Origin of the sequence: Kitasatospora sp. MAA4, from assembly GCF_029893355.1 — a bacterium.
Taxonomy (GTDB): Bacteria; Actinomycetota; Actinomycetes; order Streptomycetales; family Streptomycetaceae; genus Kitasatospora.
In genome coordinates this window covers 1-57671 of sequence record NZ_JARZAI010000041.1, presented here as the reverse complement: position 1 = coordinate 57671, position 57671 = coordinate 1, and the positions used below count along the sequence as shown (strand labels likewise).

Sequence of the window (57671 nt, the reverse complement as noted above, 5' to 3'; positions counted from 1 at the left end):
GCCCCATCCCTCGTGTGCCGCTCAACCCGCTGCACGATGACGGTCATCACGGCGATGAGTTCCAGGGCCTCCGACAGATCGGCGCTCCCGAGGCCGTCCCGGGTCATCGCCCGAAGCTGCCCCGTGATCCGGGCGAGGTCCATGCTCGCAGCCGGTTCGTCGTAGGACCGCTCCAGACTCCAACCGAACACCGGAGACGGAGCCGAAGACCGAGGCTGGGCCACGGCGGCTACGCGGGGCGCCGGCCGGGACTCGGCTACCCCACCCCAGAACGGAGTCGGCAGTGTCCGGTAGAACTGCCGGTGCTCCTCACCGAGTTCGATGGACTCCCGCTGATCCGTCATCGGCCGGCCTCCGCATGCTCAGCACAGGAGACGACAGCCCAGCCGAGCTTGCCGCTACCCGACCGCGTGAAGAATAGCCCGGTGGCTACCAGCGGTGGATCGGTCCCGTTGCAGTTGATACACGCCTGTCCGTGAAGCTGGGCTGCGGTGGGACTACGCCTGCGCGGCTCCACACGCACGATGCTTTTCTTCAGTGTCACCTGCGTCATGTCGACCATGTTGATCGACGGGCCTGGACCCGGACAGGAGGTGCGAGGAGCCAGGTCGAGCGTTTGCTTCACACCCCGTGTGAACCGGAGTCAGATAGCCTTTGACGAGCATTCAAGTTCTGCCGTGAGGTGGCCCCATGGAGCCAAACATCCTGCTGGACGTTCTCCTTGAAGAGGCCGGGGGCATGTCCCACGCCGGCCTCGCCGCACGGGTCAACAAGGCTGCCGCGAGCCGTGGGAAGGAGACACGCTACGACCACACCTCCGTAACGCGCTGGCTCCGCGGTCAGCGACCACGCGGAGACGGTCCAGACCTGATCTGCGACGTCCTCAGTCGAAAACTCCGACGCCCGGTCAGCCTTGACGACATCGGCATGGGCCAGCCCAACAGTCTCCCTCAGCCGACAGCCCTCGGCGCGTTCGTTGACCGCGCAGTGGCACTCTGGCGCTCGGACCAGCAACACCGAACCGAGGTCCAAGCCGCCCCAGCCATAGTCGGCACGCCAGCTATCATCCCAGTCTGGGAGTGGGAGAACCCGCCGGACGACGCCGACATCTCACGGCGCGGTACTCAGAACGTCGGCCACGCCGACCTGGCCATGCTCCGTGCTGCACGCAACCGCTACGAGCAGATGTACCGCGCCTCCGGCGGCGTGGCCACCCGCGCTCGCGTCGTCGGGTTCCTCGCAAACCACACCGCACCCCTGATCCGCGGCACCTACACCGACGTTGTCGGCCGCGATCTCTACCGGGCAGCCGGCGGCCTCGTTGCGGTGGCTGGCATCTGCGCCTACGACTCCGACCATCAGGGCCTGGCACAGCGCTACTTCCACCAAGCGCTGCGCCTGGCCAAGGCGAGCGGCGACCGGGCGTTCGGCGGATACGTCGTGGCCCTGCTCGTCAATCAGGCGCTCTTCCTCAAGGACTATCGGCAGGCCGTCGCGTTCGCCGAGGCCGGCGTCCGCAGCGCGGGCGCCGCCATCAGTCCCGCGCTGGCCACCGACCTCTTCGCGATGCAGGCGAAAGCCTTCGCCAGGATGGGCGACACCACTGGAGCCCATCAGGCGATGGGACGGGCAGAGACCGCGGCCGCTGGTATTCGCCCCGAGAGCGAGCCCCCTGAGACCGGGTACGTGCAGCCCGGCCTGGTTGAGGCACAGCTCGCTGAGGCCTTGATCAGCCTCGGGGACTGGAGCCCCGCGCGCACCTACGCTGAGGAAGCCGTTCGCGTCCAGGCCCACCCGCGCGGTCGTGTCCACCGCATGGCGACCCTGACCACCGTTGACCTCGGGCGGGGCGCGGTCGAGCAGGCCGCGGCCAACGCGGTGGCCGCCCTCCACCTGGCCAGCGGCATGGAGTCGCAGCGGCTCCGAGACCGCTTCGCGGAGCTTCGTCTCCAACTGGCCGACAGCCACACAGCGGCCGCCCGCGACGCGGTCGACCAGATCGATGCGTCGCTCTCGGTACCGCTGTAGCTGCCCTACCCTGGGCGCGAGCAGCCAGTCCTGAGTGGGGAGCACAGCGTGTCGTCGGTGTGGAAGAACCTGACCGAGCACACGGTCTACGAGAACCCGTGGCTTCGGGTCAACCTGGCCGACGTCGAGCTGCCCGACGGCCGACACCTTGACCACTACGTCCTCCGGCAGCGCCCTGTTGCGCTCGCCACCGCCGTCAACTCGGACAATGAGGCGCTGCTGATCTGGCGGCACCGATTCATCACCGACTCGTGGGGCTGGGAACTCGCGGCCGGTGTCGTAGAGGACGGCGAGAGCCTGGAGGACGCGGCGAGCCGGGAGATGCTGGAGGAAACCGGCTGGCGCCCCGGGCCGCTACGCCAGCTGCTGACAGTCGAGCCGTCCAACGGACTCGCGGACGGCCTGCACCACGTCTACTGGTCGGACAGCGCCGAGTACGTCGGCCTGCCGGAGGACGACTTCGAGTCGGACCGCCGCGAGTGGGTCCCCATCAGCAGCGTGCCGGAACTGGTGACCAAGGGTGAGGTGCGCAGCGCCAACGCAGTAGCCGCGCTGCTGCTACTGCACCACCTGACCGGGGCCTGAAGCCCGGCGGCGGGAGAAGCAGTGGCTGGGGCTGCGACCTGGAACGCGCTCCAGGTCGTCTGCCGGACGTAGGTTGGGCCGTGCTGGTCAGCCACGCTCAGCTCGCGCCAGCATTGAACTTCGCGATCAGCTCAGGCAGTTCGTCCAGCGAGCCATCGACTACGGGTTCCACCACCTGGTCGGCTGACACCAAGGCCGGCAACCACGACCAGCCCGACCAGGTAGCAGAGCACGAGTGGGTGCACCTGTTGGGCAGGCGAAGCGCGTCACGATCACCGCGATGTCCGGATCCGGGTTGTCTTCGTCGACACCCGGATCCGCGTGCACAGGTCCTGGTCCCTTCTCCTCTACCGGACCGAGGAGGAGTAGTGCCGGCGCGCCGCTGAACGGCTCACGTCAGCCCATCCGGACGGCGCGCCCACCGGAGGGTCATTGCGCGAGGTTGGCCGAGGCGGCCACTACAACTTGGCCGGCGGGCACCGGCGCACGCGCTCGACACCTCACCCGACCTGCGGAACCCGACTGCGGAGGCGACCCGATGGCCGAGGAACAGGCCGAGGAACAGGCCGAGGAACAGTTGGGGCGACTGACCACCGAGGCCCACCGTCCCGAACTCGCCCGGATCGACGAGTTGCCCACCCTGGAGATCGTCCGGCTGATGAACGCCGAGGACCAACTGGTCCCGGCCGCCGTCGCCGCTCAACTGCCGTGCATCGCCGCCGCCATCGACGCCATCGCCGAGCGGATGGCGTGCGGCGGAAGGCTCGTCTACGTGGGCGCGGGCACCGCCGGACGCCTGGGCGTGCTCGACGCCAGCGAGTGCCCGCCCACCTTCAACACCGCGCCCGGCCAGGTGCTCGGCCTGATCGCCGGCGGGCCGTCCGCGTTGCACAGCGCCGTCGAGGGGGCCGAGGACGACCGCGCGGCGGCCGCCGCCGACCTCGTGCGGATCGGGCTGACGGAGCGGGACAGCGTGGTCGGCGTCTCCGCCTCGGGCCGAACGCCCTATCCGCTCGCCGCCGTCGAGTACGCCCGGGAGCTCGGCGCGCTCACCGTCGGGCTCTCCTGCAACGCGGACTCCGCGCTGGCGGCGGCGGCCGAGTACGGCATCGAGGTGGTGGTCGGCCCGGAGGTGCTGGCCGGCTCGACCCGGCTCAAGGCCGGCAGCGCGCAGAAGCTGGTCCTCAACCTGATCTCCACCGTCACCATGATCCGACTCGGCAGGACCTACGGAAATCTGATGGTCGACCTGCGGGCCACGAACGAGAAGCTGCGGGCGCGGGCACGCCGGATCCTCGCGCTGGCCACCGGCGCCGACGACGCGACGATCGAGCGCGCCCTGACCGCCACCGGCGGCGAGGTGAAGAACGCCCTGCTGGTGATCCTCGGCGGGATCGACGCGCCGACCGCGGCCGCCCGGCTCGCCCGCCACCAGGGCCGGCTGCGGAACGCCCTGGCCGACGAATCGACCTGACACCGCCACCACCACAGGCCCGCCACCTCCGACCAGAAAGCGAGCACCCGTGTCCGACGCGAGCCACCCGACCCACCGCGCCACCGCCGCCGCGATCCTCCCGCTGCTCGGGGGCGCCGCGAACATCAGCACCGTCACCCACTGCATGACCCGCCTGCGCCTGGGCCTGCGCGACCGCGCTCTCGTCCAGCGCGCTGAACTTCGTGCCCTCCCAGCGGTGTTGGGAGTGGTCGAAGACGACACCTACCAGATCGTGGTTGGCCCCGGCGCAGTGGCGCAGGTCGCGAAGGAGCTGGAACGGCTCCTCGAAGCCGACCGGATCCACCGAGCCCCGACCGCCGCGCCCGGCACCGTCACCGGCGGCGTCGGCATCGGCGGCACCGGCACCGGCACCGGCCAGGGCCGCAACGCCACCCCGGTCAGGCGCGCGCTGCGCCGGGTGGCCGGCGTCTTCGTGCCGCTGATCCCGGCCCTGATCGGCTGCGGCGTCGTGGCGGGCGTCAACGGACTGCTGGCCAACCTCGGTTGGGCGCCCGGCCTGGTCCCGGCACTGGGCGCGATCGCGGGCGGGTTCATGTCGCTGATCGCGGTGTTCGTCGGGTACAACACGGCCAAGGAGTTCGGCGGCACCCCGATCCTCGGCGGCGCCGTCGCGGCCGTGATCGTCTACCCGGGGGTGGCGAACGTCTCCGTCCTCGGGCAGAAGCTCGCCCCCGGCCAGGGCGGCGTGCTCGGCGCCCTGGCCGCGGCCCTGCTGGCGGTCCGGATCGAGCGGTTGTGCCGACGGCTGGTGCCGCAGGCGCTGGACGTCCTGCTCACCCCGACCCTGACCGTCCTGCTGACCGGCCTGGTGACCGTCTTCGGGCTGCTGCGCCTCGCCGGCGTCGTCGCCGACGCGACCGGCAGCGCGGCGAGTTGGCTGCTCTCGCACGGCGGGGCGTCCGCCGGGCTGCTGCTCGGCGGGCTCTTCCTGCCGCTGGTGATGCTGGGCCTGCACCAGGTGCTGATCCCGATCCACGTCACCCTGATCCAGCAGCAGGGCTACACCCTGCTGCTGCCGATCCTGGCGATGGCCGGCGCCGGCCAGGTCGGCTGCGCGATCGCGGTCTACGTCCGGCTGCACCGGAACAGCGCGATCCGGGACACCATCAGGTCTGCTCTCCCCGCCGGGCTCCTCGGCGTGGGGGAGCCGCTGATCTACGGCGTCTCGCTGCCGCTGGGCCGTCCGTTCGTGACGGCCTGCCTGGGCGGCGCGGCGGGCGGCGCGTTCATCGGCCTGTGCAACCAGCTCGGCACGCCCGTCGGTTCGACCGCCATCGGCCCCTCGGGCTGGGCACTCGTCCCCCTGCTCAGGGGCCCCCACGGCGGACTGGGCGCAGCCGTCGCGGTCTACGCGGGCGGGCTCCTGACGGGCTACCTGGTCGGCTTCCTGGCCACCTACCTCTTCGGCTTCACTCGACCCATGCTCGCCGACCTGAACCGGGAGCCCGAGCCCGAGTCCGAGCCCGTGCCCGAGCCCGAGCCCGAGCCCGAGCCCGAGCCCGAGTAGCGGTGTGCGGACCGGGAGTTACGCCCTGCCGAGGGGGTTCGGGGCCTCCGCGGCGGGCTTCAGGTAGCGGACGGCGGCTGCCACCACCCTTCATGCGAGGGCCCCCCTGGCCGTCGGACGGATGGTGCTCAGGCGCCGGTCGGCCTCGGCGACCACCGCGCGCAGCCGGTCGGCCTCGGCGGCCAGGGTGGCCCGCCCGGCGTCGGCGAGGGCGTACGTGCGGCGGGCGCGGCCGTCGATCACCTCGTCGCGTTCGACCTGGATCAGCCCCTGCTGGAGCAGGCGGTCCAGCGCGCTGTAGAGCGTGCCGGTGCGCATCTTGACCCGGCCGTCCGAGATCACGGCGATTTCCTGGATCAGGGCGTAGCCGTGTCGTGGGGCATCGGCCAGTGCGGTGAGCAGAAGCAGCGTCGGCTCCTGCATGGAGCGCTCTGTCATGTGGCTATATATATCGCTCATCGGCATATGCCGTCCAGCACTGTCCGGGAAAGCCGAACGGGCCCGGGCGGCGTGTGACGCCTGCCCGGGCCCGTTCGGCCTGTCCCCCTCCTGGGCCCTACCGGCTCACACCGAGACCTGGGCGCCCATGATGACGCACCGGTCACTGGGCAGACCGAAGTACGTGACGGGGCTGCTCGCGTTGTTGGCGAGCGTCAGGAAGAGCTTCTTGCGCCACCGCTGCATGCCCGGCGCGTCGGTCCTGATGATCGTCATCCGCGAGAGGAAGTAGGACACGTCATCCACCTGCAGCCCGTGGATCTGACCCGCGTCGGGGTGCTGCGCGGCGAGCCGCAGCACCTGCGGGATGTTCGGCTCGTCCTGGAAGCCGAATCGCGCGGTGAGGTGGGTGATGCCGTCGTCGCTGTGGCCGAGGTCGTCGAAGGCGCACCGCTCCGACTCGGGGATCGTGGGTACGCGTTCCACGACGACCGACAGGATGACCACGTTCTTGTGCAGCGTGTGGTTGTGCTCGACGTTGGCCCGCAGCGCCAGCGGAGTGGTCTCGATGTTGCGGTTGAGGAACACCGCGGTGCCGTCGACCCGGTGCACCGGCGGGTCCATCGCGTCGACGATGTCGCAGAACTCGCGCAGCGAACCCTCCAGCGCGGTCCGGTTCGGGGTGACGATCTGCCGGCCCCGCTGCCAGGTGATCAGGATCGTGAAGACCGTGAACGCGACCAGCAGCGGCAGCCAGCCGCCGTGCACGACCTTGGTCAGGTTCGCCGCGAAGAACGCGATCTCGCTGGTCAGGAAGACGACGGCGCCGAGCGCGATCATCCAGCCCGGCTTGCGCATCATGACCCGGGCCACAGCCAGGAAGAGCACGGTGTTGAGCACGAAGGTGGCGGTGACCGCCACGCCGTACGCGGAGGCGAGCGCGGCGGACGAGCCGAAGCCCACCACCAGGGCCACGACCGCGCCGAACAGACCCCAGTTGATCACGGGCGCGTAGACCTGGCCGACCTCGTGCTCCGAGGTGTGGCGGATGGTCATGTGGGGCAGGACGCCCAGCTGCACCGCTTGACGCGTGACGCTGAACGCACCGGAGATGACGGCCTGCGAGGCGATCACGGTGGCGATGGTCGCCAGGATCACCATCGGGAACTGCGCCCAGCCGGGCATCAGCAGGAAGAACGGGTTCGAGATCGCCGACGGCGTGCGCAGGATGAGCGAGCCCTGGCCGAGGTAGTTGAGCGTCAGCGTCGGGAAGACCAGGAAGAACCAGGCGCGGTGGATCGGCGACCGGCCGAAGTGGCCCATGTCCGCGTAGAGCGCCTCGGCGCCGGTCACGGCCAGCACGACCGAGGCCAGTGCCACGAACGCGATCAGTCCGTGGTCCACGATGAAGCGCAGGCCGTACACCGGCGACAGCGCCTTGATGATGCCGGGGTGGCTCAGCACCTCGGCGCCGCCGGTGGCGCCCAGGATGAGGAACCACACCGCCATGACCGGGCCGAACAGGTTGCCCACCAGGTTGGTGCCGTAGCGCTGGATCGCGAAGAGCAGCACCAGCACCGCGATCGTCACCGGGATCACGAAGCTGCTCAGGCCCGGAGCCGAGACCTTCAGCCCCTCGACGGCCGACAGCACCGAGATCGCCGGCGTGATCATCCCGTCGCCGTAGAACAGCGACGCCCCGAAGATCCCGAGCGCCACCAGGATCACCTTGGTGCGCGCGGACTTGAAGTCGAGCTTCTGGACCAGGGCGGTGAGCGCCATGATCCCGCCCTCGCCGCCGTTGTCGGCGCGCAGGATGAAGGTCACGTACTTGACCGACACGATCAGGGTGATCGCCCAGAACACCAGGGAGATGACGCCGTACACCTGGTCCGGCGACGTCCCGACCGCGTTGTTGTCGGCGGTGAAAACGGTCTGGATCGCGTACAGCGGGCTGGTGCCGATGTCGCCGAAGACGACGCCCAACGCGCCGAGGGTCAGGGCCGCCATGGCGGGGCGGCGGCTGCCGGATCCCTTGCCCTCGGGCGCGCCGCCGGGTTCAGGTGGGGTCAGGCCGGCGGGCGTGCTCTTAGCGATTTCGATACTCATAATGAACGCAGATCATACGCATGGCTCATTCCGGTACCGGGCCCCGGTGCCGGAACGCGCGTTCGCGTCAGGCGGTGACCCGTTCGGCCCGCTCAGCCCTGCGTCCGACGGTCTCCTCGCTGGTGGCGGCGGTGTTCTCGCGGGGCGCGGGGAGCACGGCCATGATCACGCCGGAGATCACGATGGTCGCCGCCCAGGCGAGCCCGTACCTGCCGACGGGAGTGCCCGCGAGCGGGCCGGCGAACCAGTCGCACTTGGTGAAGGCGAGCCCGATCAGCAGGGCGAGCACCCAGGACACCATCGCCTGCCAGCAGAAGCCGCCCACGTACCAGTACCGGCTGCTCCGGCTGGTGTCCATCAGCGCGGCGGCGTCGTAGCGCACCGCGCGCGACCGGCGCCGGAACATGTCCACGGCGTAGACGCCGATCCAGGCCGAGAAGGAGACGGCGAGCAGGATCAGGAAGGTGATGAAGGAGCCCAGGAAGCTCGTGGCGACCAGCATCAGCAGCAGCCCGCCGACCAGCGAGATCACGGCGTTGATGCTGACGGCCATGGCGCGCGGCAGCTTGACGCCCATGGTCTGGGCGGTGAAGCCCGCCGAGTACATCGAGAGGCTGTTGATCAGCAGCATGCCCACGATCGCGGTCAGCAGGTACGGCACGGCCAGCCAGGTCGGCAGCAGGTCGCCGAGGAAGGAGACCGGGTCCGCGGCCTGCGCCAGACCGGGCGAGGCCACCGCCATCACGGCACCCATCAGCACCATCGGCACCATCACCAGACCGGCGCCGGAGACCGTCACGCCGACGATCTTCCTACCGGAGGCGGCGTGCGGCAGGTAGCGGGCGAAGTCCGGGCCGGTGGGGACCCAGCTGATGCCGCCGGCGGCGATCGTCCCGATGCCGGCGATCATCATCGCGGTGGTCCCCGCGGGCTTGGAGAAGACCTCGCTCCAGTGCATGGTCGCGACCAGGTAGCCCAGCACCAGGACGCTGAAGATGCCGAAGAGGTACGTCGACCAGGTGTTGCAGACGTTCAGCGCCTTCCGGCCCATGCCGGAGACCAGGAACGTACAGGCGACGAAGACGAAGAGCGTGATGACGATCAGCGCGGTGTTGCTCTTGATGCCGAAGCACAGGTCGAGAACGGTCAGTACGGCGTACGCACCGGTGACGGCGTTGATCGTCTCCCATCCGAACCGGGCGACCCAGAGGATCGCTCCGGGGAAGAGGTTGCCGCGCACACCGAAGGTGGCCCGCGAGAGGGTGGCACCCGGCGCCCCGCCCCACTTTCCGGAGACCGACAGCAGGCCGACCATGCCGAACGAGGCGAGCGCGGCGCACGCCGCGACGATCAGGACCTGCCAGAAGTTCAACCGGTTGAACACCACCAGGGCCGCACCCATGGTGAGGAGCAGGACGCTGATGTTCGCCGCGACCCAGGTCGGGAAGAGCTCGCGGACTCTGCCGCGGCGCTCGTGGTCCGGGACGGGTTCGATACCGCGTGTCTCTATCGCGCCGTCGGTGTCGGCGGTGGACAGGTCCATGAGGGTGGCTCCGGGCGTGTGAAGCGGGGGACAACTAGGACATATGCACTATTGGCGGAACTCTTCGCGCGTAGCGCGCGGGTCGAACCATCGTACTTTGCTCCGGATGGACCGCTGCGACGGTCGCTGGCGGAGGCGGCAGGCAGGTGTTCTAGGATGTCGGCCCATGACGGAGACATGGGGGACAGGGGCGGCGGGTAGCGGCGAGCCCCTGGTGACCGAGACCGGGCATCCCGACTGGGCTGCCCTGGCGGAGCGCCACGAACAGCAGGTTCAGCGGCGTCGGCAGATCCGCGCGGTGGTGAGCGGGGTGGTGGCCGTGGCCGCCGTCGGCGGCATCGTGGTCACCGCGGTTCAGCTGTCGGGCACGACGCAGAAGTCCGCCCACGCCGGCTCGACGGCGGTCACCGGCCTCGACAGCAACGGGGGCACCGGCGATCCGAGCGTCGGCGCGTTCGGGGCCGCGCACGGGGGCGCCGCCCCGAGCGCCTCGGCCACCGCCGCGTCCAGCGCAGGCGCGGGCTCCAGCCCCGGTGCCACGGCCGCCACGCCCGTCGCCGGCGCCTCGGGCGCGGCCCCGGCGAAGTCCGCCGCTCCGCTGCCGGGAGCGCCCGCTGCACCAGGAGCGCCCGGCGCGCCCGCTGCACCAGGAGCGCCCGCCGCGGGCAGCACCCCGGCTGCGCCGCCGCCCGGCGCCCCGACCACCGCTCCCCGGCCCGGCGCCACACCCACCACACCGCCGCCGCCCAAGGCAACGCCGACGCCGTCCCCGACCGCGGTCAACCCGTACAGCGCCGGTCAGGTCTGCGGCAGCGGCTACGCCGTCGTCGACTCGCACAACCTCGGCGCCGCCACCGTCTACCTGCTCTTCAACAACGCCACCGGGAACAACTGCGTCGTCACGCTCGCGGCCCACCCCGGCGGCGCGGTCGCGATGAACGCGACCCTGAGCGTCCAGGGCGGCGCCTCGGCGAGCAACCCGGGCAGCTTCACCTACTACGCGGGTCCGGTCTCGGAGCACGCCCCGAAGACCTGCGTCCAGTTCGGCGGCTCCTACCAGGGCACCGCGTGGACCAGCCCCTGGAGCCACTGCGGCTGAGGCCTCAACTGCTCCGGCGTGAGGTACTGACCACCACGCCTACCGCCACCACCACGATCGCCCCACCCAGCAGCTCGGGGAGCGTCAGCCGCTCGGCCAGCACCAGCCAGCCGAGGAAGACCGCCACCACCGGGTTCACGTACGCGTACGTGGCGACCAGGCCGAGCGGCGCGGACTGGAGCAGCCAGGCGTACGCGGTGAAGGCCAGCAGCGAGCCGAAGACCACCAGGTAGGCCAGCGCCAGCCAGGAGCGGGTGGAGATCGCCGCCAGGTCCAGCCCGTGCTCCTCGCCGCGCGCCAGCGACACCAGCAGGCAGCCCGCCCCGCCCGCCAGCATCTCGTACGTGCTGGCGGTCAGCGGGTTGGCGGGCATCGGCAGGCGGGAGGAGCCGAACGACCCGATGGACCAGGCGATCGAGGCTCCCATCAGCATCAGCACGCCGCCGAGCGAGACCTTGCCGCTGATGCCCGGAGCCGAGAGCACCGCGAGTCCGACCAGTCCGAGCAGGACGCCCACCAGCGCGCCCCGGCCCGGCCGGTCCCCGGCGGCCGTCCGCAGGATGACCACCCAGAGCGGCACCGCGGCGATCAGCAGCGCCGCCATCCCGGACGGGATCCGGCCCTCGGCCAGCACCACCAGCCCGTTGCCGCCCACCAGCAGCAGCACCCCCACCAGCGCCGCCGAACCCAGTTCACGCCGGGTGACCCGCAGTGCTCCGACCCCGTGGCGCCAGGCCGTCAGGCCCAGCAGGAGCAGGCCGGCGACGAGAAAGCGCACGGCGCCCGAGAGGAGCGCGGGCATGGTCTCCACCACGATCCGGATGGCGAGGTACGTCGAGCCCCACACCACGTAGACCACCGCCAGTGCCGCCCACACCGCACCGGACAGCCGCTGCCGATCCGGGGCCGTGCCCCCGCCGGGCGCGAGCGCCGACTCGGAGGTGTGTTGCGAGCCAGCGGCCGTCATGGGTGTCTCCATCGTTCAGTGCTGTACGAGCTCATACTTATCAGACCGCATCCGAGGTTTCGTCCGCCACCGGGTATCAGCGCGCGGACCAGTCCCGGACCAGTCCCGGACCAGTCTCACGTCGTCTCCCGTACAGTCCGAGTTGCCGATGCTCCGTCAGGAGCAAGCCCAGCGGTCGAACAGGAGCAGGCCCGTGGCCACCCAAGCCAGTCCCGTCCCCGCCCCCACGCACACTCCCACCCCCGTCCCCGAGTTGGACGCCGCAGTGGTGGAGCAATGGCGTTCCGGGGGAGGGGAGTTGGTCGACCTGCTGGCGCAGGCGCGGGCCGAGCTCGGCCCCGTCGCCGGGTTCCGCCTCGGGACGCAGCCGACCGTCCTGGTCACCGGCCCGCAGGGGGTGCAGCACGTGCTCGCCCAGCGCCCGGACACCTACGTCAAGCGCTCGCACCGCGCCCGGGTACTGATCGGCGACGGGGTGGTGTCCGCCACCGGCGAAGCCTGGAAGCGGCAGCGGCGCCTGCTGCAGTCCCAGTTCACCAGCACCGGGATGCGCCGCTACGAGCAGCGGATCCTCGCGGCCGCCGGCACCGCCGCCGAGCGCTGGGCCGGGTACGCCCGCACCGGGGAGACCTTCGACCTGGGCGAGGAGATGCGCCGCTTCGCCCTGGACACCATCTGGCGCTCCCTCACCGGCCACCCCCTGGACGCCGACGTCGAGCGCGAACTGGCCTCCGTGGGAACCGTGGTGGCCGCCCTGCCGACGCTGCCGACCGACGCCGTGGACGCCCGGGAGGCGGTGGCCGCCGACCTGGCCAGGATCGACGCGGTCGCCCGGTGCGCCATCGAGTCCGCCCGTACCGGCCCGGCCGGCCCCGACGGCCCGGGCCTGCTGCACGTCCTGCTCGACGCCGCCACCGAGCGCCCCGAGTACACCGACCGGCTGATCCGCGACGAACTGGTCACCCTGCTGCTCGCCGGCCACGAAACCACCGCCACCACGCTGACCTGGCTCTACCTGCTCCTGGACCGCCACCCCGAGGCCCGTACGGCTGCGCTGGCCGCCGGCGGCGCGGGATCGGCGGAGCGCAGGGAGGCCGTCCAGGCCCTGGTCAGCGAGACGCTCCGGCTCTACCCGTCCGCCTGGCTGCTGCCCCGCCACGCCGCCGCGGACGACGTCCTGGCCGGCTACGCCGTCGAGGCCGGCACCGACGTCCTGGTCTGCCCCTATCTCACCCACCGCGACCCGCAGCTGTGGCCGGACCCGGAGCGCTTCGATCCCCGGCGCTTCACCACCCCGGGGGCCCGCCCCGCCCAGCAGGGCGCCTACCTGCCCTTCGGCACCGGCCCGCGCGCCTGCCTGGGACTCCAGTTCGCGCTGCGCGAGACGACCGTGCTGCTCGAACACCTGCTGCCTGCCCACACCCCGGTCTTCCACTCCACCCCGACCCGGGCCGCCTACAGCATCACCGTCCGCCCCGACGGCCCGACCCCCGCCCACCTCAGCTGAGGCACGGTGTCGATTTCGCCGGGTCCCGTTCGTGTAGGGGGTGAGAACGATCGGAACGAGGGAAGGATCAGCACGATGAAGCAGTACCTGCTCAGCATCTACCAGCCGCAGGGCGGCATGCCCGAGCCGGAGTTCCTGGAGGCGGTGATGACCGATCTCGGCGTGCTGCGCCGGGAGCTGGAGTCCACCGGCTGCTGGGTGTTCGGCCAGGGCCTGCACGACCCGAGCACCGCGACGGTGCTGCGGCCCGGCAACGGCGAGGTGCTCCTCACCGACGGCCCGTTCACCGAGGGCAAGGAGTACCTCGGCGGGTTCACCATTCTCAGGGCCCCCGACCTGGACGCCGCGCTGGCCTGGGGTCGCAGGTACGCGCTGGCCACCCACCTGCCGGTGGAGGTACGGCCGTTCCAGGGCGAGGCCGAGGACTGACGTGGCGGCGGCTGCGTCGGCGGCTCCGGCTACCGAGATCGAACGGGTCTTCCGTCAGGAGTACGGGCGCGCCGTGGCCGTCCTGGTCCGTCTCGTCGGCGACATCGACCTCGCCGAGGAGGCGGTCCAGGAGGCCTTCACCACGGCTGTGCAGCAGTGGCCGCAGGCCGGGCTGCCGCCCAGCCCGGCGGGATGGATCATCACCACGGCCCGGAACAAGGCGATCGACCGGCAGCGGCGGGAGGCCTCCCGTCCGGGCCGCTACGCCGACGCGGCGCTGCTGCACGCCCGCGGTGAACCGGCCGAGGAGGGACCCGTGCACGACGACCGGCTGCGCCTGATCTTCACCTGCTGCCATCCCGCCCTCGCCGAGTCCGCGCAGGTCGCGCTGACGCTGCGGTTGCTCGGTGGGCTGACCACCGCCGAGATCGCCCGTGCCTTCCTGGTCGGCGAGCCGGCCATGGCGCAGCGGATCGTCCGCGCCAAGGGCAAGATCCGCGACGCCCGGATCCCCTACCGCGTCCCGGCCGACGCCGACCTGCCGGAGCGGCTGCGCCCGGTGCTCGCCGTGGTGTACCTCGTCTTCAACGAGGGCTACCTGAGCGGCTCCGGCGCGGCACCCGTGCGTGAGGAGCTCCGCGCGGAGGCGGTCCGACTGGGACGCCTGCTCGCCGAGCTGATGCCCGACGAGCCGGAGGTGCTGGGGCTGCTCGCGCTGCTGCTGCTCATCCAGTCGCGACAGCCCGCCCGCACTGCTCCGGGCGGTGCCCTGGTGCTGCTCGCAGACCAGGACCGCTCGCGGTGGGACCGCGAGCTCATCGCCGAGGGGCAGGCGCTCGTCCGGCGCTGCCTGCGGCTCGGCCGCCCGGGCCCGTACCAGCTCCAGGCGGCGATCAACGCCGTGCACAGCGACGCGCCCACCGCAGCCGCCACCGACTGGCGGCAGATCGTCCGGCTCTACGACCAGCAGATGGCGCTGGCCCCCACCCCCGTGGTGGCCCTGCACCGCGCGGTCGCCGTGGCCGAGACCGACGGCCCCGAAGCAGCACTGGCCCTCGTCGAGGCACTCGACCTGGACGCCTACCACCTGGCCCACGCCGTCCGCGCCGACCTGCTGCGGCGGCTGGGTCGTGACGCCGAGGCGGTGCGTGCCTACGAAGCAGCACTCGCCCGTACCGAGAACGAGGCCGAACGCGAGTTCCTGGAAGGCCGGTTGAGGGAGCTGCGATGAAGGGTGCCGACGATCGGCAGCTGCGCGGCAGCGGCGGATCCTGTCGTTTCCGGTGCGTTCGGCGCTCAGGCTTGGCACAATCCCGAGCGTGCCGGAATATCTTGAGTTCGAGTTCGTTGACGGTTCCTCAGTTCTCCTGCAGGCGTTCCCGATCAACGGGGAAGCCTCACCTGCGGCGGCCGGCGGAAGCCTGGACGGCGCGCTCGACCTGCGACCGCCGGAGGCCAGCGGCGGGCGCCCGGTGGCCCGTTCGGGTCAGGGCGAGGGCCAGGGCGAGGGCGAGAACGAGCAGCCGCACCGGGTCGCCCGGCTGACCCAGGACGCGCTGCGCACGGCGCTGCGTCCCCTGGTGCCGTTGCTCCAGGAGGTCCACGACACGGTGGCCCGGGTGCCGCAGCGGCCGCACGAGGTGTCCGTCGAGTTCGGGGTGCGCTTCGGGAGCGATCTCAGGCTCGGCATCGTGGGTGGCAGCGGTGAGGCCAGCATGCGGGTCACCGCGACCTGGCAACTCCCGGGCGAGTGACCGGTGGAGTGGTTCTCCGATCCCCGCACGGAGGACGCCGGCGAGGCCGGGCAGTCGGCCGTGATCAGCGTCCTGTCCGGCGGGAGGCCGGTGGGTGCGGGCGTCCTGCTGGCCGGCGGTGCGGTGTTGACCTGCGCCCATGTGGTGAACGCCGCCCTGGACCGGGACGTGTACGAGGTCGACCACCCGGGCACGCCGCAGCTCTGGCTCGCCGTGATGCAACCGGACGGCGTCCCAAGGAGGTTGGCCGCGCGGCTCGACCGGTGGATCCCGCCGCGTGACGTGCGGGGCGGCCGGGTCGTGCGCGGGGCCGTCGAGTGGCACGGCGACCTGGCCCTGCTGGTCGCCGAGAGTACGGAACTCGGGTCCGCGGTCGGTCGGTTCTGGTGGCCGATGCAGCCCAAGCAGCAGGTCCGGGCCTGGTTCGCGGCAGGCCAACCGGACACCTTCGCAAATGCGGTGGTTCAGGAATGCGGCACCCGGGCCTGCTATCTGGACGCGGAGCCGACCGGTCCGAGGATCGGCCCCGGATACAGCGGCAGCCCGCTGTGGTCCGCGGCGGACGGGGCCATCGTCGGGATCGCGGCCGGCCAGTTGCTCTCCGCGGACGGTTCCCCGAACGGCTACGCCGAGCGGGCCCTGGCGTTCTCCTGGCAGACCATCAGCAGGGAACTCCAGCAGGCCGGAGTCGATGCGGGCCGGCTCCTGCCGCAGGCCGGACGCGGCGCCGCCGAGCCGCAGGAGCCGGAGGAACTGGAGTTCGGTGCTCGGTTCCAGCTGGCCGCCAAGCTCGGCGAGCTGCTCCCGAGGGCCGAGGACCGTGCTCGGTACGCCGAGTACGCGGCCCAGGAGTGCGGGCTCACCGTGGGCCGACGGATCACGGCGCTCACCGCGGAGAAGCTCGCCGAAGCGGCGCTCAGCCGCCCTCGGCTGCTGGCCGCGCTGCTGGAGAGCCTGCGCGCGGACCGGCCCGCGCTGGCCGACCGGCTGTCCTGCCTGCCCGCCGCGGTGGCGGCGCCCGGCCTGCTGTCCCCCGCGGAGCACCGCGCCCTGCTCACCCTGCTGAACCATCTGGACCGGCGCGGACAGCTGGCTCCGCTCCTGCTGCGCGGCTACGTCGTCGCCGCCGCGCCCGACATCGAGCTGCCGCCCCAGGACGGTCCTGCCGACTATCCGACCCTGGTGCGGCAACTGGAGGGCTACACGGGCGGGTTCTCCACGGCCGAACCGGTGGTGCGGCTGGTGCCGGTGCTGCTGCGGGTGGCCGAGTTCCTCGCGGCGGGCCTCGCCGACCCGGGCAGCGCCGGTCGGCAGGCGGTCGAGGCGGCCGAGGCGGCGCAGGCCGTCGCCGGCTGGTCGGAGCAGGTCGCCGACCGGCTGGGCGTGCCGCGCGCCGCCCTGAACGAGCACCGCGCGGCCGCCGTGGGCTGGGCCCGCGGACACCGGGCCGCCGACGGCCGAGCCGCCTCCCAGGCGAGGGTGATGGCCTATCTGAGCAGGTACGACAACGCGGACGGGCGCGGCCCGGGCCGGTTCACCTGCGCGGTCTGGCTGGACCACGGGTGGGCCGCGCCGCGCCGGGCGCCGAGCGCGACGGACCGGCCGCTCACCCCGGACGAGGTGGCCCGGCTGCTGCGCGACCTGCGCGAGACCTTGGAGGACGAGAGGGCAGACCCGGCGGACGCGGAACCGACGATCGAGGTGTTCCTGGACCAGGCGGATCTCGGCCTCGCCGTGGAGAGCTGGGACGGCGCCGACGCCGGGCATCGCGAACGCGGCGGCCTGCCCGAGCCGCTGGGGATGACCGATGCGCTGGTCGTGCGGCTCGCCCTCCAGGGCTCGCGAGACGAACTGCACCGGCGCACCAGGTCCCAGGCGAAGCGCTGGCAGCACCGCGACGCCGAACCGGTGCTCTCGCTCGACGACCGGTACCGCAGCGAGAAGCAGGTGGTCAGCGAGCTGTTCCAGAACCGCAAGGTCGCCCGGGTGGTGCTCCGGCAGGCCAACCCGTCCGTGCGGGCCGAGCTGGCGGCGGTCTGCCTGCGGTACGGCGTGCCCCTGGTGTGCTGGGACCGCGAGGCGCGCACCGCGGCCGCGGCGGCCCAGGTCGAGGAGGTGGCCCTGGCCGGGGCGGCCGACGGCCTGCCGGAGCGGGTGCGCAGCTACCGGGCCGCGGTCTACGGCAACCCGAAGGGGTACCGGGTGCGGCCGGTGCTGGCCCGCGAGGATCCGACCCGCCCGTCGCTGCCGGCCACCGAGGCGGTCGACCCCGAGGAGCTGATCGCCCGCCTTGCGGCCCCGAAGAGAGAGGACCTCTGCTGATGACCGGTCGACCCGTCGATCCGCCCACCGCATGGCGCCTGTTCCGCGGCGACAACATCCCCTGGCGGGTGGACCTCCCACCCGCACCACCCTGGCGCAGCTTCCACTCGAACCCGTCGGATCCGTCGGACGCGTCGGGCCGCGGGAGCGCCGGGCCGGGTGAGAACTACCTGATCGGCCGGGTCCAGGCGGACGTGGTGAACGCGGCGCTGCTGCTGCGCCGCCCGCTGCTGGTGACCGGCTACCCCGGCACCGGTAAGAGCTCGCTGGCCGCCGCGATCGCCCACGAGCTCGACCTGGGCGCCGTCCTGCACTGGCCGGTCAACAGCCGCTCCACCGTGCAGGACGCGCTCTACCGCTACGACGCGATCGGCCGCCTGCGGGAGAGCGCGATGCGCCGCGACCGGCTCGACGTCGGCCCCGGCGCCGACCCGCCGGTGTCCGACTTCGTCCGCCTGGGCCCGCTGGGCACCGCACTGGCCCCCGCCGCCCGGCCCCGGGTCCTGCTGGTGGACGAGCTGGACAAGGGCGATGTCGACCTGCCGAACGACCTGCTCACCGTCTTCGAGGACGGCACCTTCGAGATCCCCGAGCTGGCCAGACTGCCGGAAAGTGAGACCTGGACCGAGGTGGCGACCGCGGACGACGCACGGGTCCGGGCGCCGGTGCGGCGCGGGCGGGTGCGCTGCACCGAGTTCCCGGTGGTGGTGATCACCAGCAACGGTGAGCGCGAGTTCCCGCCCGCGTTCCTGCGCCGCTGCCTGCGCCTGGACCTGCCGCAGCCGGACCAGGAACGCCTGCGCGGAATCGTCCGGGCGCACCTCGGCGAGCAGGCCCTCGCCGCCGCGGAGGACCTCGTGGAGGCGTTCCTGCGCCGACGCGGGCAGGGCGAGCTGGCGACCGACCAACTGCTCAACGCGGTCTTCCTGCGGACCGTCGGTGTCGAGATGGAGGCAGCCGACCTACTGGAAACCGTCTACCGCAGCCTCGGCGGGACGGTCTGAGGATGACCTCCGAGCTCCCCGGACCGCACAGCGCGCCGCTGGCGGCCGCGCTGGAGCTGCTCGCCGACAGCGGGAAGCGGCTCGACCTGGTGGAGCTGCTCGACGTCCTCTGGCTGGCCGGGCGGCTCACCGGTGGCGACACCGAGCTGCCACTGGCTCGCGCGGCGGGGGGAGCGGGGCCGGCCGCGGAGGTCGGCCGGTTCGGCGGACCGAGCGGGACGCAGCCGGACGAGCCGGTGGACGAGGATCCGGACGACGCGTTCGACCCCGGCGGCCCGCTGCACGGCGGTTCGCGACTGGCGGCAGGGCAGCAGGGCAGCGCCGGGAGCGGGCAGCCGGTGCTGCTGCCGGCCTTCAAGGCGCTGCCCGGTGAGCTCGGACTGGCCCGGGCGCTGCGCCCGCTCAAGCGCCACCGCCGCAGTCGGCACGAGCACGAACTCGACGTGGAGGCGACCATCGCCCGGTTCGCCGAGACCGGGCTGCTCGAACCCGTACTGCGAGCGGGCCGGGAGCGTTGGCTGCGCTGCTCCCTGGTGGTCGACGACGGCCTGTCGATGCTGCTCTGGCAGCGCACGGTGGCCGAGTTCCAGCTGCTCGTGGAGCGCTCCGGGGCGTTCCAGCAGGTGACGGTGAACGGACTGGGCACCCGGGGCCCCGACCCGGTCAGGCTGAGCGCCAAGCCGTTCGGGGCGGGTAGCGCCTCGTCGAGTCCGGCTGTGCTGGCCGACCCCAGCGGGCAGAGCCTGGTCCTGGTCATGACCGACGGGGTCGGCGCAGCCTGGCGGGACGGGCGGATGCGGGCGGCCCTGGACGGCTGGGGGCGCTGCGGTCCGGTCGCGGTGGTGCAGCTGCTGCCGCGCCGGATGTGGGCCGGTACCGGCCTGGCGGTGGCCCAGCAGCGGGTGTACACCACCGTGGCCGGCGGACCCAACGCGGGCTGGCGCCGCGAGTCGGCGGACGTCCCGGTGCCGGTGCTCGAACTGGTCCCCGCCTCGCTGACCGACTGGGCCCGCACGGTGGCCGGACCGGGTGGCTCGAGCCGGCTGCCCTGCTGGGAGAGCCCGCCGCCGGCGGGGGCGGTCGAGCGGAGTGCCGGGCGCGATCCCGGTGCGGTCGCGCCACCCGCGGCACCCCAACCGGAGGAACTGCTGGCCCGCTTCCGGTCGGTGGCCTCTCCCGAGGCCCGCCGGCTCGCGGCGCGACTGGCCGCGGTGGCGCCGTTCACCGTGCCGGTGATGCGCCTGGTCCAGGCGGACCTGCGGTCGGGCGGTGGTCCGGCGGCGCTTGCCGAGGTCTTCCTCAGCGGGCTGCTGGAGCCGGTGCCCTGGTCCGCCGAGGTCCTCGCCGCGCCGACCCGCCGCCAGCAGCTCTTCGACTTCCCGCCCGTGGTGCGGGACCGGCTCTTCGACTCGGTACCCACCCGCGAGCTGCTGGAGGCCGGCCGTCGGCTGGTACGTCGGCTGGCGGGCCCGACCGGCCGCGGGCCCGGCACCGCGGCACTGCTCGCGGGCCCCGCGCAGCCGGGCGGCCCGCCGGTGCAGGGAGAGCCGTTCGCCTGGGCGAGTGCGGCGCTGATCGCCCGGTTGGGCGGCGGCGGTGCGCAGCCGGCGGCCGGCGGTCAGCTGTCGGGCGCCGAGCGGTCCTGGCCCGAGGAGGTGCGCGCGGGAGTGCTGCACCTGCCGTCTGCTCTGGGGCACCTCGGCTGGCTGCCGGACGCGCTGCCGCAGCAGGAGGCGGCGGCCTCGCCCGAGCTGATCGATCTGGTGAACCGCCTGCTGGCAGTCCGCACGGAGTCGCCGAACGCGATCCGGACCGCGCTGCGACTGCTGGTGCGGATCGCCGAGTTGACGGATCGTCAGACTCTCGCCGGGCGCTACCGGAGCGACCTGCTGTCCCTGAATCCTCGTGCGCAGGTGGCAGTGCGCGAGCCGCAGCGGGCGGGGAACGATCGAGGCGGGGGTGTCGCCAAGCCGCACTTCTTTGTCAGCTACGCCCACATGCCGCCCGTCGGTTCGCGCAATCCCAACCTCCGGGTGACCCAGTTCTACGAGGATCTGTGTGAAGCGGTGGGGCAGCTGTCGCCGCTGCCGACCGCCGACCCGGTGGGGTTCATGGACGATTCGATGCACCAGGGCGACAGCTGGGCGGCCAGGGTCTCCGAAGCCCTTGCCACCTGCCGGGTGTTCGTGCCGCTGTACCATCCGCGGCTGTTCCGCAGCGTCTCGTGCGGCCAGGAGTGGTACACCTTCGCGCAGCGCTCGGCCGGTGCGCCCGGCGGGCCGGCGCTGGCCTCGGCGATCGTCCCGGTGCTCTGGGTGGGGATGCGGGACGAGGCGATTCCGCCGGTGGCCAGTGCCATCCAGTACAAACACTCCAGCTTCCCGCAGGAGTACGTCGAGGACGGGCTGTACGCGCTGATGGCCCAGCGCCACCACCAGGAGAAGTACGAACAGGTGGTCTACCGGCTGGCCCGCCGGATCGTCGACGTGGCGGTGGAGACCGTGGTCCCGGTGGTCGAGCCGCTCGACTTCAGCCTCAGCCCCTCGGCCTTCCCGACGGGTTCGCCGGCCGACCAGCTGACCATCGCGGTGCTGTCGCTCAAGCGGAGCGAGCTGCCGCCGGATCGCGACCCGGCCTACTACGGCGCCGGTCGCACCGACTGGCAGCCGTACGAGCGGGGTTCGTCCACCGCGCTGGCCGAGCGGGCCGCCCAGCTGGCCAGGCAGTGCGACCTCAACCCGACCATCCAGGAGTTCGACGCCGCGGCCGGCCGGCTGCTGGAGCTGGAGCAGCCTGGCGGCCCCGGCGTGGTGCTGCTCGACCGCTGGGCCCTGGCCGACCCCGAACGCCGGGAGCTGGTAAGCGACTTCGTCCGGCGAGCCCCGTCCTGGGTGACCGTGGTCGAGCCGTGGAACCGCGACGACCCGCAGAGCGCGGCCTACACCTCGACCCTGAGCGCATTCAGCCACCAGATGCTGGGCCGGGCCGCCCTGCCCTCGTTCGGGTCGAGCGAGAGCGCCGGCCCCGACGCCGCAGGGATCCCCACCGCTAGGGAGTTCGGGGCGGCCTTCCAGCACGCGGCGCTCCGCGCCCAGAAGGCGTTCAAGGAACGCGGATTGCCCCGCCCGTCCAGCGGCATCGACTTCCGACCGCGCCTGCGCGACTTCGTCCGCCGTTCCGATGCGGACCCTGACAAGGAGTGATCGTCCGTCAAGCTCCGTTGTCAGTGCCTCCCCCTAGTGTGGAGACATCACCAGGGGAGCTCGGAAAAGGGGCGGTCATATGTCTGCGAACAAGATTCAGCACAAGGTGAACCATGTCGCGCTGGTGGTGGACAGTTCGGGTTCGATGCGGCCTCACCAGAGTCAACTGATCCGCGTTGTGGACGAGTTCGTGGCAGGTTTGAAGGCCGAATCGGACAGCCTCGGCCATGAGACCCGGATCAGTCTCTACTCCTTCGACCACCGGGTGGAGAATCTGGTGTGGGACATGGACGTGAAGCATCTGCCGTCCATGCGGGGCCTGTACAAGGTCAACAACGGCGCTACGGCCCTCATCGAGGCCTCGCTGAAATCCCTGGACGACCTGGGTCACATCTGGGAGGCGTACGGCGAGCACAGCTTCCTCCAGATCGTGGTGACGGACGGCGAGGAGAACGCCTCCGGCGGCGACCGGCGGCACGACGGCGACATGGCCGTTCTCGGACCCTGGCTCGACAGGATCGCGGCGACGATGGGTGCGCTTCCGGGCCACTGGACCTCCGCGATCCTCGTGCCGAACTCGCTGGCGAAGCGAACCGCCCAGAACTACGGCTTCCCCGCCGGAAACATCGCCATCTGGGACGCGGATTCCCAGGCGGGCGTCGAGGAGGCGATAGGGACCGTGCGTGCCGCCGCCACCAGCTTCCTGCGCGGCCGGGAGAAGGGCGTGCGCGGCACGAAGAACCTGTTCGCGGTCGGCCAGGACATCTCGGTCGACGACGTGCGGGCGAACCTCGAACCGGTCCCGGTCGACAAGTACCGCCTGCTGAAGGTCGACACGGAGATCGAGATCCGGTCCTTCGTCGATTCGCACCCGGGCGTGACGTACGAACGCGGCGCGTGCTACTACCAGTTGGGCACCCGGGTTCAGGTCCAGCCGGACAAGGAGGTCATCGTGGTCGAGAAGGACACCGACCGCGCCTACACCGGCGACGCGGCCCGCAGTCTGCTGTTCGGCACGGGCATTCAGGGGACGGTCTCCGTGAAGGCGGGCCGCAATCCCAAGCTGGAGGTCTACGTGCAGAGCCGTTCGGTGAACAGGAAGCTCAAGCCGAACACGCGTCTGCTCATCATGCTCTGACACTCTCCGGGACGTTCAGGCTGCCGTAGCGCTCCATCCGCTGCCACCTCAGCCGGGTGCCGGCCAGCGCGGTGCACACCGACTGGATCACCACGAGGTACATCAGCTGCCGGTAGACGAACTGCTGCAGCGGGAGGGTCCACAGGGCGCCGGGGCGTTCGTCGTCGAGCCGGAACGCGTACCAGCCCATCAGGAGCTGGAGCAGCAGGAAGGCACCCCACAGCCCCAGGATCCGGACCGGGTCGAGGAAGACCAGGCCGTAGACGGCGAGCACGTCCACGACCGGGGCGAGCAGCGGCAGCAGGACCTGGAAGAGCATCAGGTAGCCGAGCCCGCGGCGGCCGAGCCTGCCCGCCGGGCCGCGTTGGACGAGTGCGCCGCGGTGCTTCCACATGGCCTGGAGGGTGCCGTAGCACCAGCGGTAGCGCTGCTTCCACAGCGCGCCGAGGGTGGCGGGGGCCTCCGTCCAGGCCATGGCCCGCTCCTCGTAGACGACCCGCCAGCCGGCCCGGCAGAGTGCCATGGTCAGGTCGGTGTCCTCGGCGAGCGTCTCCTCGCTGACGCCGCCGACGCCCAGCAGCGCCGAGCGGCGGAAGCCGCCCACCGCGCCCGGCACTGTGGGCATGCACTGCGCGAGATCGAAGAGCCGGCGGTCCAGGTTGAAGCCGACGACGTACTCGATGTGCTGCCAACGGCCGAGCAGGCCACCGCGGTTGACGACCTTGGCATTGCCCGAGACGGCGCCCACCCGCGGGTCGGCGAAGGGCTGCACCAGCATCCGTACGGCGTCCGGCTCGAAGACCGTGTCGCCGTCCACCATCACCAGCAACTCGCAGGTGGCGGCGGCGATCCCGGTGTTCAGCGCGGCCGGCTTTCCGGCGTTCTGCTGGCGGATCACCCGGACCCAGGGCGGCAGTCGAAGCGACTCCAGGAGGTCTGCGGTGCCGTCGGTGGAGCCGTCGTCGACGACGATGATCTCGACGGGATGGTCGGAGGCGAGCAGCGAGCGCACGGCGGCCTCGATGCCCGCGCTCTCGTTGTACGCGGGGACGATCACGCTGACCGGCTGGGTGACCGGCGGCCCCCAGGGGACGTCGGCGAGGCGCTTGTGCCGGCGGGCGGCGACCAGAACGGCCGCGGCCCGCAGCACACTCAGCGCCCCGGCGGCGTAGAGCAGCCAGCCGATGATCTTCAGCACCCAGTTGCTCGACCAGAGCACGGCGATCAGGGCCAGCCCCTGCCAGTGGTCCCACGCCTTGGCGGGGCGCATCGGCGAGGGCAGTCCGACGGCGTCGGAGACCGTGGCGAAGTGGAAGCCGGCGCCCTGCAGTTGGGGCAGCAGCCGGTCCAGCGCGGCGACGGACTGCGAACGGTCGCCGCCCGCGTCGTGCATCAGCAGGATCTGTCCCCGGTGGCCCGCCGGGGTGGCGTTGGCGACGATCCGGTCGACCCCGGGGCGGCGCCAGTCCTCGCTGTCCTGGGTGGTGAGGACGGTCAGGTAGCCCTCCTGGCCGGCCTGCTGGACGGCCTGCCAGTCGCGGTCGGTGAGCGCGTCGTTGCTGGAGGAGTACGGCGGGCGCAGCAGCGAGCTGGTCTGCCCGGTGGCGCCGGCCACCGCCAGTTGCGCCTCGCGCAGTTCGAGGGTGCGCTGCCAGGCGGGCAGCGAGCCCAGGTTGGGGTGGCTGAAGGTGTGGATGCCCAGCTGGTTGCCGTCTGCCAGGATCTGCCGGGCGAGTCCGGGGTTGGCCGCGACCTGGTCGCCGATCACGAAGAAGGTGGCGTGCACGTGGTGGCGGCGCAGCACGTCGAGGATCTGAGGGGTCCAGCGCGGGTCGGGGCCGTCGTCGAAGGTGAGCGCGATGGTGTTCGCACCAGGGGTCGCGGTGCGCGGCTGAGCGGTGGCGGTGTCGATGACCGGCCCGCCGTCGGTGACCGCGCTCGGCACGGTGGCGTGCGGGCCCTTGGAGAGGGCAGCCTCGTCGTCGTTCGCCGTGCCGTACAGGTGCTGGGTGTAGCCCTGGATCAGCAGGGCAGCGACCAGCGTCAGCACGGTGACGGTGAGCAGCAGCCAGTGGGTGCGCAGCGGCACCGCACGGACACTGCCGTGCCGACTCGGGGTCCGGCGGCGGCGACGACGGGACATGACGGCTGCTCTCTGCGGCGTACGGATGCGGCGTACGGATGCGACGTACTGATGCGGCTTACGGGTGCGGCGTGTGGACGGGGTGGCCGTGGCTAGGCGCGGTGGTCGGGCCCGCGGTGGTGGGCGCCGGGGCCGGCGTGGTGGCGGGTACGGCGGTGTGCGGGGCCGCCGGCTTCGCCGCGACGAGGGCGGCGGGCGCAGCCGAGCGGTGCTCGGTGGACGCGGGCCGGTCGCTGCTCCCGCCGCCCGTGCCGCCGGACGGCGCGGTGGTGGCGGGAGCCGGGGGAGCGGCGACGGGGCTGGGCGGAGCGCTGGTGGCAGGTGGCCCGGGCAGCGGCAGAAACGGCGAGTTCACGGTGGGTCCGCCCATCGCACTGCTCACCAGGAGCAGCACGTAGCCGGCGGCGGGGACGGCGAGCAGTCGGCCGGCCCGGCGGACCCGGCGTTGGCGGCGGCCGGAGGCGTCGACGAAGACGGGGGCCGCCTCGGCGGGCCGGGGTGGTCCGGGCCGGTCCGGGAGGCCGGCCACGACTCGTTCGAGTTCCAGCGTGTCGTCGTCGTTCACCGCGGTTCTTTCCATGCCGAAGGGAGTCCTGGCGGACGGGAGGCAGATCGTGCGGGTCGGTCAGTGCGGGTCAGCGACCTTTCCCGGTCCGGCCGACCCCAGCCGGACCGGGAGCACGTGGTGCGCCGCGGGGTCGATCGGGACCGGGAAATCCCGTCGACCCCGCGGAGGCCGGCAGCCGTTCTCTGCACAGGCGGGCTGCCGGTGATCCGGAGGGGTGGTCTGTCCGGGGAGACCACCACCCTTCCGGAGTACTTGGGGGGGGTTACTGCTTGGGTGGTGGTGTGTGGGTGTGGTCGTCCCGGCCGTCTCCGTGGGACGGGGTCGGCTTGTCGGGGTGCGGGTCGGCAGTGCTCCTGCCGTGCTCGGCACTCGGGCTCGGGCTCGCGCTCACGTCGGCGTGGGGCGTCGTGCCGGTGCCCGCCGATGCGCTGCCGGTCGTGCCCGGCAGCGGTTTGGCGACAGCCGCTCCCCGACCGGTGCTGCTCGGCACGCTCGTGGGTGCGGCGGTGGGGCCGCCATCCCGTCCGGTACCGCCGAGGACCACCGGGAGGTTCCCCGTGCTCGCGGCGACGGCGACGCCGCCGAGCGCGGTGGCGGCGAGCGTGGCTGCGGCGACCTTGGCGGCGAGGGACCGCGAGGGCGTGCAGCTGGTCATCGTTCTTCTCCGGGACCGAGGGGCGGGGACAGTGAGGTGGACAGCCAGCCGAAACGCGGTCACGGCCGCCTCCTCACCGACCAGTTCGCGTGCCGCGCCGGGGGCGGCTACGGCGGCGAGCAGGTCGGCGAGTGCGCCCTGACCGCCCTGCGTACCGTCCGCGGCACGGGCGAGTAGGCGCTCGGCTGCGTCGCGGTCGATCCGACGGGGTCGGTTGGTGCTCATCTCACGTCTTCAGCGTCGAGGCCCCCGCGGGTGTCACACCTTCGGGAAAGATTTTTTCAGCAGGCCCGGTCGGCCGTCAGGACTCGTATCCCTCGACCTCGTCGGCCGGGCGGATCCGTGCGGTGCCCGGGTCCTCGCCGAACTCCGTCCGGGCCCGGCGCTGGCGCAGCAGGTCCCAGCACTGGTCCAGCTGCACCTCCAGGGCGGCCAGCTCCTGCCGTGCGCTGTCGCTGTCCGCGCTGCCGTCGGCGATCCGGGCGCGGAGCTGCTTCTCGGCTTCGACCAGCTGGTCGATCGAGCCGAGGATGTCGCTGTTCTGCTGGCCGGCCATCGGGGCCTCCCTGGACGTGGTGCGGTGGATACCGCTCATCCTCGGCCCGCGCCGCGCCCGCCGCATGCCGGGAACCCCCGGACGTCAGCCGTGCTGGATCCCGAGTTCGGTCATCAGGGCGCGGATGCGCTGCTCGATCTCGTCGCGGATCGGGCGGACGGCCTCGACGCCCTGCCCGGCCGGGTCCGCCAACGTCCAGTCCAGGTAGCGCTTGCCGGGGAAGTACGGGCAGGCGTCCCCGCAGCCCATGGTGATCACCACGTCGGAGCTCTGCACGGCCTCGGTGGTCAGCACCTTCGGCGTCTCGGCGGAGATGTCGATGCCGACCTCGCGCATCGCCTCGACGACCGCCCGGTTCACCGTGTCGGCGGGGGCGGAGCCGGCCGAGCGGACCTGGACCCGGTCGTCGCCGAGGTGGGTGAGGAAGGCGGCGGCCATCTGCGACCGGCCCGCGTTGTGGACGCAGACGAACAGCACGGACGGTACGGCGCGGGCGCTCATGACAGGACTTTCCGGTCGGAGGCGGTGAGGTGGTGTCCGCCGTGCGGGACGACGACGTCCTCGCCGGCGGGTGCCGGCCGGCCGAACAGCAGGGCGACCAGGGCGACCCCGAGGGCCAGGCCGACGAGCTGGGCGGCGACGAACGGCAGCACCGAGCCCGGGGCGATGCCGGCGAAGGTGTCGGTGAAGGTCCGGCCGATGGTGACGGCCGGGTTGGCGAAGCTGGTGGAGGAGGTGAACCAGTACGCCGCCCCGATGTAGGAGGCGACCGCGACCGGCGCGACGTGGGCGCGGCCGGTGCGGGCGAGGCCGAGGACCAGCAGGATCAGTCCGGCGGTCGCCACGACCTCACCGAGCCACAGGTGCGGGGCGGAGCGATCGTGCGTGGACCAGCGCACCAGCGGCTCGGCGAACATCGCGTCCGCCAGGACCGCGCCGCCGACGGCCCCGGCGATCTGCGCGGGCACGTACGCCGCGGCCTCGCGCAGGGTCGGACCGTCGCCGGTCCGGCGGCCGGTCCACCAGGCCGCGAGGGTCACGGCCGGGTTGAAGTGGGCGCCCGATATCGGCCCGAGCAGGGCGATGAGCACGCCGAGCCCGAAGACGGTGGCCAGCGAGTTGGCCAGCAGCTGTACGCCGACGTCCTGGGAGAGCTCGGTGGCCTGGATCCCGGAGCCGACCACGATCGCGACCAGCGCGCCCGTCCCGACGAACTCGACAGCCGTGCGGCGGCCGAGGGGAGCGATCCCGGTCATCTGGAACCGCCGGTGGCGACCGGGATCTGGAGCAGGGCCGAGAGCCTGGCCAGGGCGGCGGGCAGCACCCAGTAGTAGACCCAGGTCCCGCGCCGCTCGGAGCTGACCAGGCCGGCCTCGCGCAGCACCTTCAGGTGGTGGGAGATGGTCGGCTGCGAGACGTCGAACGGACCGGTCAGGTCGCAGACGCACGCCTCGCCGCCCTCGTGCGAGGCGATCAGCGACAGCAGCCGCAGCCGCACCGGGTCCGACAGCGCCTTGAACATCCTCGCCAGGTCGACGGCGGCCTCTTCACCCAGCGGCTCGCGGACCATCGGCGAGCAGCACGCCGTCTGGTCGATCACCTGAAGTTCCAGTTTCGACATACGTCTATGTTGACAGCCATCTAATCGGGTGGCAACCTCGGCCATATCGACAGACGTCGATACAGTCTTGGATCGGGGAGTACCGTCATGTCCCGTGTTCAGCTCGCCCTGCGCGTCGCCGACCTCGAAGGGTCGATCGCGTTCTACTCCAGGCTCTTCGCCACCGAGCCGGCCAAACTCCGGCCGGGCTACGCGAACTTCGCCATCGCCGAGCCCCCGCTCAAGCTCGTCCTGATCGAGGGTCCCGCCGGCGAGGAGACCCGCCTGGACCACCTCGGCGTCGAGGTGGAGTCCACCGACCAGGTCACCGCTGCCACCGACCGCCTCAGGGAGGCCGGGCTCGCCACGTCCGAGGAGAAGGACACCTCCTGCTGCTACGCGCTCCAGGACAAGGTGTGGGTGCACGGCCCGGGCCGGGAGCCGTGGGAGGTCTACGTGGTCAAGGCCGATGCCTCTGCCTGCTGCTGATCTGTGTGGCCGGAGCCCTCAGGGGGCTCCCCTTGCCCGCGGGCGCTGGGGAGCCCCCTGAGGTCAGGAGCCGTGCATCACGAGGCGTTGAGCGCGGTGTCGTCGATGACGAAGCTGGTCTGCAGGGACGCGTCCTCGGTGCCGGTGAACTTGAGGGTCACCGTCTGTCCGGCGTAGCTGGAGAGGTTGAAGGAGTACAGGCTGTAGCCGGTGTTCTTGTTGAGGTTGGAGTACGTGGCCAGCGTGGTGCTGCCGATCTGCACCTTGAGGGTGTCGTAGGCGGTGGTGCCGGTCTCGGCGGTGTCGATGTGGAGGTAGAAGTTCAGCGTCGCGCTGCAGCCGGCCGGGATGGTGACGGTCTGGCTCAGCGTGTCGGTGTGGGCGCTGCCGTAGCCGTCCAGCCAGGCCTTCCAGCTGCCGGAGTGGGCGGGCTCGCTGCTGGAGTTGTCGATGACGCCGGCGGTGGCGGTCCAGGGCGAGGCGGTGCCGGTTTCGAAGCCGGGGTTGCCCAGCTTCTGGCCCGGGCTGCTGCACCCGCCGCCGCTGGGGTTGACGGTCCAGGTGAAGGACGCGGACCCGGAGGCGGTGCCGGAGGAGGCGGTGACGGTGACCGAGGAGGTGCCGGCGCCGGTCGGGGTGCCGGAGATCAGGCCGGAGGCGGAGATCGACAGGCCCGTCGGCAGGCCGGTCGCGGAGTAGCTGAGCGGCTTGCTCGCGGAGTCGGAGCCGGAGACCTGAAGCGAGAGGGCGGTACCGGCCGTGCTGGTCTGGTTGCCGGGGTTGGTGACCGAGACGCTCTCCGTGCCGCCGCTGGGGTTGATCGTCCAGGTGAACGACGCCTGGCCGGACGCGCCGGTGCCGTCGGTCGCCTTCACCGTCACCGAGGCGGTGCCGGCGGTGGTCGGTGTGCCGGAGATCAGGCCGGAGGCGGAGATCGACAGGCCGGTCGGCAGGCCGGTCGCGGAGTAGGTCAGGCCTGCGCCGCCGGAGTCGGTGCCGCTGATCTGCAACGTGACGGCGCTGCCGGCGGTGGTGCTCTGGTTGCCCGGGTTGGCGACGGTGACGGTGTTGCCCGATGCCTGGCCGACCGGCAGGCCGCCGGTCGGTGCGTACATCGCCACGTCGAAGGTGCTGCCGCTGGGGGCGTGGGCGATGGGGATGACGGGGACGGCGTTGCCGCCGGCGAGGACGGAGGTGGATATGTAGTCGCCGAACATCCGGCCCTGGCTGGTGTTCGGCAGCCAGGCCAGCGTCATCGGGCCGGCCAGCTGGACGGGCGCGGTCCAGGTGGCGCCGCCGTCGGCGGAGGAGACGTAGCCGGCGTCGAGCTGGCAGGTCGTGTCCGTGCAGGCGGCGTTCGGGTAGTAGTAGTACGTCAGGCCGAGGCGGGCGGTGCTCCCCGAGCTGCTCGGGTCCACGCCGATGCCCGGGGTGAAGTGGTCCACCGTGCTGGTGGCCGCGTCGATCGGCACCCGCACCGGTGTGCTCCACGTCGTGCCGTCGGTGGAGGTCGACATGATGATGTCGTTGCTGGTGCAGTTGCTGCGGAAGCTGCAGTCGGACCAGACCGTGTAGACCTTGCCGGAGGCGTCGATCTCGGCGGACGGCAGCGAGCTCTCGCGCAGGGTGTCGTGCGGGCTGCGCGTCGCCGTGGCAGCGGCGGCGTCGTTCTCCAGCCCGGCGACCGTGTGGTGCGCGACCGTGGCGATCTGCACGCTGGCGCCCCAACTCGCGCCGCCGTCAGTGGAGGTGAAGGCGTCCTCGGCGCTCTGGGTGCCCGAGGAGAACGGCACGACGACGGTTCCGCCGGGCTGCACCACCGGCTGGCCGCCCAGCCCGCTGGGACTGTCGGCGGGGCTCATTTCCGCGCCCCAGGTCACGCCGCCGTCGGTGGAGGTGCGCATGTGCTCGGCGTCGCCGGAGTTGGCGTCGTCGTACTCGGTATAGCAGTGGCCGTAGTACGGGCTGGACGCGTGGTCGTCGCAGACCGTCCAGTTCTTGTCGTCGAACGTGCTGGTGGAGATGCCGACCGGGTTGCTCCAGGTGTGTCCGCCGTCCGTGGAGCGGCTGAGCTCCACGTCGACCTCGCTGCCGGAGGTGATGCCCAGCCAGGAGACCATCCAGACGCCGTCCTTGGCGTCGTAGGCCACCGATGCGTCACTGGCCGACGCGTACGGGCCGCTGGTGTTCGCGGTGGAGGCCGGCATGAACCCGTGCGTCCAGGTCTGGCCGCCGTCGTTCGACGTCGCCCAACCGATGTTGGACGCGCCGCCGCCGGAGACCCGGCCGACCTGGAAGGCGGAGACGACGGTAGTGCCGTAGCTGTAGGTGTCCGGCTCGACCTCGGTGGCGTGCTGGGCCTGCGCGTCGGAGTACGGATCGCTGCTGACCTGGGTGAGCGAGGGGGCGGTGGGGTGCGCCGCGTGCGGGCCGCGGGAGGTGGCGTGTGAGGTGGCGTGGGAGGTGGCGAACGCGGGAGCGGTGAACGCCGTAATGGCGGCCAGAGCGCCGGCGAGGAGCAGGGAGCCTTTTCTAGCCAGTCCGGACATGTCTCTCCTGACATACCGAGCGGTACCGGATGGGTGTCGGCTGCCGCCGACACGGGGCACACGGATGCTGGTGCCGCCGGGAGCCGCGAGAAAGGCGCCCGGCATGGCGAGAACATGACATGTCGCATTCGCGACAACTCCACCAGAAGGATTGCGCGTTCAGCACAGCAGGAGGGGCCCGCCGCGGAGGGCCCCTCCTGCTGCACTCCCGTTCGCCCGCGCAATGACCTCGTTCGGTCGATCGCAGAGGCCCGGCGACATGGCAGAGCGCGCCATATCCGGCCTGATCACTGTGGTCGTCCCGCACATGGGAGACCTTCGCCGTCATCTCTACCGTGACCGCCATGGAGAGCACCCACAGCACCGACCGGCCCACGGCTCCCGCGCCGTTCCTGATCGGCCGCACCGCGTTGATCACCGGAGCGGCCGGCGGGATCGGCCGCGCCTGCGCCGTCGCCTTCGCCGCGGCGGGTGCCCGGGTCTACGTCGTGGACCGCGCGGCCGAGGCCGCCGAGGCGGTGGCGCAGGAGATCGGCGGGATCGCGCTGGTCGTCGACCTGTCCGATCCGGTCGCGGTGGACGGGCTGCCCGACGATGCCGACATCGTCGTCAACAACGCGGGCCTGCAACACATCGCCCCCGTCCACGACTTCCCGCCGGATCGCTTCCAGCTGATCCAGCGGGTGATGGTCGAGGCGCCGTTCCGCATCATCCGCCGCACCCTGCCCCACATGTACGGGCAGGAGTGGGGACGGATCGTCAACATCTCCTCGGTGCACGGCCTGCGGGCCAGCCCCTTCAAGTCCGCGTACGTCACTGCCAAGCACGCCCTGGAGGGGCTGAGCAAGGTGGTGGCGCTCGAAGGCGCCCCCTACGGCGTGACGAGCAACTGCGTCAGCCCCGGCTACGTGCGCACGCCCCTGGTCGAGGAGCAGATCGCCGCACAGGCCCTCGCCCACGGCATCTCCACCCAGGACGTGGTGGAGCAGGTGATGCTCGAACGCTCCGCGATCAAGCGGCTGATCGAGCCCGACGAGGTCGCCCACGCGGCTCTGTGGCTCTGCTCGCCGCCCAGCGGCTACGTCACCGGTACCTCGCTGCCGCTGGACGGCGGTTGGACCGCTCACTGACACCCCCCAGCCCACCCCACTCTCCGCCCCCCGAAACGGTGAACCCATGGCCAGCGCTCCCCGTGCTGTGAACGCGCCCGGCAGGCCGAACGGCCTTGCCCGCGTAGTCGGCGCAAGTCTCATCGGTACCACGATCGAGTGGTACGACTACTTCCTCTACGGCTCCGCCGCGGCCCTGGTCTTCGGCAAGCTCTTCTTCCCCACCTCCGACCCGCTGACCGGCACCCTGCTCGCCTTCCTCACCTATGCCATCGGCTTCGCCGCCCGTCCGATCGGCGCCCTGGTCTTCGGCCACTTCGGCGACCGCCTCGGCCGCAAGAAGCTCCTGGTCGTCAGCCTGCTGATGATGGGCAGCGCCACCGCGCTGATCGGCTGCCTGCCCACCTACAAGTCGATCGGCATCGCCGCGCCGGTCCTGCTCACCACACTGCGGGTGATCCAGGGCTTCGCGCTGGGCGGCGAGTGGGGCGGCGCCGTGCTGCTCGTCTCCGAGCACGGCGACCCCGAGCGCCGCGGCTTCTGGGCCTCCTGGCCGCAGGGCGGCGCACCGCTCGGCAACCTGCTCGCGGTGGGCGCCCTCACCCTGCTGGCCCATGTGCAGAGCGACGCCGCCACCCTCGCCTGGGGCTGGCGCATCCCGTTCCTGTTCTCGGCCGTGCTGGTCGCGGTCGGCCTGTGGATCCGGCTCTCGGTGGAGGAGTCCCCGCTCTTCCAGCAGGCCCTCGCGAACGACCGGACGCTCCGCCGGCCTCCGGCCGGGGGTGCCCCCATGGCCGACCAGGCCGACCAGGGCAAGGAGCAGCCTCCGATGGTCGCCGTGCTGCGCCACCACTGGCGCGACGTCCTGGTCGCGATGGGTGCCCGGATGGCGGAGAACATCTCCTACTACGTCGTCACCACCTTCATCCTGGCTTACTGCGTCGAGCACTTGAAGGTGCCGAAGCAGACCGCGCTCAACGCCGTGCTGATCGGTTCGGCGATCCAGTTCTGTCTCATCCCGCTGTTCGGCGCACTCTCCGACCGCGTCGGCCGCAAGCCCGTCTACCTGGCCGGCGCGGTGGGCGCGGGCATCTGGATCTGGCCCTTCTTCGCCCTCGTGGACAGCAGGCACTTCGCGATGATCACGGTCGCGGTGACCGTCGCGCTGGTGTTCCACAGCGCGATGTACGCCCCGCAGGCCGCGTTCTTCTCCGAGATGTTCGGCACCCGGATGCGCTACTCCGGTGCCTCCATCGGCGCCCAGTTCGCCTCCGTCGCGGCCGGCGCCCCGGCGCCGCTGATCGCCGTGGCGCTGCTCGCCTCGTACGGCAACTCGTCCCCGATCTCGGTGTACGTCGGGATCGCCGCGGTGATCACCGTGGTCGCGATGCTCTTCGCCAAGGAGACCCGCGACCGCGACCTGGCAGACGTCCCGCCCTCCTCCGGTACCGCCGCCGTGGCGGGCACCGGGCAGGAGATCGCCGCCTCCGGCGCCGGTTCCTGACGTGGAGCCGGGCATTTCGTTCCCCCAGCCCCTGTGCGACGATTGCGGCCACCATGTCCGACCACGCCATCACCTCAGCCCTGCGCCGCCTGCTGGAACTGCTCGCCGACGGCGCGTCGGCCGATGACATCAGTCGCGCCGCGGCCGAGGCCCGGGCCGGCGGAGCGCAGCCGCACGAGTCCGCGGCGATCGAGGAGGGCGCCTGGCTCGCGATGCGCGTCCAGCGCACGCTGGGACAGCACCGCCGCCGCGAGGCCGAACTCACCGCACTCTTCGACACGGCGAGCGATCTCGCGGCGCTGCGCGATCTCGACGCCGTCCTCCAGTCCATCGTCCGCCGGGCACGGCTGCTGCTGGGCACCGACACCGCCTATCTGACGCTCCCCGACGAACAGGCCGGCGACACCTACATGCGGGTGACCGACGGCTCGGTGTCCCCGCTCTTCCAAGGACTCCGACTGGACCTGGGGAAGGGGCTCGGCGGTCTGGTCGCGCAGACCGCCCGCCCCTACGCCACCCCCGACTACCGGACGGACGAGCGCTTCGACCACACCGGCGCCATCGATGCCGGAGTCGTCGACGAAGGCCTGGTCGCCATCCTGGGCGTGCCCCTGCTGCTCGGCTCCAGCACCACGGAGGGCGGGAAGGTCATCGGCGTGCTGTTCGCCGCCGACCGTACGGCGCGTCCCTTCTCACCCGACGAGGTGGCGCTGCTCTGCTCACTGGCCGCCCACGCCGCCATCGCCATCGACACCGCCAGGGCGCTGGCCGACACCCGCGCGGCGCTGGCCGAGCTGGCCGAGGCCAACGCGGTCATCCGCGAGCACGCCGCCGCGATCCAGCGCGCCGAGGAGGCCCACGACCGCCTCACCGATCTCGTCCTGCGCGGTGGAGCGACGGCCGACGTGGCGGCGGCGGTGGCCGAGCTCCTGGGCGCCCCCATCGCCCTCCACGATCCGACCGGCCACCGGCTCGCCCAGGCCGGCCGCGCCTCGGATCTCGCCCCCGAGACGGTGACCGCCGCCGCGGCCGAGTCCAGGACGGCCGCTCGCGCCGTCCCGCTCGGCCGGCACTGGGTCTGCGCCGTCCTCGCCGGGCCCGAACTCCTCGGTACTCTGGTCCTGTTGGACCACCCCGAACTCGGCGACGCCGACCGCCGGCTCTTCGAGCGGGCCGGCGTGGTCACGGCACTCCTCCTACTGCTGCGCCGGACCGTCGCCGAGACCGAGAACCGCATCCGCGGTGAGCTGCTCACCGAGGTGCTCACCGCCCCCGGCCGCGACCCGGCCGGACTGGTGGACCGCGGACGCCGCCTGGGCACCGACCTGAACCGCCCTCATGTCCTGCTGGTCGCCCAGTCCCCGGCCCACGCCCGCAACAAGCTGGCCGGCGCCGGGTTGCAGCACCTCTTCGGCCGGGGCGGCATCACCGCCGAGCACGACGACACCGTGGTCCTCCTCCTCCCGCACCGCGCCACCACGCCCGCCGAGGCCGCCCGTACGGCCGCCGCCCAGCTCGCCCATCTCACCGGCGCCCCCGTCACCGTCGCAGCCGCCGGCCCCGCGGCCGGACCGGCAGGCCTCGCCGCCGCGCATGCCGAGGCGGTCCGCTGCCTGCGGGCGATGCACGTGCTGGGCCGCACCGGCGAGGGCGCCTGCGCGTCCGACCTCGGCTTCCTCGGCGTTCTGCTCGGCGAGGGCCACCAGGTCGGCGGATTCGTCCGGTCCGCTCTGGGGCCGCTGCTCGACTACGACGCCCGGCGTGGCACCGACCTGGTCGGCACCCTGCGCGCCTACTTCGCCTGTGGCGCGAACCTGACCCGGGCCAAGGAGGAACTGCACATCCACGTCAACACCGTGGTCCAGCGCCTTGACCGGATCGAGTCCATCCTGGGGGCGGACTGGAGCTGCCCGGATCGCGCGATGGAACTCCAACTGGCGCTGAAGCTCCATCTTCTGACGAACAGTCACTGAGAGACCGTGTTCTCCAGCGCTGCGACCGGTCGCCGCGCGTCAGCGTCATATCCCGTGCACGGCTCATCCGCTCGCAGGACGCGGCCTGGGGATGACAGCATGGCTACGCCATGAGCAGCTTCCACACCCACCGAGCCCGCGTGCACGACGCCGACCTGCCGCCGTACCGGCGACTGAGCGCTCTGCGCACGTGCCTGGAGGTGTTCGCCCCTTACGGCCTCCGGGCCACCTACCACCACCTGGTCCTCAGCGCCCAGATCCCCGAGGATCTCGCTCGGGATCCCGAGTCGCTGGTCCGCGCCGTCGAGGAACTGCACGCCGCCCGGCAGGTGTGGCTGTCCGCGCAGGCCGACTACGTCCAGCGGCGCCGCGCGGAGAAGCACGCCGGGCAGCGACAGCCCGCCCGGCACGAGGCCTTGCCGACCTGGAGCTGGGGATGGGGACGGCCCGGCTACCTCTGCCCGGACCCGCGTCGGCACCCCGCCAGACCTCTGTCCGAGGTCGTTCGACACTCCATCGGCCGGGCCGCGCACCCGGACGAAGGCGGCTGCCCGCTCTGCACGGGTAGCCGAGCAGTCCTCTGGGACGACGGCTACGCGACCTACCAGCTGTGCCGACGCTGCGGAATCGCGCTCCACGTCCAGCGCTCGACGGCCGGTATGGTCCAGCGCATCGCGGCGCACCGCCAGTGGCAGAGCATCTGGCACCGCACTCTCGAAAGGGTTCCCGACCGTGCCTTCTGACGCTTCGCTGCCGACCGTCCTCGTGGTGACGCTCGGCGGGACCATCGCGATGACCTCCGGTCCGGGCGCCGGTGGGGGAGTGGTGCCCCGGTTGACGGCGGCGGACCTGGTGGCGGCGGTGCCGGGGTTGGACCGGTGGGCGCGCGTGGGTGTGCTGGACTTCCGGCAGAAGCCCGGCGCCTCGCTCCTGGTCGACGACATCGCGGAGCTGGCCCAGCTGCTCAACGAGCGTGCGGCTGCCGGGATCGACGGCTTCGTCATCACCCAGGGCACCGACACCCTGGAGGAGACCGCGTTCCTCCTGGACCTGCTGTACACCGGCCGGGCTCCGGTGGTCGTCACGGGTGCCATGCGCAACCCGTCCCTCGCGGGTGCGGACGGGCCGGCCAACGTGCTGGCCGCCGTGCAGAGCGCGGCCAGTCCCGAGGCCGCCGACCTCGGCTGCGTGGTCGTCTTCGCCGACACCGTGCACGCCGCCCATCTGGTCCGCAAGGTCCACAGCACCGGCGTCGCCGCCTTCGCCTCCCCGAACGCCGGCCCCCTCGGCTACCTCGCCGAGGGACGCCTGCGCCTCCTGCTGACGAGCCGCCGCAGGGCGCTCCCCGTGGGCCTGCCGTTCACCGACGACGCGAAGGTGGCGCTGATCGTGGCGAGCCTCGGCGACGACGGCACCCTGCTGGAGGGCCTGGAGAGCCGATTCGCGGGTGTGGTGGTGGCGGCCTTCGGCGCAGGCCACGTCCCCGCCGGCTGGGTCGAGCCGCTGGAGAGGCTCGCGGCCACTGTCCCGGTGGTCCTCGCCTCCCGTACCGGCGCCGGTCCCGTGCTCACCGAGACCTATGCCTTCCCCGGCTCCGAGAAGGACCTCCTCGGCCGCGGACTGATCAGCGCCGGCTATCTGGACCCCCTCAAGGCCCGACTGCTCCTCCTGGCCCACCTGCGCGCGGGCGCCGACCGCGCGGCCGTGGCCGCGGCGTTCCAGCAGTTCTGACCACGCGCCCTACCTCCCCCGTAGCCACCCCCTGCCCTGGGGCTGTTCCTGCCAGTACGTGAGTGCCCGCTGGGTGGTCGCGAGGTCGGGATGGTCCGGTCGCAGGACGCGCAGTTGCTCGTTCAGCAGGTCGGAGAGGACGGCCACCGCGCCGCGAGGGTCGCCGGATCGGCCGCGCCAGTGGGCGATGGCGGCCCGGGTACGGAACATCTCGGACCGGGCGGTGTCGCCGGACAGCGCGTACGGGTTGGACCAGGTGTCCCGAGCGCCGTTGGCGATCTCGCGCGACTCCAGGCGGAGTTGGTCGTTGAGCAGGTCGGTCAGGACGGTCACGGCCCCCCGCGCGTCGCCCGACTCGCCCAGCCAGTGGCCGAAGCTGAACCGGGCGTCGAAGGTGCCCGAGTCCTGTGGTCCGCGCGTGTGGAGCCGCTCGTTGACGAGCTGGCGATACATGGCCACTGCCCCGGCCGGGTCTCCCGCCCTTCCCTGCCATTCGGCGGCGGCGCTGCGCAGGGTGAAGTCCGGCGGGCCCGTCCGTCCGTTGACGGCTGCGATGTAGCCGTCATCGGCGAGGAGGTCGCGATGGACGCCTGCGACGCCCGGCAGGTCGCCGGCCTGTTCGAGCCAGTGGGCCAGCTGGTACCGCAGCTCGGTGACCTCTCCGACCAGGCGGACCCGTTGGGACGGGAACAGCTCGTACTCCGGGGCCAGCAGGGCCAGTTGGTCGCCGATCATCCGGCGGTACTCGGTGATCGCGGCGGTGGGGTCGCCGGATTCCGCCCGCAGCCGCGCGATCCGGCCGCGCAGCTTCGTCACGGACTCGTGCCGTGTTCCCAGCCGGTCGGCCGTCGTCGGCAGCAGCGTTTCGAAGTAGTCCAGCGCGGCCTGTGGCCGGCCGTCGTCCGCCAGCGTGTCGCCCACCCGGAACACCAGGTCGTGCACTTCCCCGCCGGTACTCCAGCCGTGCCGGAGCTCGGGCTTGCCGGAGCCCAGCAGCAGGACCCGGTCATTGCGGATGAGCGCCTCGACGTTCGAGCGCAGCACGTCCGGAGGGAAGTCGAGGGCGCGTGAACGCAGGTGCGGCGCCTGCTCCCTCCGGGGCACCAGGAAGAACGTCAGCGAGTTCGCCTCGTCCGCCGACTCCCGGGACGCGACGAGGAGCAGGTTGGCGGCCACGTCGACCAGCTCGGCGGCCCGGCTCGCGGGCGCGCCCTCGCGGACGGCTCGCTGCACCACCGGGTGGACCCGCACCGACCGGTCCCTGTCCGCCGGGTCGTAGTCGAGCAGGCTCCACCGGTGCAGCAGCGCGAGCGTCTCGTCGCCGCTGCCGTCCGGCTCCGCGTCCTCGCCCGTGCGTGCGGCCCGCTGCCGGTCGAGGTACCTGACCGCGGCGGTCAGCACCCCGGCCGGGATGCCGTCGGAGGCCAGCTGCGCCGCCAGCTCCAGCAGCATCCGCGCCGTCCCGACCGGTGCCAGGGCGTCGGCGCGCTCCAGCGCGAGGTCCCAGGCGTGGGGCAGCGGCAGACTCTGCCCGTCCGGCAGTCCGCCCGGGTCCGGTACGAGGTCGGCCAGTCGCCGACCGTCCTCGCCGAGCAGCCGGAGGTACTCGGCGCAGCTCGGGCCGGTGCTGCCCAGGTAGCCGGCCGCCTGCGCGAGCGCGAGCGGCAGGTGTCCCAACTCGCGGGCGAGAGCCTCCAGTTGTTCGGGCGGCTCGACTCGGCCGGTCGCGGCGAGCACCGCCGTGAGGTAGCCGAGAGCCTCGGCGGAGCTGAACGACGGCACGGTGACCACCTGTCGGCCGAGCCCCTCGCGGGCCAGATCCCGGCGCCAGGTGGTGACCAGGGTCCGCCCCACGGGCTGGTCCGGCGGCCAGAGTCCGCGCAGGTCGTCGGGGTCGACCGGACCGTCCAGGACGATCAGCCAGCGGACCGCCTCCCCGGCCCCGCCCGGCCGGAGCCAGGCCAGGAACTCCCGCGCGCCCTGCTCCGGATCGGCCGGGTCGCTACCGGTGATCTCGGCGATGGCCCGGGCGTAGGCGGTCAGAATCGCCGCGCGGCTGCCGGCGGCGACCCAGACCAGCAGGTCGAGCTGCCCGGCCTGCCAGGCGGTACGGGCCTCGTTCGCGGCCAGCTGGGTCTTGCCGACCCCGGCGGTGCCGACCAGGATCCGGCAGCGCGCAGCGGTGTCGGGGGAGTCGGGGGCGTCGAGAACGGCCCGGCGCTGGAAGCAGTGCGCGGTGTGCGGGACCGCCCCGACCTGGTGCGGCCAGGCCGCCGGGGCACGTCGGCCGGAGTAGTAGGCGACCTGGTCGGCGTGGCCGACGGCGAAGCTGTGGTTGCTCGCCTGCACCCCGGTGAACAGCGGCGGTGGCGAGCTCGGTGCTGGGCTTGGCGTAGCCGGTCCGTTCAGCCCTTGGACGGATCCGGCACCTGAGGGTGGCCGATCTGCACACCCCCGTGGATCACGCCGGCGGCGACCGACCCGTCCTGGGCGCTGATCTGCACGTTTCCGCCGATCGCCATCCCGCCGTCCCCGGCCGACACCTGGGCCCGGGCCGCGCTCTCGTCCAGCAGTTCGCGCAGCGCCTCGCCGGCGCGCTCGCGCTCGTCGTCGGGCAGGTCCTCCAGGAACGCCTCGAACCGGGCCTGCCAGGAGGCCTCCTGCCGGATCCGGAGCCGCTCCAGCTGACCGCCCTCGGCCGCCGCCAGCTCGGCGGCGGTGCGTCCCAGTCGCTCCAGCTCAGCGCTCTCGCGCTGGGCGTTCCCCCGCCCGAACCAGGCGGCCACCCGGCCTCGGAACCCCTCCCAGGCCTCGGTCCCGGCCGCGGTCATCACCGCCGTCCCACCGGACATGGCCAGCGCGGTCAGCGCCTCGGACAGCATGCGCAATCCCCCTTGTCGGCAATCGTGACCCCGACCGTACCGCGAGCGGGTCACCATGCCCAGCGAGATATCCACGCAACTGCGCAGGCGGGCAAGGGCAGATGATCAACCGTCAGCGAAACCGGCCCGCATATGGGTGCCGACCTTCGACCGACCGGATGATTTTCACACCCCACGCCGTCAGCACACCGCGCAGTAGCCCCGACCCCGGAGTCCGCATACCTACCATGTGCGCCGTGAGCGCCCTGCAAGACGGGGCTTCCGACTCCAGAAAGTTGGGCGAATGAGATCAAGGATCCGTGGTCGGCTTCGGGCCTGGGCCACCGTCGGCGTCACGCTCGCGGTCGTGGCGGGTACGGCTGCCGCCGCACCTGCGGAGAACCCGCACAGCGACCTCAGTCCCGACATCACGGCGATCATGAACAAGCCCGCGTACGAGCACGCGGAGTGGGGGATGCTGGAGATCGACCCCGAGAACGGGCGGGTCATCCACTCCATGCACCCCAACCAGTTCTTCATGCCGGGTTCGACCATCAAGCTGATCACCATCTCCAGCGCCTGGCACGCCCTCGGCCCGGACCACCGCTTCACCACTCCGGTGAACGCGATCGGGCAGCTCAACGGTTCGACCCTCACCGGGAACCTGGCGCTCGTCGCCCAGGGCGACCTCACCATGGGCGGCCGGACCAAGCCGGACGGGTCGGTCGACTTCACCCCCATCGACCACACCTACGCCGACGACGTCCCGGGCGCCACCCTCACGCCCGAGGACCCGCTCGCCGGCCTGGACCAGATCGCCCAGCAGGTCCGCGACTCGGGCATCACCACGGTCGACGGCGATGTCGTCATCGACTCGCGGCTGTTCGCGCCCCCGCCGATCAGCCCCACGCCGACGCCCCTGATCATCAACGACAACGTCATCGACCTGCTGAGCACGCCGACCTCCCCCGGGCAGCCCGCCCAGCTGAGCTGGCGCCCGCAGGTCGCGCCGTACCAGGTCACCTCCAACGTCCAGACGGTGGCGGCCGGCGGCACCACCGACATCCAGGTCGCCGCGTCCCCTGACGGCACCAACATCACGCTCTCCGGCACGATCGCCGCCGACGCCCAGCCCACCCTGAAGATCTCCCAGGTCCAGGACCCCAACGCCTTCGGGCGCACAGCCCTGATCGAGGCCCTCGGCCGCGCCGGGGTCACCGTCACCGCCCCGCCGACCGGGCCCAACCCGGACAGCACGCTGCCCGCCTCGTACACCGGCGATCCCCAGGTGGCAGCCTTCGTCTCACCGCAGTACCGCGACTACGCCAAGCTGATCCTGAATGTCAGCCACAACCTCGGCGCCAATCTGGCCCTGTGCAACATGGCCGCGAACATCGGCAGCAAGAACTGCTTCGACGCCTTCCCGGTCATCCACGACTTCCTCGCCAACACGGCGAAGGTGGACCCGACCCAGTTCGAGATGGCGGACGGACGCGGCGACGTCCCCGTCGACCGCGTCACGGCCACCGGGCTCAACCAGCTGCTCGCCTACTGGCTGCACACCCCCGACGCGGACGCGTTCCGCACCTCACTGCCGATCCTCGGTGTGTCCGGCACGGGCGCGCTCTACTGCACCACCAACTGCCCGGCCAAGGGCAAGGTCTTCGCCAAGCCCGGCACCATCATCGGCTTCGACGAGCTCAACCAGGGCTTCGCCATCAACGCGCAGACGTACGCGGGGTACCTGCAGGCGGACGACGGCCACCTCTACACCTTCTTCATCGGCGTCAACGGCGCGGCGGCACCGAACATCCAGGGGTTCTTCGACGTCAACGACGACGTCGACCAGATCGCCGTCATCCTCCAGCAGGAGGCCTGCGCAGACCGCGGCGCCGGCCGCTCGCAGCACAAGGCCGTCCCGTCCACGAGAAGGGAGAAGGCACCGACCGGGTGACGGCCGGGCGCGAACGCTGGTTTACTTCGCCCCGTCGAGTACCAGCTCGGCGGGGCGACTGCGCGTCACGAAGGGGCGTTGCGGTGGCCCCGCCGCTCGCCGGCTCTGACGGTCGCCGCCCCCTCGCAAGAACCTCGGAGCCCGAGATGCACCCCTTCCTCGACCACCGCGGGCCGTTGGCCTTCGCTCACCGGGGAGGTGTTCTCGGTCACCCCGAGAACTCGCTCGCCGCGTTCTCGGCTGCCGTCGAACTCGGCTACCGCTACCTCGAGACGGACGTGCACGTCACCGCCGACGGCGTGCTGGTGGCCTTCCACGACTCCCGCCTCGACCGGGTCACCGACCGGGCCGGAGCCGTCGCCGAACTGCCCTGGCGCACGGTCGGTGAGGCCCGGATCGGTGGCACCGAGCCCATCCCGCTCCTGGAGGACCTGCTCGATGGGTTCCCCCAGGCCCGTTTCAACATCGACGTCAAGGCGGCCCCGGCCGTTCAGCCGCTGGTCGACGCGATCCGCCGCACCGGCGCGTGGGACCGGGTCTGCGTCGGCGGATTCTCCGACACCCGCCTCGCCGCCGTCCGCGCCGCCGCCGGTCCCCGGCTGGCCACCTCGCTCGGCCCGCGCGAGGTGGCACGGCTACGGTTGCGCTCGCTGGCCGGGCCGCTGCTCCCGGGCCGAGGGGCGTCGTGGTCCGGGGTGTGCGCGCAGGTTCCGGAGCGGCACCGGGGCATCCGGGTGGTCGACGGGGCCTTCGTGCGCACCGCCCATCGCCTCGGCCTGCAGGTTCACGTCTGGACCGTGGACGACCCCGCACGGATCCGGGCTCTCCTCGACCTGGGTGTGGATGGCATCATGGCCGATCGCATCGACGTCCTGCGGGACGTCCTCGAGGAGCGCGGCAGCTGGACCGACGGAAGCACGGCGATAGGAACCCCATGAACACCGCGACCCACCTGCCTGACCATCCGGCAGCCGCCACCGACACCCGTGCCCTGCGCCGGATGCAGTTCGGCTGGTACATCAACGACTGGGCCAACGCGGCCTTCTCGGCCACGGTACTGACGGTGTTCCTCGGGCCGTACCTCACCTCTGTCGCCAAGAACGCCGCCGATGCCGGCGGCGACATCCACCCGCTGGGTCTCTCGGTGCGCGCGGGGTCGTTCTTCCCGTACACCGTCTCCCTCTCCGTGCTGGTCTCCGTCGTGGTGATGCTGCTGGTCGGCACGGTCGCCGACCGCACCGGCCGGCACAAGGAGTTGATGTGCGGCTTCGCGTACGTCGGCGCGGTCGCCACCATGGGGATGTTCTTCCTCGGAGGAAGCCGCTACCTGCTCGGCGCCGGACTGCTGGTGATCGCCAACATCGCGTACGCGGTGTCGGTCGCGCTCTCCTACGCCTTCCTTCCGGGCCTGGCCGGCCCCGACGAGCGTGACGCGGTCTCCTCCAAGGGCTGGGCCTACGGCTATGCGGGTGGCGGACTGCTCCTGATAGCCAACCTGGCGCTGTTCGAGGGCCACGACGCGCTCGGCCTGTCCTCCGGCACCGCGGTGCGGATCTGCCTGGCCTCGGCCGGTCTGTGGTGGGCCCTGTTCACCCTCGTGCCGCTGCGGCGGCTGCCCTCCCGCGCCGGTGCGGCCCCCGACCGCGCCGACACCCATCGCGCCGACCCCGACCGGCCCGCCGCCGGTAGCCTGCGCGAACTCGGCCGCACCCTGAGCGGCATGCGCCGCTACCCACTCACCCTGCTCTTCCTGGGCGCCTTCCTCTGCTACAACGACGGCATCCAGACCGTGGTCTCCCAGGCCTCCCTCTACGGCAGCGAGGAGCTCGGCATGGACCAGACCACGCTGGTCGCCGCCGTTCTGCTGGTCCAGATCGTGGCGATCGGGGGCGCGCTGCTCCTCGGCCGCATCGCCCGCCGGTACGGCGCCAAGCGGACCGTCCTCGGCTCCCTGGTCGGTTGGGTGGTCACCCTCGCCCTGGGGTACTTCATGCCCGCCCACCAGCCCGCCTGGTTCTTCGCGCTGGCCGCCATGATCGGGCTGGTCCTCGGCGGCAGCCAGGCGCTCTCCCGCTCGCTGTTCTCCCACCTGATCCCGGCCGGCCGCGAGGCCGAGTACTTCAGCGTCTACAAGATCAGCGATCGCGGCACCAGCTGGATGGGCCCGCTGGTCTTCGGCCTCGCCTACCAGATCACCGGCAGCTACCGCTCGGCGATCATCTCGCTGCTGGTGTTCTTCGTCATCGGCTTCGCCGTACTGGCGAAGGTCCCCGTCCGCCGCGCCATCGAGGCCGTCGGCAACCCGGTCCCCGAGCGCCTCTGACGGACCCAGTCCGAACACTTCGCCCCGCCGAGGCCGCACTCGGTGGGGCGAAGTCGTCAGAGCCGCACAACTCGCCCAGGGCGCTGCAGACTGCAAACCAGGACGGCCGGCTTGGCCGACGGCGTCGGACCTGGCCCCTACTCTCGGGGACATGACGATTCAGCGCATGGACAACGTCGGCATCGTCGTCGACGACCTCGACGCCGCCATCGCCTTCTTCATCGAACTCGGCATGGAGCTGGAAGGCAGGATGCCGATCGAAGGGAGCTGGGCGGGAAACGTCGTCGGACTCGCTGACATGCGAAGCGAGATCGCGATGATGCGGATCCCGGACGCCCCGGGCCGGCTCGAACTGGCGAAGTATCACAACCCGGCGGCGATCACCCCCGAGCCGGAGGTCACCCCGGCGAACACGCTGGGCCTGCACCGCGTCATGTTCGCCGTCGACGACATCGAGGACACCCTCGCCCGCCTCCGCCCGCACGGCGCCGAACTCGTCGGCGAGGTTTCCCGCTACGAGGACAGCTACCTGCTCTGCTATCTCCGCGGGCCGAGCGGAATCATCCTCGCGCTGGCCGAGCAGCTGAGCTGAGAGCAGTCCGCTCCCCCTGTCCGGCGTAGCACCTCGCGCGGTCCGGCTGCTGGGCAGACACGCTGTGGTTCGTACGCACTGCGTGGTTCGGCTCCGTCAGCCGGACGGTCGGCTGAGGAGCGGATTGCGCATGGGAAAGCAGACAACTCGCGGCTGTGGACCGGAACCGCGCCGCGCCCTCAGGGGAGCCGCAGCCGTGGTGGCATGCTGGTTGGCCCTGCTGGCCGGTGCACCTGCGAGCGAGGCCGCATCGGCGCCCGCCGCGGGCGCGGGCTCGGCGGGCTCGCCGCGTTTCGAGCCGGGCGCGTGCCCGAGGACCCCGCAGCCGATTCCGGCGCTGGCCAACGCGCGGTGCGGGTTTCTGACGGTTCGCGAGAATCGCACCCGACCTGACGGCCCGACGATCCGGCTGGCGGTGGCGATCATCCCGGCCGTGTCCTCGACGCCGGCGCCGGATCCCGTCGTTCACCTGACCGGTGGTCCTGGGAGCGATGCCATCGATGACGCGCAGTTCCTCGTCGACGCCGGGGTGAACCGGGATCGCGACCTGATCATCATGGCCCAGCGGGGGACGCTCTATGCGCAGCCGAACATCGCCTGTCCGGAGGTGGACCGGTTCTACGCCCGTGCGGTGGGGCTGCGCTACGACGCGGTGTCGACGAAGCGACTGCTGGTCGCCGCGATGGGTGAGTGCCGCCGACGCCTCGCGGCCGGCGGGATCGACCTGAGCGCCTACAACACCTCGCAGAACGCCGCCGACTTCGCCGACCTGCGCAAGGCGTTGGGGATCGCCTGGTGGAACGTGTACGGGTACTCCTACGGTACCGACCTCGCGCTCACGTACCTGCGCGAGCACCCGAAGGGGATCCGGACGGTGACGATCGATTCGGTCGTACCCCCGCAGATCGTGAGCCTCCCGTGGACCTGGAGCAGCGCCCAGGAGGGGATCAACGCGATTCTCGGAGCCTGCCGCGATCAACCGGCCTGCGACCGCCGGTACCCCGACCTCGCCCGAACCCTGGCGGAGCAGGTGCGCAGGTTGGAGGCCGATCCGCTGACCCTGCGCGCGGCACCGCCGGGCGGCGGGCAAGCGGTGAAGGTCGTCCTCGACGGGGGAGCGCTGGTGAACCTCCTGGTCGGCAACGCGGTCCCCTCGACCGATGTGCCCGCCGCGATCGACGAGCTCGCCCACGGCGATCCACATCGCTTCGCGGCGGCCCGCGCGGCCGGCTCGACCCCCGTCGTCGGCGACTTCGCCTACGGCCTGACGGAGAGCGTGGCGTGCAGCGAGTGGGTGCCGGGGACGTCGGCCGCCGATCTGCTGGACGCGGGACGCCGGGCCTTCCCGGGATATCCGGACTCGGTCCTCGCCCAGGCGCCGCAACTTCCCTACCAGAGCGAGGTCTGCGAGACGTGGAACGTCCCGGACCGGACGGCCTCCCAGCGCGTGGCGACCCGCAGCACGGTCCCCACCCTGGTCATCTCCGGCACGTTCGACGCCAAGACCGGGGCGCGCTGGGGACGGTTCGCGGCCCGGACGCTTCCCAATGCGACCGTGGTGCGCATTCCCGGAATCGGCCACTGGGTGACCCCGCAGTCGAGCTGCACGCAGAGCGTCCTCGCCTCCTTCCTCGCCCACCCGACCGCCGTCGACACCGAGTGCGTCGCCGGACTCAAGCCGAAGCCGTTCACGATCACCCCTTGAGCAGGAGACCGGAAATGTTCAGTTCGTCAGTCCGCCGACGCCGCAGAACCGCCGCGGGGTTACCGGTTCGCTTCACCGGCGCAGCAGTGGGCGGCATGGTCCTCGTCGGCCTGCTCGGCGTGCCGGCGCACGCGCACGCGCGGCCGCTCGGGACGGTCGGCCGGACGGCCGGATCGGCCTCGTTCGTGCCGGGGCCCTGCCCCCGGACGCCGGACCCGGTCCCCGCGCTGAAGGACGCACGCTGCGGGACCCTCACCGTGCCCGAGAACCGCGCCGCGCCCAGCGGCCGGACCATCACCCTCGGGGTCGCGATCGTGCCGGCGCTCTCGACCACGCCGGCGCCCGACCCGATCGTGTGGTTCGCCGGCGGTCCGGGCGACGACGCGGTCGGCGAGGCTCAACTGGCCGTCGACGGCGGCCTGAACCGCGACCGCGACGTGGTCCTCATGTCCCAGCGCGGGACCTACTCGGCCGATCCGGAGCTCACCTGCCCGGTCATCGACCGCTTCAACGCCCGCGCCGTCGGCCTTGCCTACGACGCGCCGTCCACCGGGCGCCTGCACGTCAGGGCGACCCGGGCCTGCCGGGACCAGCTGGCGAAACGCGATGTCGATCTGAGCGCCTACAACGGCACCGAGAGCGCCGCCGACTACGCGGACCTGCGGGTCGCGCTGGGCATCCCGCAGTGGAACGTGTACGGGATCTCGTACGGCACGGACCTCGCGCTCATCTACATGCGCGAGCACCCGGAAGGGATCCGCTCGGTCGGCATCGACGGAATCGTGCCGCCCTCCCTGGCCGGCCCCGCGATGACCTGGAGCAGTGCGAAGCAGGGCTTCGACAGCCTGTTCAGCACCTGTGCCCAACAGCCCGCCTGCGCACAGCGGTACCCGGACCTGGCGAACACGTTCACCGACCTGGTGCGCAAGCTCGAGGCGGATCCGGTCACCACCTATGTCAGGGTCCCGTCGCGCGACAAGCCGGTCAAGGTCGTGCTCGACGGTGGCATGCTGGTGAACTGGCTGACCTCCGCAACCCACGTGGCCCCGGGCGTGCCCCGCTCCATCGACGAACTGGCCCACGGGAATCCGCAGCGGATCGCCGAGCAGTGGGCAGGTGGGAAGGTCAGCCCGCAGGCGATCGGGAGGATCAGCCACGGGCTCGCCTACGGCGTGTTCTGCGGCGAATGGGTGCCGTACGAGAATCCGTCCGAAGTACTCCGGGCGGGAAAGCGCGCGTTCCCCTCGTTCCCGCGGTCCGTTCTCGCGCAGGCGCCGCAGCTGCCCTTCCTGGCAGATGACTGTCGCGCCTGGGACATCCCCAAGGCAGCGCCCTCGGTTCGGGAGATCACCCGCAGCGACATCCCGACCCTCGCCATGTCGGCCGGCTTCGACGCCCAGACCGGAGCATCGAACGGCGCCTACGTCGCACGCACCCTGCCCAACGCGACCACCGTCACCATCCCCTACGTCGCACACGTCGCCTTCGCCGCCTCACCGTGCGCCCAGTCCATCGTCGCCTCGTTCTTCGACAATCCCAGCGCCCCGGACACCAGTTGCATCGCCGGCCTGGAACCGCCGCAGTTCGAGATCGGCCCGCCGTCCGCGGGATGAGGTCGGCTTCTCCTGCTCAGGTGGCAGCTTCGGCGCCGGCGCGCTTCCAGGCGCTGTCGCGCAGCAGTCGCAGGCCGTTGAGGCCGACGATGACGGTCGAGCCCTCGTGGCCGAGGACGCCGAGTGGCAGCGGCAGGTGGCCGACCAGGTCCCAGATGACCAGGCCGGAGATGAACACCGAGGCGATCACCAGGTTCTGCACCACGAAGCTGCGGGCCCGGCGGGACAGGGCCACCACCGTGGGGACGGTGGCGAGTTCGTCGCGCACGATGACCGCGTCGGCGGTCTCCAGGGCGAGGTCGGAGCCGGCCCGGCCCATGGCGATGCCGGTGTGGGCGGCGGCGAGCGCGGGGGCGTCGTTGACGCCGTCGCCGATCACCAGGACCCTGCGGCCGGCCTTCTCCTGCTCCCGGACGGCGGTGACCTTGTCCTGCGGCAGCAGGCCGGCGCGGACGTCGGTGATGCCGACCTCGGCCGCGAGGCGGGCGGCGGCGCGCGGGTTGTCGCCGGTGAGCAGCATCGGCGTGCTGCCGGTCAGGGCGGTCAGTGCGGCGACGGTGGCGGCGGCGTCCGGTCGCAGGCGGTCGGCGATGCCGAGGATCCCGACCGGGAGGCTGTCGCGCTCGACGAGCACGGCGGTGCGGCCGCTGTCCTCCAGCTCCTCGGCGACGACCGCCGCCAGCGCGGACAGCCTGTCCTCGGCGCGGTTGAGGAGCCGGGCCGGGGCGCCGACGGCGACCGCGTCGCCGTGGACGGTGGCGGTGACCCCGATGCCGGGGGCAGAGGTGAAGTCCCGGGCCGCGGGGATCTCCAGGCCGCGTTCGCGGGCGGCGCTCACGACGGCGCGGGCCAGCGGGTGTTCGCTGGGGTGTTCGGCCGCCGCCGCCAGCGCCAGCAGCTCGTCCTCGGAGAGGCCGCTGCCGGCCAGCGGGCGGATGTCGGTGACGCGGGGGGTGCCCTCGGTCAGCGTGCCGGTCTTGTCCAGCGCGACGGCGTCGACCTGGCCGAGGCGTTCCATGACGACGGCGGACTTCACCAGTACGCCGTGCCGTCCGGCATTGGCGATGGCCGACAGCAGCGGCGGCATGGTGGCCAGGACGACCGCGCACGGGGAGGCGACGATCATGAAGGTCATCGCCCGCAGCAGCGAGCCGGTGACGGCGGCGCCGAAGGCGAGCGGGATCAGGAACACGGCGAGGGTGGCGGCGACCATGCCCAGCGAGTAGCGCTGCTCGACCTTCTCGATGAACAGTTGGGTGGGGGCCTTGGTCTCGGAGGCCTCCTCGACCATGGCGACGATCCGGGCGATCACCGAGTCGGCCGGATCCCGCTCGACCTTGACCCGCAGGACGCCGGTGCCGTTCAGGGTGCCGGCGAAGACCTCGTCCCCGGCCTGCTTGGCGACCGGCAGCGGTTCGCCGGTGATGGTGGCCTGGTCGACCTCGCTCGCGCCGTCCAGCACGCGTCCGTCGGCGCCCACGCGCTCGCCTGGCCGGATCAGGATGGTGTCGCCGACGGCCAGCGCCTCGGTGGCGACGGTCTCCTCGCCGCCGTCGTCCAGGAGGCGGGTGGCGGTGGCGGGGGCGAGGTCGAGCAGGCCGCGCACCGAGTCCTGGGTGCGGGCGGTGGCCAGCGCCTCCAGGGCGCCGGAGGTGGCGAAGATGACGATCAGCAGCGCGCCGTCCATCACCTGACCGATCGCGGCCGCGCCGATCGCGGCGACGATCATCAGCAGGTCCACGTCGAGCGTCTTCTCACGCAGCGCCTGGAGCCCCGCCCAGCCGGGCTCCCAGCCGCCGGTGACGTAGGCGATCGCGTACATCGGCACCCAGGCCCAGGCCGGGGCGCCGGTCAGCTGGAGAGGCAGGGCGATCAGGAAGGCGACCGTGGCCGCAGCCGCCCAGCGGGCCTCGGCCAGCGCGAAGACGCGCGTGCGACGCCTGGGGACGAGGCTGGGCCTCGTTGCCCCGGCGGGGGCCGGGCGTTCGATCAGGGTCGTGGACATGGGTGTGGTGTTCCCTTGCGCAGGCAGGATGTGGCGACCCATTCACCATACAGGAACACATGAACAGTCATTCATCTGTCTCTTGTAGGATGGACGCCATGGGCCATGGAATCGCCACCGCAGCATCGAATGCCGTCCCGCGCGCCCGCCTGGACGCGGTCAACGCCGCCAAGGTCGCCACCACGCTGCAGGCCCTGGCGACGCCCTCCCGGCTGCTCATCCTGGCCCGCCTGCGAGAGGGCTCCTGCGCCGCGACCGAGCTTGCCGCCGCGGTGGGCATGGAGCAGTCCGCGTGCTCGCACCAGCTGCGACTGCTGCGCAACCTGGGCCTGGTCGTCGGCCAGCGCCACGGCCGCTCGGTGGTCTACGCGCTGTACGACAACCACGTCGCCGAACTCCTGGACCAGGCGGTCTATCACATCGACCACCTGCGGCTCGGCTTGAGCGACGCGGCCGAGGGCGACGACCCGGCGCTCGACGCCGACTACTGAGCACTCGGGGTGCGTATTCCGTTCCCCTGTGAGTGGTTTGACAGTGCGATCGCAACCGGTCCATCCTGTGGACGAGTTGGGGTGTACCGGTCTTGCGGGCCGGTCCGCTCCTTGCGGTGTCGAAACGGCGCACGTGATGTGCGCCGCCGGCCGGAAGGAGGCGAGAGACATGGATTCGAGTTGCAGTAGTCCGGGCCATCATCGGCCTCACGCCCGCCTGTCCTCGTACTCCACCGGCACGCGCTAACCACCTTCCCCACGCGCCTTTTTGACGCGCTGTCGCTCCCGCACGGCTTCATGCCGTTCCGGGTGCGCAGTGGTGCGCGCTCGTAGGGACGGCCGAAGCCGCCTGACATTCACCCGCCTCGGGTTGGGCCGACCCACCACCCATCCCCTGAGGAGAGGTAACCCATGCACACCCTGACCACCTTCGAGTTCCTGCTCCGTCTCGCCACCGGCGTCGGCTGCGGGGCAGTGATCGGCGTCGAGCGCCAGTGGCGCGCCCGGATGGCGGGCCTGCGCACCAACGCCCTCGTCGCCGCCGGCGCCACCCTCTTCGTCCTCTACAGCGAGGCCGTCGCCGACACCGGCAGCCCCACCCGGGTCGCCTCCTACGTCGTCTCCGGCATCGGCTTCCTCGGCGGCGGCGTCATCCTGCGCGACGGCGCCGGGGTCCGCGGGCTCAACACGGCTGCCACCCTGTGGTGTTCGGCCGCCGTCGGCGTGCTGGCCGCCTCCGGCAAGCTCAACTTCGCCGTACTCGGCACGCTCGCGGTGCTGGCCGTGCACCTGGTCCTGCGCCCGGCCGGCCGCCTGCTGGACCGGGCGCCCGCCGCCGGGACCGACCCCGACTCCTCCGTGGACGCCATCGTCCACCTGGAGTGCGAGCGCCGCTCGGAGTCCCACATCCGCGCCCTGCTCCTCCAGGCGCTGGCGGCCTCCGGCCTGCCCCCGACCGGGCTGCGGGCCCGCCGCGAGCGCGCCGACCTGACCAGCCTGCGGGCCACCGTCGCCATCAGCGGAGACGTCGCCCAGGCCATGGAGCAGGTGATCTCCCGGCTGTCCCTGGAACCCGGCGTGAGCGACCTGCACTGGCACCTGGAGGACGACCCGGAGCACGAGTCCATGGCCTGACGGAACGTCATCTCACTACGCCGTTCGAGCTGAGCGCCGGGCCGGTCGCGGTATGCCTGAGGAGTCGGATCTCGGGAGCGGGCTAGCTTCGTATCGTGGACCGTGTCGTGTCTTTGTCCCAGCTTCTGCGCCGTCCCCTGGTGGGGCGTGGCGGCGAGGTGGTGGGCCGGCTCTCCGATGTGATCGTGCGCCTGCGCGGGCGGGACTACCCCGTGGTCACCGGCCTGGTCTCCGAAGTCGGCAGGCGCGAGGTCTTCCTGCCGGTCGGGCAGGTCGCGGACTTCGACGGGGAGCGGATCCAGCTGACCAGCGAGGTTGTGGACCTGCGGCCCTTCGAGCGGCGCGAGGGGGAGGTGCTGCTGCGCGCGGACGTGCTCGGACACCGGGTGATCGACGTCGCCGACGTCGAGCTGGTGCGCGCCCATGACCTCGAACTGCGCCGGCGCCCGGACGGGTGGGTCGTCGACGGCCTGGACACCGCCCCGCACCGGCCCCGGCTGTTCGGGTTCTTCGCGGGCGAGTCCCAGGCGCAGTGGCGGGACTGGAAGTCCTTCGAGCCGCTGATCGGCCATGCCCAGTCGGCCCGCGTGCGGGGGACGTTCGGGCGCCTGGGCCGCCTCAAGCCGGCCGACATCGCGGACCTGCTGGAGGACGCCAACCGCACCGAGTCGCACGAGATCCTGCAGACCGTCCACGCCGACCCCGAGCTGGAGGCGGACGTCTTCGAGGAGTTGGAGCCCGACTCGCAGACCCGTCTGCTCCGGGAGCGGAGCGACGCGCAGATCGCCGAGGTCCTGGCCCGGATGCGCGCGGACGACGCCGCCGACGCGATCAACGACCTGCCGCAGAACCGCCGCCAACCGGTACTCGACGCGCTGCCCGCCGGCCAGCGCACCAAGGTGATGACGCTGATGGGGTTCAACCCCTCCAGCGCCGGCGGGTTGATGGCCCTCGACATCCTCACCGCACCACTCGGCTCCACCGTCGCGGAGGTGCTGGGACGCGTCCGTGCGGCCCGCACCCTCCAGCCCGAGGCGCTGACCAGCGTGCACGTCGTCGGGGAGGGGAACCGGCTGATCGGCACCGCGACCCTGGTGGCGCTGCTGCAGGCCGATCCGGACGCCCGCCTCGATCAGGTCATGGTCACCGAACCGGTCCGGGTGCTGCCCGAGGCGGACGCCGAGGACGTCGCCCTGCTGATGACCGACTACAACCTGCTCACCGTCCCCGTCGTGGACCAGCAGGACCGCATCCTGGGAGTGATCACCGTCGACGACATCCTGGAGACGGTCATCCCCGAGGACTGGCGCCGCCGCGAACCCGCCCCGCACCCCGCCCACCGCACCGACCAGGCCGCCCCCACCGGGTCCGCGCAGGTCACGGACCTCGGCGGATGACGGCGCCGGAGAACGAGCCGGACGACAACCGGACCGCCCCCGCCGCGCCCCCTCCCGCACCGCCGCTGCCCCCTCCCGCACCGCCGCCTCCCGCACCGCCGCCGGCGCCGAAGCCCACGCCCGCGCCGCGGCCCAGCGCCGTCCTGGACGAAGCCCACCTCGGCGACATCGAAGGCGCGTTCGGACGCATCTCCGTGGGGCACGCCGAGGACCGCCCCGGCCTGAAGACCCGGCTGCTGACGCTCCTGGCGATCGTCGGCCCCGGCATCATCGTCATGGTCGGCGACAACGACGCCGGCGGCGTCGCCACCTACGCCCAGGCCGGCCAGAACTACGGCTACTCCCTGCTCTGGGTCCTGCTGCTGCTCATCCCCGTCCTGATCGTCAACCAGGAGATGGTGGTGCGCCTGGGAGCGGTCACCGGCGTCGGGCACGCCCGCCTGATCAACGAACGGTTCGGCAGGTTCTGGGGCTGGTTCAGCGTCGGAGACCTGTTCGTCCTCAACTTCCTCACCATCGTCACCGAGTTCATCGGCATCTCGCTCGCCGCCGAGTACCTCGGCGCCTCCAAGTACTGGGTGGTGCCGCTCGCCGCGCTGCTGCTGATCGCCGTCACTGCCAGCGGCTCCTTCCGCCGCTGGGAACGCGCGATGTTCGCGCTCATCGCCGTCAGCCTGCTGCTCGTCCCGCTCACCCTGCTCTCCGGGCCGAAATGGGGCCAGGCCGCACACCACTTCGTCGTCCCCGGCATCCAGGGCGGCATTTCCAGCGACGCCGTCCTGCTGATCATCGCCATCGTCGGCACCACCGTCGCGCCCTGGCAGCTGTTCTTCCAGCAGTCCAACGTCATCGACAAACGCATCACCCCTCGCTTCATCGGCTACGAACGCGCCGACACCGTCATCGGCTCCCTCGTGGTCGTCGTCGGAGCAGCGGCCCTCGTCATGATCGCCGACTACGCCGCCCGCGGCACGAGCTTCGCGGGCCACTTCACCGACGCCGCCGGCGTCGCCCATGCCCTCGAACAGCACAGCCACGCGCTGGCCGTGATGTTCGCCATCGTCCTGATGGACGCCAGCATCATCGGCGCCGCCGCCGTCACCCTCGCCACCAGCTACGCCTTCGGCGACGTCTTCAACCTGCGCCACTCACTGCATCGCGGCTTCGGCGAGGCCAAGAAGTTCTACGCCTCCTACAGCCTCATGGTGCTGCTGGCCGCCGGCATCGTCCTCATCCCCGGCGCACCGCTGGGCGTGATCACCGAAGCCGTCCAGGCCCTGGCCGGACTCCTCCTCCCGTCCGCCAGCGTCTTCCTGCTGCTGCTCTGCAACGACCCCGAAGTCCTCGGCCCCTGGGTCAACCCCCGCTGGCTCAACCTCCTGGCCGCGCTCATCATCACCGTGCTGCTCCTGCTCTCCGCCACCCTGATGACCACCACCCTCTTCCCCGGCGTCGACGTCAAGGCCCTCACCGTCTGGCTCGCCGTCGCCCTCGTCGCCGGTCTGGCCGCAGCGGCCGCCGGGCTGGGGATCGCCCGGCACCGCTCTGGCGTCTCGGCGCCGCCACCACCGGACATGCCCGCGGCAGAGAAACTGGCCTGGCGGATGCCGCCACTGGCACTGCTCAAGCCCGTCCAGTGGTCGCCCGGCCTGCGGCTCGGCATGCTGGCCCTACGCGGCTACCTCGTCCTCAGTGCCGTCCTGCTCCTCATCAAGGCCATTCGCCTCGGCGGCGCATAACCTGTCACACCGTCAACTCGCCTCAGCAGCTGAGCTGGTGGACGCCACTCGGGCTCGGTGTCCAAGAGCCGTCGAACCCTCCGGCAACAGGGGACGAACGCGAGACGAAAAAAACCCCGGCTGCTGAGAAATCTACGCGCATCTACTTGTCCGGCTTCCGTTTCGCGACCACCATACGGACCGTGGTCGGCTGACCATGCACGGTCATGTGCGGAGGGGTGTCGATGAGAAAGTGGAAGAAGAGATCGGCGAGCGTGGCTCTGCTCGCCGTCGTGACGTTAGCGGGGGCCTCGCTGGCCTCGGCCGAGGGGGCCGGGAAGCACCCGACAACCGGCGTCGGCTCGTGCACGCTGAAGGGGTGGAACCCGGCCACCAGCCCGGCGAACGCCAAGAACCTGCCGGTCGGTCAGCGTCCGCAGACCTACAAGCCGGACGACTTCGACTGCACCGGTGCGGTGTTCGCCGCGCCCGGCGTGGAGTTCTCGAAGTTCCCGCAGCCCAAGGACCTCAAGATCACCGACAAGACCGCCGTGCAGACGGTCGGTGGCAAGCAGGCGGTCGTGGGGAAGCCCGCCGCGGCGGTGAACCCGCTGGCGCCGTACTTCCCGCCGTTCCAGCACTTCGTGGTCATCTACCGGGAGAACCACACCTTCGACGACTACCTCGGTGACTGCGCGACGACGATCAGCCCCAGCTGCAACGGGCAGGTGCAGAGCACCAACCACATCAGCTCGGTGCCGGCGCTGCACCAGTTGGCCAAGACCTACTCGCTGTCCGACTCGTACAGCACCGGAGTTCAGCCGCCGTCCGGACCCAACCACTGGTTCCTGTTCTCGGGGCAGTCCTCGTCCAGCAGCCAGCAGCAGTCGTACCCTTCGAACGGCACCCAGTTCGACCGCTTCCTGCAGAGCTCCTCGGGCCCCACGGACGAGGGCACCAACGCCTGCACGGCTCCGTCCGGTACCAGCAGTGGCACCAGCCCGTACACGTTCATCATGAACGGCGACATCTACTGGATGCTCAACAGCGGTAGCGGGTACTGGAAGAACCCGGCCGACGGCAAGGTCGAGGTCCTGCCGCCCAACCGCCCGGGCACGAACATCCCCGAAGAGCTGCACACCAACGAGTACACCTGCCAGAACCAGAGCATCCCCGACAGCACGGTCGCCAACGACTACCTGAACTTCATCAACACCAACGGGATGCCGGCCTACAACTACGTCGAGCTGTTCAACGACCACCCCGGCACCTACCAGGACATCTCCGGCAACGACACCGCGACGAACAACATCGTCAACTCCATCATGAGCAACCCGACGTACAAGAACAACACCCTCATCGTCGTCACCGAGGACGACACCCAGAACGGCAGCAACGGCCCGGACCACGTCAGCAACACCTACCGCGTGCCGCTGCTCGTCATCGGGTCGCCGAACTACGTCAAGCAGGGCTACGTCTCGCACGTGGCGTACACCACGGGCAACGTGCTCGCGGCGATGGAGCGCACGATGGAGAACGTGCACTCCGGTGTCATCGACCCGAACGACAACCTCGGCACCTCCACGTTCCCGATGACGACCGCGGACCAGTCCGCGCTCGGCGACCCGCTCGAGGACTTCTGGGTCCAGGGCTCGACCCCGCTGTCCGCGAAAGCCACGGGGTCCCCGACCACCGGCAACGCGCCACTGACCGAGACCTTCACCGGCTCGGCCACCGGCGGCACCGCCCCGTACACGTACAGCTGGAACTTCGGTGACGGGACCAGCAGTTCGACCCAGAACCCGAGCCACACCTACAGCACCGCGGGCACCTACACCGCGACGCTGACCGT

Annotated in this window: 45 protein-coding genes and 1 pseudogene (1 of these 46 running past the window's edge); 30 read left to right on the top strand and 16 right to left on the bottom strand. The window is 71.8% G+C overall.

The window, feature by feature from the left end; all coding sequences use genetic code 11:
* Positions 1-344, bottom strand: the 5' portion of a protein-coding gene (locus P3T37_RS34440) for a hypothetical protein (protein ID WP_280727890.1). The gene continues 7 nt to the left of window position 1, outside the view; the window shows 344 of its 351 coding nt (coding positions 1-344); it begins with the start codon at positions 342-344; the stop codon falls past the left edge of the window.
* 346 nt (positions 345-690) lie between these two features.
* Here P3T37_RS34440 and P3T37_RS34435 point away from each other — a divergent pair, with 346 nt between their 5' ends.
* The 4 genes from P3T37_RS34435 (at position 691) to P3T37_RS34420 (ending at position 5636) form a co-directional block, all read left to right on the top strand.
* Positions 691-2028 carry a transcriptional regulator gene (locus P3T37_RS34435; RefSeq protein ID WP_280727889.1) on the top strand — a complete coding sequence of 446 codons (1338 nt, stop codon included), beginning with the start codon at positions 691-693 and terminating at the stop codon, positions 2026-2028.
* A gap of 48 nt (positions 2029-2076) precedes the next feature.
* Positions 2077-2613 carry an NUDIX hydrolase gene (locus P3T37_RS34430; RefSeq protein ID WP_280727888.1) on the top strand — a complete coding sequence of 179 codons (537 nt, stop codon included), beginning with the start codon at positions 2077-2079 and terminating at the stop codon, positions 2611-2613.
* A gap of 538 nt (positions 2614-3151) precedes the next feature.
* Positions 3152-4087: an N-acetylmuramic acid 6-phosphate etherase gene (gene murQ / locus P3T37_RS34425; protein ID WP_280727887.1), complete on the top strand. Its 936-nt coding sequence runs from the start codon at positions 3152-3154 to the stop codon at positions 4085-4087.
* Between the two features lie 49 nt (positions 4088-4136).
* Complete coding sequence (locus P3T37_RS34420; protein WP_280727886.1) at positions 4137-5636, top strand: PTS transporter subunit EIIC; 1500 nt, start codon at positions 4137-4139, stop codon at positions 5634-5636.
* A gap of 90 nt (positions 5637-5726) precedes the next feature.
* On the opposite strand, the gene P3T37_RS34415 is transcribed toward P3T37_RS34420, so the two are convergent.
* The 3 genes from P3T37_RS34415 to P3T37_RS34405 form a co-directional block, all read right to left on the bottom strand.
* Complete coding sequence (locus P3T37_RS34415) at positions 5727-6074, bottom strand: PadR family transcriptional regulator (RefSeq protein WP_280727885.1); 348 nt, start codon at positions 6072-6074, stop codon at positions 5727-5729.
* 126 nt (positions 6075-6200) lie between these two features.
* Positions 6201-8183 (bottom strand): potassium transporter Kup, encoded by a 1983-nt coding sequence (locus P3T37_RS34410; protein ID WP_280727884.1) that lies wholly within the window; start codon positions 8181-8183, stop codon positions 6201-6203.
* A gap of 67 nt (positions 8184-8250) precedes the next feature.
* Positions 8251-9726 carry a cytosine permease gene (locus tag P3T37_RS34405; RefSeq protein ID WP_280727883.1) on the bottom strand — a complete coding sequence of 492 codons (1476 nt, stop codon included), beginning with the start codon at positions 9724-9726 and terminating at the stop codon, positions 8251-8253.
* A gap of 166 nt (positions 9727-9892) precedes the next feature.
* On the opposite strand from P3T37_RS34405, the gene P3T37_RS34400 reads away from it, so the two are divergent.
* Positions 9893-10825, top strand: coding sequence for a hypothetical protein (locus tag P3T37_RS34400; protein ID WP_280727882.1), 933 nt, complete (start codon positions 9893-9895; stop codon positions 10823-10825).
* Positions 10826-10829: 4 nt separating this feature from the next.
* Here the strand turns inward: P3T37_RS34400 and P3T37_RS34395 are convergent, their stop codons facing one another.
* On the bottom strand, positions 10830-11792 hold the full coding sequence (locus P3T37_RS34395; RefSeq protein ID WP_280727881.1) for an EamA family transporter: 963 nt from the start codon (positions 11790-11792) through the stop codon (positions 10830-10832).
* Positions 11793-11985: 193 nt separating this feature from the next.
* Here P3T37_RS34395 and P3T37_RS34390 point away from each other — a divergent pair, with 193 nt between their 5' ends.
* The 8 genes from P3T37_RS34390 (at position 11986) to P3T37_RS34355 (ending at position 23149) form a co-directional block, all read left to right on the top strand.
* A complete protein-coding gene (locus tag P3T37_RS34390) occupies positions 11986-13299 on the top strand; it encodes a cytochrome P450 (RefSeq protein WP_280727880.1) in 1314 nt (437 codons plus the stop codon).
* Between the two features lie 75 nt (positions 13300-13374).
* Positions 13375-13728, top strand: a complete 354-nt coding sequence (locus P3T37_RS34385) for a YciI family protein (RefSeq protein WP_280727879.1) — start codon at positions 13375-13377, stop codon at positions 13726-13728.
* Position 13729: 1 nt separating this feature from the next.
* A complete protein-coding gene (locus P3T37_RS34380) occupies positions 13730-14959 on the top strand; it encodes a DUF6596 domain-containing protein (protein ID WP_280727878.1) in 1230 nt (409 codons plus the stop codon).
* 88 nt (positions 14960-15047) lie between these two features.
* On the top strand, positions 15048-15482 hold the full coding sequence (locus P3T37_RS34375; RefSeq protein WP_280727877.1) for a CU044_2847 family protein: 435 nt from the start codon (positions 15048-15050) through the stop codon (positions 15480-15482).
* Positions 15483-15485: 3 nt separating this feature from the next.
* On the top strand, positions 15486-17804 hold the full coding sequence (locus P3T37_RS34370) for a trypsin-like peptidase domain-containing protein (protein WP_280727876.1): 2319 nt from the start codon (positions 15486-15488) through the stop codon (positions 17802-17804).
* The gene (locus tag P3T37_RS34365) at positions 17804-18808 is read left to right on the top strand and encodes a MoxR family ATPase (protein WP_280727875.1); all 1005 of its coding nucleotides are present in this window, start codon (positions 17804-17806) and stop codon (positions 18806-18808) included. The genes P3T37_RS34370 and P3T37_RS34365 overlap by 1 nt, the downstream gene beginning before the upstream one ends.
* Before the next feature lie 2 nt (positions 18809-18810).
* Positions 18811-22011: a TIR-like protein FxsC gene (locus P3T37_RS34360; protein WP_280727874.1), complete on the top strand. Its 3201-nt coding sequence runs from the start codon at positions 18811-18813 to the stop codon at positions 22009-22011.
* 79 nt (positions 22012-22090) lie between these two features.
* A complete protein-coding gene (locus P3T37_RS34355) occupies positions 22091-23149 on the top strand; it encodes a VWA domain-containing protein (protein ID WP_280727873.1) in 1059 nt (352 codons plus the stop codon).
* Here the strand turns inward: P3T37_RS34355 and P3T37_RS34350 are convergent.
* From P3T37_RS34350 to P3T37_RS34320, 7 genes are all read right to left on the bottom strand, one after another.
* Positions 23139-25292, bottom strand: coding sequence for a bifunctional polysaccharide deacetylase/glycosyltransferase family 2 protein (locus tag P3T37_RS34350; protein WP_280727872.1), 2154 nt, complete (start codon positions 25290-25292; stop codon positions 23139-23141). The genes P3T37_RS34355 and P3T37_RS34350 overlap by 11 nt on opposite strands.
* Before the next feature lie 58 nt (positions 25293-25350).
* On the bottom strand, positions 25351-25857 hold the full coding sequence (locus P3T37_RS34345) for a hypothetical protein (RefSeq protein ID WP_280727871.1): 507 nt from the start codon (positions 25855-25857) through the stop codon (positions 25351-25353).
* A gap of 265 nt (positions 25858-26122) precedes the next feature.
* The gene (locus tag P3T37_RS34340) at positions 26123-26740 is read right to left on the bottom strand and encodes a hypothetical protein (protein ID WP_280727870.1); all 618 of its coding nucleotides are present in this window, start codon (positions 26738-26740) and stop codon (positions 26123-26125) included.
* Between the two features lie 76 nt (positions 26741-26816).
* Positions 26817-27071: a DUF2630 family protein gene (locus P3T37_RS34335; RefSeq protein ID WP_280727869.1), complete on the bottom strand. Its 255-nt coding sequence runs from the start codon at positions 27069-27071 to the stop codon at positions 26817-26819.
* Between the two features lie 84 nt (positions 27072-27155).
* The gene (locus P3T37_RS34330; RefSeq protein WP_280727868.1) at positions 27156-27572 is read right to left on the bottom strand and encodes an arsenate reductase ArsC; all 417 of its coding nucleotides are present in this window, start codon (positions 27570-27572) and stop codon (positions 27156-27158) included.
* On the bottom strand, positions 27569-28327 hold the full coding sequence (locus P3T37_RS34325) for an MIP/aquaporin family protein (RefSeq protein WP_280727867.1): 759 nt from the start codon (positions 28325-28327) through the stop codon (positions 27569-27571). The genes P3T37_RS34330 and P3T37_RS34325 overlap by 4 nt, the downstream gene beginning before the upstream one ends.
* A complete protein-coding gene (locus tag P3T37_RS34320; protein WP_280727896.1) occupies positions 28324-28641 on the bottom strand; it encodes a metalloregulator ArsR/SmtB family transcription factor in 318 nt (105 codons plus the stop codon). The genes P3T37_RS34325 and P3T37_RS34320 overlap by 4 nt, the downstream gene beginning before the upstream one ends.
* A 138-nt stretch (positions 28642-28779) precedes the next feature.
* On the opposite strand from P3T37_RS34320, the pseudogene P3T37_RS34315 reads away from it, so the two are divergent.
* Positions 28780-29145 (top strand): annotated as a pseudogene (locus P3T37_RS34315) (ArsI/CadI family heavy metal resistance metalloenzyme); the annotation flags it as partial.
* Positions 29146-29237: 92 nt separating this feature from the next.
* On the opposite strand, the gene P3T37_RS34310 reads toward P3T37_RS34315, so the two are convergent.
* Positions 29238-31709: a putative Ig domain-containing protein gene (locus P3T37_RS34310; protein WP_280727866.1), complete on the bottom strand. Its 2472-nt coding sequence runs from the start codon at positions 31707-31709 to the stop codon at positions 29238-29240.
* 344 nt (positions 31710-32053) lie between these two features.
* Between P3T37_RS34310 and P3T37_RS34305 the strand changes: the two genes are divergently transcribed.
* From P3T37_RS34305 to P3T37_RS34285, 5 genes are all read left to right on the top strand, one after another.
* Positions 32054-32839 (top strand): 3-hydroxybutyrate dehydrogenase, encoded by a 786-nt coding sequence (locus tag P3T37_RS34305; RefSeq protein ID WP_280727865.1) that lies wholly within the window; start codon positions 32054-32056, stop codon positions 32837-32839.
* A 46-nt stretch (positions 32840-32885) separates the two neighbouring features.
* Positions 32886-34322 carry an MFS transporter gene (locus P3T37_RS34300; RefSeq protein WP_280727864.1) on the top strand — a complete coding sequence of 479 codons (1437 nt, stop codon included), beginning with the start codon at positions 32886-32888 and terminating at the stop codon, positions 34320-34322.
* Positions 34323-34375: 53 nt separating this feature from the next.
* Positions 34376-36295, top strand: coding sequence for a helix-turn-helix domain-containing protein (locus P3T37_RS34295; RefSeq protein WP_280727863.1), 1920 nt, complete (start codon positions 34376-34378; stop codon positions 36293-36295).
* Positions 36296-36405: 110 nt separating this feature from the next.
* Positions 36406-37038 (top strand): hypothetical protein, encoded by a 633-nt coding sequence (locus tag P3T37_RS34290; protein WP_280727862.1) that lies wholly within the window; start codon positions 36406-36408, stop codon positions 37036-37038.
* Positions 37028-38026: an asparaginase gene (locus P3T37_RS34285; RefSeq protein WP_280727861.1), complete on the top strand. Its 999-nt coding sequence runs from the start codon at positions 37028-37030 to the stop codon at positions 38024-38026. Before P3T37_RS34290 ends, P3T37_RS34285 begins: the two co-directional genes overlap by 11 nt.
* A gap of 9 nt (positions 38027-38035) precedes the next feature.
* On the opposite strand, the gene P3T37_RS34280 is transcribed toward P3T37_RS34285, so the two are convergent.
* Complete coding sequence (locus P3T37_RS34280; protein WP_280727860.1) at positions 38036-40375, bottom strand: tetratricopeptide repeat protein; 2340 nt, start codon at positions 40373-40375, stop codon at positions 38036-38038.
* 56 nt (positions 40376-40431) lie between these two features.
* Complete coding sequence (locus P3T37_RS34275; protein WP_280727859.1) at positions 40432-40908, bottom strand: hypothetical protein; 477 nt, start codon at positions 40906-40908, stop codon at positions 40432-40434.
* A 283-nt stretch (positions 40909-41191) separates the two neighbouring features.
* Between P3T37_RS34275 and dacB the strand changes: the two genes are divergently transcribed.
* The 6 genes from dacB (at position 41192) to P3T37_RS34245 (ending at position 49074) form a co-directional block, all read left to right on the top strand.
* Positions 41192-42841: a D-alanyl-D-alanine carboxypeptidase/D-alanyl-D-alanine-endopeptidase gene (dacB, locus tag P3T37_RS34270; protein WP_280727858.1), complete on the top strand. Its 1650-nt coding sequence runs from the start codon at positions 41192-41194 to the stop codon at positions 42839-42841.
* Between the two features lie 146 nt (positions 42842-42987).
* Entirely contained in the window at positions 42988-43779 is a 792-nt protein-coding gene (locus P3T37_RS34265) for a glycerophosphodiester phosphodiesterase (RefSeq protein ID WP_280727857.1), read from the top strand.
* Positions 43776-45164 (top strand): MFS transporter, encoded by a 1389-nt coding sequence (locus tag P3T37_RS34260; RefSeq protein ID WP_280727856.1) that lies wholly within the window; start codon positions 43776-43778, stop codon positions 45162-45164. The genes P3T37_RS34265 and P3T37_RS34260 overlap by 4 nt, the downstream gene beginning before the upstream one ends.
* Positions 45165-45315: 151 nt before the next feature.
* Entirely contained in the window at positions 45316-45756 is a 441-nt protein-coding gene (locus tag P3T37_RS34255) for a VOC family protein (protein ID WP_280727855.1), read from the top strand.
* A gap of 433 nt (positions 45757-46189) precedes the next feature.
* On the top strand, positions 46190-47461 hold the full coding sequence (locus P3T37_RS34250) for an alpha/beta hydrolase (RefSeq protein WP_280727854.1): 1272 nt from the start codon (positions 46190-46192) through the stop codon (positions 47459-47461).
* A 14-nt stretch (positions 47462-47475) separates the two neighbouring features.
* Positions 47476-49074 carry an alpha/beta hydrolase gene (locus P3T37_RS34245; protein WP_348533311.1) on the top strand — a complete coding sequence of 533 codons (1599 nt, stop codon included), beginning with the start codon at positions 47476-47478 and terminating at the stop codon, positions 49072-49074.
* Positions 49075-49090: 16 nt separating this feature from the next.
* On the opposite strand, the gene P3T37_RS34240 is transcribed toward P3T37_RS34245, so the two are convergent.
* Complete coding sequence (locus tag P3T37_RS34240; protein ID WP_280727853.1) at positions 49091-51079, bottom strand: heavy metal translocating P-type ATPase; 1989 nt, start codon at positions 51077-51079, stop codon at positions 49091-49093.
* Between the two features lie 98 nt (positions 51080-51177).
* Here P3T37_RS34240 and P3T37_RS34235 point away from each other — a divergent pair, with 98 nt between their 5' ends.
* The 5 genes from P3T37_RS34235 to P3T37_RS34215 all read left to right on the top strand — a co-directional run.
* Positions 51178-51570: a metalloregulator ArsR/SmtB family transcription factor gene (locus P3T37_RS34235; protein WP_280727852.1), complete on the top strand. Its 393-nt coding sequence runs from the start codon at positions 51178-51180 to the stop codon at positions 51568-51570.
* 411 nt (positions 51571-51981) lie between these two features.
* Entirely contained in the window at positions 51982-52704 is a 723-nt protein-coding gene (locus P3T37_RS34230) for an MgtC/SapB family protein (RefSeq protein ID WP_280727851.1), read from the top strand.
* Positions 52705-52799: 95 nt separating this feature from the next.
* Entirely contained in the window at positions 52800-54101 is a 1302-nt protein-coding gene (locus tag P3T37_RS34225; RefSeq protein WP_280727850.1) for a CBS domain-containing protein, read from the top strand.
* Complete coding sequence (locus P3T37_RS34220; protein WP_280727849.1) at positions 54098-55840, top strand: Nramp family divalent metal transporter; 1743 nt, start codon at positions 54098-54100, stop codon at positions 55838-55840. The genes P3T37_RS34225 and P3T37_RS34220 overlap by 4 nt, the downstream gene beginning before the upstream one ends.
* Positions 55841-56112: 272 nt before the next feature.
* A partial coding sequence (locus P3T37_RS34215; RefSeq protein ID WP_280727848.1) for an alkaline phosphatase family protein occupies positions 56113-57671 on the top strand: 1559 nt, incomplete at its 3' end.

Excerpts from the sequence above, each read along its gene's own strand:
- P3T37_RS34240 (WP_280727853.1), bottom strand. The coding sequence starts at position 51,079 with ATGTCCACGACCCTGATCGAACGCCCGGCCCCCGCCGGGGCAACGAGG.
- P3T37_RS34305 (WP_280727865.1), top strand. The coding sequence starts at position 32,054 with ATGGAGAGCACCCACAGCACCGACCGGCCCACGGCTCCCGCGCCGTTC.
- P3T37_RS34360 (WP_280727874.1), top strand. The coding sequence starts at position 18,811 with ATGACCTCCGAGCTCCCCGGACCGCACAGCGCGCCGCTGGCGGCCGCG.
- P3T37_RS34235 (WP_280727852.1), top strand. The coding sequence starts at position 51,178 with ATGGGCCATGGAATCGCCACCGCAGCATCGAATGCCGTCCCGCGCGCC.
- P3T37_RS34255 (WP_280727855.1), top strand. The coding sequence starts at position 45,316 with ATGACGATTCAGCGCATGGACAACGTCGGCATCGTCGTCGACGACCTC.
- P3T37_RS34330 (WP_280727868.1), bottom strand. The coding sequence starts at position 27,572 with ATGAGCGCCCGCGCCGTACCGTCCGTGCTGTTCGTCTGCGTCCACAAC.
- P3T37_RS34340 (WP_280727870.1), bottom strand. The coding sequence starts at position 26,740 with ATGAGCACCAACCGACCCCGTCGGATCGACCGCGACGCAGCCGAGCGC.
- P3T37_RS34415 (WP_280727885.1), bottom strand. The coding sequence starts at position 6,074 with ATGACAGAGCGCTCCATGCAGGAGCCGACGCTGCTTCTGCTCACCGCA.
- P3T37_RS34395 (WP_280727881.1), bottom strand. The coding sequence starts at position 11,792 with ATGACGGCCGCTGGCTCGCAACACACCTCCGAGTCGGCGCTCGCGCCC.
- P3T37_RS34355 (WP_280727873.1), top strand. The coding sequence starts at position 22,091 with ATGTCTGCGAACAAGATTCAGCACAAGGTGAACCATGTCGCGCTGGTG.
- P3T37_RS34230 (WP_280727851.1), top strand. The coding sequence starts at position 51,982 with ATGCACACCCTGACCACCTTCGAGTTCCTGCTCCGTCTCGCCACCGGC.
- P3T37_RS34320 (WP_280727896.1), bottom strand. The coding sequence starts at position 28,641 with ATGGTCCGCGAGCCGCTGGGTGAAGAGGCCGCCGTCGACCTGGCGAGG.
- P3T37_RS34295 (WP_280727863.1), top strand. The coding sequence starts at position 34,376 with ATGTCCGACCACGCCATCACCTCAGCCCTGCGCCGCCTGCTGGAACTG.
- P3T37_RS34435 (WP_280727889.1), top strand. The coding sequence starts at position 691 with ATGGAGCCAAACATCCTGCTGGACGTTCTCCTTGAAGAGGCCGGGGGC.
- P3T37_RS34260 (WP_280727856.1), top strand. The coding sequence starts at position 43,776 with ATGAACACCGCGACCCACCTGCCTGACCATCCGGCAGCCGCCACCGAC.
- P3T37_RS34300 (WP_280727864.1), top strand. The coding sequence starts at position 32,886 with ATGGCCAGCGCTCCCCGTGCTGTGAACGCGCCCGGCAGGCCGAACGGC.
- murQ (WP_280727887.1), top strand. The coding sequence starts at position 3,152 with ATGGCCGAGGAACAGGCCGAGGAACAGGCCGAGGAACAGTTGGGGCGA.
- P3T37_RS34405 (WP_280727883.1), bottom strand. The coding sequence starts at position 9,726 with ATGGACCTGTCCACCGCCGACACCGACGGCGCGATAGAGACACGCGGT.
- P3T37_RS34290 (WP_280727862.1), top strand. The coding sequence starts at position 36,406 with ATGAGCAGCTTCCACACCCACCGAGCCCGCGTGCACGACGCCGACCTG.
- P3T37_RS34325 (WP_280727867.1), bottom strand. The coding sequence starts at position 28,327 with ATGACCGGGATCGCTCCCCTCGGCCGCCGCACGGCTGTCGAGTTCGTC.
- P3T37_RS34310 (WP_280727866.1), bottom strand. The coding sequence starts at position 31,709 with ATGTCCGGACTGGCTAGAAAAGGCTCCCTGCTCCTCGCCGGCGCTCTG.
- P3T37_RS34220 (WP_280727849.1), top strand. The coding sequence starts at position 54,098 with ATGACGGCGCCGGAGAACGAGCCGGACGACAACCGGACCGCCCCCGCC.
- P3T37_RS34245 (WP_348533311.1), top strand. The coding sequence starts at position 47,476 with ATGTTCAGTTCGTCAGTCCGCCGACGCCGCAGAACCGCCGCGGGGTTA.
- P3T37_RS34265 (WP_280727857.1), top strand. The coding sequence starts at position 42,988 with ATGCACCCCTTCCTCGACCACCGCGGGCCGTTGGCCTTCGCTCACCGG.
- P3T37_RS34410 (WP_280727884.1), bottom strand. The coding sequence starts at position 8,183 with ATGAGTATCGAAATCGCTAAGAGCACGCCCGCCGGCCTGACCCCACCT.
- dacB (WP_280727858.1), top strand. The coding sequence starts at position 41,192 with ATGAGATCAAGGATCCGTGGTCGGCTTCGGGCCTGGGCCACCGTCGGC.
- P3T37_RS34275 (WP_280727859.1), bottom strand. The coding sequence starts at position 40,908 with ATGCTGTCCGAGGCGCTGACCGCGCTGGCCATGTCCGGTGGGACGGCG.
- P3T37_RS34350 (WP_280727872.1), bottom strand. The coding sequence starts at position 25,292 with ATGTCCCGTCGTCGCCGCCGCCGGACCCCGAGTCGGCACGGCAGTGTC.
- P3T37_RS34400 (WP_280727882.1), top strand. The coding sequence starts at position 9,893 with ATGACGGAGACATGGGGGACAGGGGCGGCGGGTAGCGGCGAGCCCCTG.
- P3T37_RS34385 (WP_280727879.1), top strand. The coding sequence starts at position 13,375 with ATGAAGCAGTACCTGCTCAGCATCTACCAGCCGCAGGGCGGCATGCCC.
- P3T37_RS34335 (WP_280727869.1), bottom strand. The coding sequence starts at position 27,071 with ATGGCCGGCCAGCAGAACAGCGACATCCTCGGCTCGATCGACCAGCTG.
- P3T37_RS34365 (WP_280727875.1), top strand. The coding sequence starts at position 17,804 with ATGACCGGTCGACCCGTCGATCCGCCCACCGCATGGCGCCTGTTCCGC.